Raw genomic sequence first — 57,671 nt, 5'->3', positions numbered from 1 at the left:
GAAGCCGCCTTTGTATCGATAAGTTTCCATCGCTTAGAAACGATAGCGAATACCAGCCATCGCTACATACGGGTCGATATCTACGTTAACACGCTGCGCGGTTGCGTTGTTAATACGAACATCGGCATCGGTGTCGATATCCATTTTACTGACCATGAAGTGTAAGCCCCAATTGTCACTAATTGCAACGTTAACACCCGCTTGCAAGGCATAGCCCCAGCTGTCTTTAAGAGCTAGAGTAACGCTATCTGACGCGGTGACTGCACCTAGACCAGTTAACGCACCTACCAACTCAGATGATGCTTGCTCATCAAAGAAAGTAGTGTAGTTCACGCCAAAACCAACGAACGGGTCAATCGCATCATTTGCAAGATCAAAATGATATTGAGCTAACAATGTAGGTGGCAAGTGCTTTACTTTACCTACTTTTAAACCAGCTAAAGCTCCGGTTGCATACACATCATGGCTAAATGGTGTTGCCGCAACTAATTCTAAGGTCCAGTTAGTGTTTAACTTATAGTCAAAAGTTAAACCTAGCTGAGTATTGGTATTGACGTTTACCCCGGTCGTGCCTGCGGGCAAGCCTGCTAAGCTTTCGACAACATTTAATGAGCTGCTGCTATCGTCAGGCATAACACTGATCGCACCAACATTAACGCTGAAATTGTCAGCGTTGAATTCTGCCATTGCTGGAGTTGCTAAAAGGCCTAAAACGACACTGGCTGCGATTGCTGATTTTTTCATACTGCACTCCTTGGTTGATATACCCTAAATTTTATAAGGTTATTGGTGCGCAGATGTTGATCAGGATCAATTTCTTGCGTCAAGCCACTGTACTAAAAAGGCGCCGCGCAAATCACCTACGGCAAAGCCGGTAGCTTGATCGGCGGGATACTTCGCTTGTACTGCTTGCGCAATTTCTGGCTTAATTGAGCCCCCATGACAAGCAGCACATTGCGGTTGCATTACAATCGCTTTCATATAGTACTGGTTGCCGTCACTTGATGAAAACATCAGTTCTGGTGCTGTTTCGCCTTGGTTCATCCGCGCTTGAAAGTACTCTAGCACAGCGCGCTGTTCGGCGGTGGGGGCATTGTTGGTATTGCGTACCCTCAAAGCGGTACGCGAAACTACCGCCTTTGTATCGCCTTGATTCGCAGCATTAACGGCTGCAGCGATGGCTGGTGCTTGCTCATTGCATACTTGGATACCATGCACCGGGCCTTGTTCTTGCATGGCCTTCATGAGCGTAGCACTTAGTTGGCTTCCGAGTGCCTTACTCATGGCACGCGATTGCTCTAAGCGCTGTTGCTCATCTGCGCTACTGGTTTGCGCAAAACCCGTTAACGACAAGGCTGCTAACACACTAGCAGCGATTATTTTAATGGCTTTCATACTGTTACTCCTTAAGGGGTGAATACTTACCTAATTTGCGTTGTAGCGTACGCCGGTGCATCCCTAAAGCTCGGGCCGTTGCGGAAATATTACCGTCGTATTCTTGCAGGGTGCGTTGAATATGCTCCCACTCTAACTGGGCGGGGCTGAGGTGATGTTCAGCCAGCTCTGGCAGTTCATCCGCATGCGAGCTCTCTGCATGTTCTAAACTTTGCAGTAGCGTCTGGGTTTGAATCGGTTTTGCTAAATAGTCTGTAGCGCCAGCTTTGATAGCAGCAACTGAGGTTGCAATACTGGCATAGCCGGTCAACACTACTAGGTGCTTAGGTTTAAATCGTTGCTGTAATGGTTTTATCAGTTCTAGGCCATTGGCATGGCCAAATTTTAGGTCCAATAGGATGTTGGCAATTGGCGACACTGTGATCTGCTTCAATTCATCTTCGCTGGCCGCCGTCATCACCTCGTAGCCATAGCGCTGCATACGCGCAGCCAGGGTTTGTAATAAAGTAATATCATCATCAATAATCAAGAGTCGTTCAGTCACTGTAGGGCTCCGTCGGTAAACGAATTTCAGCTACCACTTGAATCAAGTTCTCTGCACTACTAATGAGTTCGCGGCGCCAGCTGACTCGGCCTTGAAACCTTTCAATGGTGGAATAACTAAGCAAGGTGCCTGCGCCTGCACCGCGGCTGCTGGGTAACAGCTGCTGGCCTAACTGAGGGGCCGGTGGTAATTCATCAGCGCTGCCGGTGTTGCTGATAGTTAATACCCAATCGTTACCATCTAAGGCTGCTAGCACCTCAATCGCTAGCGGATGCGCTAACGGCTCGGGCTCGAGTTGCTGTTGCGTTGCTTGCGCGGCATCGGCTGCGTTGTGCAATAAACTCAATAAGGCGGGTAATAAAGTTCGATCAGCACGCACAGCAACGGGCTGTTGTACTTGATCGTGCCAATTAGCGTGAATATCAGGTCGTGCGATAAGCAAAGCATCTTGGAGTTGCTGCAGTAACTGATGCACCTCAAACGGCATCAGCCGATGGGTACGAACATCTTCAGCAACTTGGCGCCAATCTAACAGTAAATTATGAATACGTTTGACTTGTTGTTCCGCTAATTGCAAATCTGCATCGTTGGGGTATTGCTGGCGAGCGTCTTCTAATAAGAACTGGATGGTTTGAATAGGGCTGGCTACCTCATGACTAAACTGCGCTGCGGCCGTACCTATCGATACCAACTGTTCATCACGATGTTGGCGTTGTTGCAATGAGCGAATCGCTTGTTGTTGGCGCACAATACGAACTCGCAGCCAATGTAAAGTCACTCCCAGCAGCAGTGCAGCAAAAACTTGGCCATAAACCATTGCCCGATAATGGGTATCCATCTGATGATGAGTGGGTAGCTCGGCTTGCAGCTGCCACAGCTGCCCTGCGATGCCTAATCCCATCACCAGCCAGGCCAGCCGGAACGGCAGTAGTAGCATAGCTGCGGCCATTGGCACCAAGGCTAGCACCGCATAGGGGTTAGCCGCAGCACCATGCTGCCAAATCACTACACTTGCCGTTAATGTAATAAGGAGTAGCAATAAGGCTACGATGCTATCTCGTTTCGTCACTATCACTCACCTCTTTTTAGATACCTCTTAAGTATGCATGCAAATGGCAATAAATCCAGCTGCGACACTTTGCCACATCGGTATAATTTTCAATAGGTTGATAATAGCGCACACTATGACACAGACCATTGTTGGGTGAGGTATTTACCATGTTCGCAAAATCAGCTCTCGCATTATTTATGGCCACTTTAGCAACTGCAGCTATAGCCAATGAGCCAACTCAGGATGAAACCGACAAAGACCTAGAGCGTATTATTATTACTGGGGTAAAGCCGCTCAACAGTATTGAATTAGCAAAAGATACTAAAGCGCCACAGCAACCGATACCGGCACATGATGGTGCTGATTATTTGAAGTCGATTCCGGGCTTTTCAATTATTCGTAAAGGTGGCACCAGTGGTGACCCCGTGTTCCGCGGTGCGGCTGGCTCCAGACTAACCATAGCCGGTGATGACCAAATGATCTTGGGTGGTTGTAGTGGCCGCATGGACCCTCCTACTGCCTACATTAATCCACAAAATTTTGACCGCATTCGAATCATCAAAGGCCCTCAGAGCGTGCTGTATGGACCCGCCTCTGCCACCGTATTGTTCGAACGCGAAAATTATCAATTTGATGCAACCCAAAGCCCCGGCCAAGTAAGCTTGATTGGCGCCGCTTACGGTCGCCGCGAATTTAATGCCGACTACGGTATCGGCAGCGAGCTTGGCTTTATGCGTTTAAGCGCCACCCACAGTGAGGCTGATGCTTATGAGGATGGTAATGGGGTGGCTGTGAATAGTGCCTACGAGCGCTGGGGTACCGATTTACAGTTGGGCTGGACCCCGTCTGCCGATACGCTACTGATGGTAACCTTGGGCAATAGTGGTGCCGAAGCTGCCTATGCTGACCGGGCGATGGATGGCTCAGTTTTTGATCGCGACAGTGCCAGCTTGCGTTGGCGCCAAGCGTATCTCACCGATTGGTTAGCTGAGTTTGATGCACAAGTCTATTACGGCTATGTCGACCACGTGATGGATAACTACAGTTTACGAGACTTTCGGCCAACTGCCATGATGCCGAACCCAGCGGCGCGTAACCCCGATCGTTACACTCGCGGAGGCCGTTTAGTTGCCACCATCGATAGCGAGTTTTGGTCTGCGCTAAAAGTCGGGTTAGACCATCAATATCATGAGCACCGCGAGCGCGTTAGCATGAACCAACCGCTGATGCCCTATGAAGAGAAACCAAGAATTGCCGATGCCATTTTTGAGCAAACTGGGGTTTTTGCGGAAGCTAGCTATGCCCTGACAGACCGCACCTTGCTGTTATCGGGAGTACGCTTTGATCAATGGCAAGCCCTTGACCAACGTCAGCAACTAGGCACTATGATGAGCCCAGTTGTGAACCCTACTGCCAATGCCGAGCGCGATGCTGATTTAGTGAGTGCGTTTATGCGTGCAGAAACTAAAGTTGGCGACCATCAATGGTTTGTTGGGGTTGGCAGAGCCGAACGTTTCCCTGATTTCTGGGAGATCATTGGCAACAAAACCCGTAGTGAAACTTCTTTGTCCTCGTTTTTCTTAGACACTGAAGTTAACCATCAATTGGATGTTGGCTACCATCTGCGTCAGCACAACCTAGAACTCATGGCATCGTTGTTCTATAGCCGTGTTGATAACTACATTCTGATTGAAAATGGCCAACACATGGCAGCTGATTTAGCCCGCTCAATTAAAGCAGAGAGTTTTGGTGGTGAGCTGCTAGCCAACTATCGTTGGTCTGATAACCTATTGCTTGATGCTTCGGTGGCCTACACTCATGGTAGTAACTTAACCGACCATCTTGCCTTAGCCCAACAGCCACCGTTAGAGCTTAAGTTTGGAGCCGAATATCAGTTGCAAGATTGGACCTTTGCCGGCTTGTGGCGGGTGGTTGATAATCAACATCGCGTTGCCATTGGGCAAGGTAATATTGTTGGCAACGACTTCAAAGCGACTGCCGGTTTTGGCACCTTAGCCATCAACGCCCATTGGTCACTAAACGAGCAATTGAAGCTAAGTTTTGGCATTGATAACCTGTTGGATAAAGCTTATGCCGAACATCTAAGCAGTGCTGGAGCCATGGTTGCAGGCTTTGAGCAGATAACTCAAGTTAACGAACCCGGACGAATCTGGTGGTTTAAACTGGATTATCACCTGTAACTCAGTTTAAAATTGCGCCTTTCTAAAAAAACAATAGCGAGAGCAATTATGGGTCGTGCCTATCAAAACCGCAAAGAGTCGATGGCCAAGACTGCTGCGGCAAAAAGCAAAGTTTACAGTAAATATGGCCGCCAAATTTACGTTGTAGCAAAGCAAGGCGGGATAGATCCAAGTGGTAACCTGCAGTTGCGTAGCTTAATTGACAGCGCCAAGAAAGACCAAGTGCCAGCCCACGTTATTGAAAAGGCCATTGATAAAGCAAAAGGCGGTGCGGGTGAAGATTATGCGCCAGCCATTTATGAAGGTTTTGGCCCTGGTAACTGCATGGTGATGGTGGAATGTTTAACGGATAACCCTAACCGTACCATCGGTGAAGTGCGTAACTGCTTTACCAAAACTAAATGTAAGTTAGGGGCTCCGGGCAGTGTAGCGCACATGTTTGACCATTGCGCCATTTTGCGCTTTGCTGGCGAAGATGAAGATGCCGTGCTTGAAGCCTTAATGATGGCTGATGTCGATGTGACTGATGTTGAGGCTGAAGGCGGTTTTATCACCGTATTTGCGCCTCATACAGAGTCGTACAAAGCTAAGCAAGCCTTATTGGATGCGTTTCCTGATCTGGACTTTGAAGTTGACGAAATTCAGTATCTGCCGCAAGTAAGTACTACGCTTAGCAGTGACGACGATATTGCGTTGATGGAGAAGTTTTTAGACATGCTGAATGACTGTGATGATGTGCAGAACATTTATCACAACGCAGAGTTTTAAGATAACTGCTAATCCCTTCGCATAGAAAATAAAAAAGCCAGTAAGTTAGTGCTTACTGGCTTTTTCTTATTGAAGCTATCGCAGGTTTAAATCGAGTCTACTTAGCTTCAAGCAAATTCAAGATAAAAGCATACTCTTCAGCAATTTCTTTCATTCGCGCAAACCGACCTGAACTACCGCCATGTCCAGCAGTCATGTTGGTTTTGAACATCAGCGGGTTAGCATCAGTTTTGTGCTCCCGTAATTTAGCGACCCATTTAGCTGGCTCAAAATATTGCACCTGCGAATCGTGTAAACCGGTTGTAACCAAGATCGCTGGGTAGTCCTGTGCACTCACTTGATCGTACGGAGAATACGACAACATATAATCGTAGTAAGCTTTTTGCTTAGGATTACCCCACTCATCAAACTCGTTGGTGGTTAACGGAATGGTTTCATCCAGCATAGTGGTGACCACGTCCACAAAAGGTACGTGTGCCATCAGCCCGCGGTAATGTTGTGGAGCCATGTTGGCTACAGCACCCATCAACAAGCCACCAGCGCTACCGCCCATCGCAAACACTTTATCTGGATGCGCATAGCCTGCAGCTACGAGGTGCTCGGTAACATCAATAAAGTCAGTAAATGTATTGATTTTATTAAGCAGTTTACCGTCTTCATACCACTGCCGCCCCATTTCTTGCCCACCGCGAATGTGAGCTATTGCATACACAAAACCGCGATCTACTAGGCTAAACACCGTCGAGCGGAAGTACGGATCTGAGCTAGAACCATATGAGCCGTAGGCATACTGATAGAGCGGCGCGGTACCATCTTTGCGAAAGCCTTTTTGGTACAACAAGGTGACTGGCACCATAGTGCCATCATCAGCTTTAGCCCAAGTGCGCTCAGTGCTATATAAACTCGCGTTGTAGTTAGGTACTTCTGTTTGCTTGAGCTGCTGTTGTTCACCACTAGTCATGTCATATGCGTAAATAGTCGCTGGCGTGGTCAACGAGCTGTAGGTGTAACGTAGAGTATCGGTAGCTTGCTCGACATTACGCTCGAACGACATCACGTAGGCTTGCTCATCAGCTGCAACTACTTGCGCGGCGGCTGGGTCTTGCCAAGGCACAATGCGAATTCGGCGCAAACCGTTACTACGCTCGTTAAGCGCCAGATAATCGGTAAACACCTCATAATCTTGGATAAAGACGTCATCACTTGGCGCAATCAATGGTTGCCAGTTAGCTTTATCACCAATGTCAGCATGACTCACTTGCATCATTTGGTAATTCGGAGCATCCATATCGGTGCGAATGATCCAGCGCCCATCAATATGGTCAGCACTGTATTTCAGATGGCGCTCACGCGGTGCAAACAAGGTAAATTCAGCATTAGGTGTGTCCGCATCTAAGATATGCAACTCACTCGATACCGTCTGGGACAGGCTGATGGTAATGTACTCACCATCTTTGGTATTACTAACGTACATATAGAAGGTGTTATCGGTTTCTTCATATACCAATTCTGCTTGTGCCGCAGGTTGACCTAATTTGTGCTTCAATACCCGAGTTGATAGTAACGTCTGCGGATCGTTTTCAATCACAAACAAGGTTTCGTTGTCTTTAGCCCAAGCTATAGCTGAAGATAAGCCTTGTAGCCGGTCAGGGAGGTCTTCACCGGTGGTTAAATCACGAATACGTAGCTCGTATTGACGACGACCGGTTGGATCTACCATGTAGGCTAACAGTTGCTGATTTGGGCTCACCTGCATATTGCTTACTTGCATGAACGCTTGCCCTTGGGCTAACTCGTTCACATCCAGCATCACTTCAGGCTCAGCATCAGCAACACGCAAATCGCGACGCTGGTAAATAGGATACTCTTTACCTGCTTCGTATACCGTTGAATATTCGTAGTCGCCTTTCACATAAGGCAACGAGCTATCGTCTTGTTTGATACGACCGATGATTTCTTGTTCAACCGTGGCGGTTAATTCAGCATAGCTACTGCGATAAGCATCGTAATAAGCATTTTCTGCCTCTAAATGAGCGATCATAGCCGGCGCCTTCCGCTCATCATCACGCAACCAATAATATGGATCATTACGGTCGCCATGAGGTGATTTAACCAGGTACGGGATCTTCTCAGCGACAGGTGGTGTCGCTTTTAATTCTGTCGCCGCATCATTGCTGCAACCAAAAATCATCAGTGTTGATAACGCTAACCCACTGATTATAAATTTATTTCTTAAAGCCATGTGTGATTCCTTCAAGGTAAACACGAAACTGTAAAGATATATTTTCACTGCAGCACTATAACTTGAATTGGCTGACAGGCAAATTTTCATTGTTTCGATATGTAACCATTTGTATCTTTGTGGTATAACAAACGGCTTGATTACAAACAATTAACACTACAGCATATAAGCGGTCATAGCGGTTATTCAACGCATTTGCCTGTCACTGGCCCAACCAGTGCGATAAGGTGCTCTTAATAACCCAAGAAGAACAGCGGGAGAATTCATGGTTCGGTACATTCATGCGGCTATTTTGAGCATGCTTTTATTGGTGGCATTAACCTTTGCCAATATAAGTTATGCAGACATGCTTCCGCCGACAGATGCTGCAATAGAAAAAGAACTCGAAGGCCTCTTAAATGAGTCTGATTATGAGGCCTCGTTGGTTCGTTTACTTGAGCTGCATGAGAGCACCAGCGAACAAACACCGGTTATGACTCGCATTCGACTGCTTGGTTACATCGCCTCTAATCATCATTACAATAAACGGCCCGAGCAAGCGCAAGACTATTTACAACAAATGAAAGCACTTGCGCAGCGCAGCGGCCTACCCGATGCCTTAGCTGAAACTGGTGGCACCGAAATCTATATTTTACTGTTAGATAATAAGGTTTCTGAGGCGTTAGCGATTCTTAATGACGCGTTAGTTCCGGTGGAACAAGCAACCATGCCGCGAGTTAAGTATTTTGTGCATAATCTTGCTGCTTATGTGTATTCAGCTCGTAGCCAATTCGCAGCAGCGCTCGAGCATCTTATTTATGCCCTAGATGCCATTAGCGGCACCAATACTGAGCGCACTATATTGCGCCAAGCTAGTCTCAAGTTGCGCATCGCCAACATTTATAATCAGCAGAAGAGCTATGACCTTGCGCTAGAGCAATTGGATGACCTTGAAGTTCGTACGGCAGAGCTTCCTAATGCAAAAGCCTATTTGGTAGAAGTCACCTTCCAGCGTGGCGTCATCGAAACAGCCCGCGAAAATTATGATGCAGCCTTAGCTCATTACGCCCAAGTAAAAAAGCTTATAGCTGACGACCCGGATTATCAAAGTACCTATTTGACCGTGCTTAATAATATTGGTGATATCGATATGAAGGTGCGTGACTTTGCCGGAGCGCGCCAAGCTTTCGACGAAGCCTACGCTATTGCTAAATTAAATAACGATGAGTTTAATGAAACCATCATTCGTTTTAACTTAGGTTTTATCGAAGTTTACGAAGGCGACTATGCTAACGGTCTGAGTAAGATGCTTGAGATTGTCGAACTAGCACGAGCTGAATGGGCGCCCGTAGAAACTGAAGCCTTACTTGGTGAGTATGCTGAAGCCCTTGGAATTGCCGGCAACTATCAAGAAAAGGCTGCTATCCTGCTCGAGCAACGAGAGCTACGCGACCAAATTTATAAAGCGGAGCAACAGAAAAGCGTTGCCGAGTTACAGAATTTGTACGATAGCAAAGATAAAGCTCAGCAAATTTTGCTACTAGAGCAAAAAAACGAGTTGAACCAGCAGCTCATTCAGAACCAAGAGCAAAAGCGCACAATCTTGCTGCTATTGGTCGTGGTGGCACTGTTTGGCGCAGTCTTAGTCTTTATGTTGTACCGCTCAGCGCGTCGCTCTAACCAAGAACTTAAAGTGGCGAACGTAAAACTTGCTGAACAATCCATTCGTGATCCTCTTACCGGGCTGTTAAACCGCCGTGCCTTGCAAAATAAGTTAAACGACCAGCATGATGCGCAAGGTGATGCGATGATTTTGCTCGATATCGATCACTTTAAACGCATCAACGACAATCTTGGCCATACCGTGGGTGACGATGTGTTACTTGAGGTTTCAAAGCGCTTATTAGAGGTTTCGCGAGATTCCGATCTGGTGGTACGTTGGGGTGGTGAAGAGTTCTTAATTTATCTTAGCAGCACCGAGCAGAAACGCTTACCAGCCCTCACCGCAAGATTACTGGCAGCCATTAGCGAAAAGCCGATCCAGTCTGGTGATAAAGAGCTGCATGTTACCGCGACAGCTGGCTTTATCTGTTATCCATTTGCGGATTTAAACGAGAATCAAATGGACTGGGAAGACACCTTACAACTTGCCGATATGGTGCTCTACGCCGGTAAAGTGCACGGCCGGAATCAAGCTTGGGGTGTGATGGCGTTAAATGTACCTTTTGCTGAGGCACAGCCGCTCTTAGAAACCGACCTGCCAGCGGCAATCGACCAAGGCATGTTGAGTGTTGAAGTGGTACATGGCCCTAAAGTTCCTAGCTATAAAGCCTAGTATTGATTAGCACCCAAACCAGTTATTACACCTACTAAAAAGCCCTTGCTGGATAAACCAACAAGGGCTTTTTTCATGCACTTATGGATTACTCTTTAATCCCCATGTTCCACAGGGTAAAGCCGTAAATATCAGCATATTGCTCAATGGTTTTTGATACCGGAGTACCAGCACCATGACCGGCATTGGTCTCAATCCGAATCAGCTGAGGATTGCTACCACCTGCTTTAGCTTGAAGCTCTGCGGCAAACTTAAAGGAGTGCGCAGGTACCACACGGTCATCATGGTCGCCCGTGGTGACCAAGGTAGCTGGATATTCCACACCAGACTTGACGTTATGCACTGGCGAATAGCCATAAAGATACTCAAACATCTCTTTGCTATCTTCTGCAGTGCCGTAGTCATAAGCCCAACCAGCGCCAGCGGTAAAGGTATGATAGCGCAGCATGTCTAGTACCCCAACGGCTGGTAAAGCAACTTGCATTAGGTCTGGCCGCTGAGTCATCACCGCACCTACTAACAAGCCACCATTAGAGCCACCGCGAATAGCCAAGCGCTCACTTGAGGTAAAGCCTTCAGCAATTAAATACTCGGCCGCAGCAATAAAGTCATCAAACACATTCTGCTTTTGTAACTGAGTACCAGCATCATGCCATGCTTTACCGTACTCACCGCCACCACGCAAGTTAGCTACGGCATACACACCACCAAGCTCTAACCACATGGCATTGGCCATACTAAATGAAGGCGTGAGACTGACGTTGAAGCCACCGTAACCATAGAGAATGGTCGGGTTGCTGCCATCGAGCTCTAAGCCCTTTTTGTGCGTGATGATCATTGGTACCTTGGTACCATCTTTTGAGGTGTAAAAAACCTGTTTTGATTCATAATCATCGCTATTAAACGCGGTTTGTGGCTGTTCATACACCTCAGATTCACCTGCATCCGGCTCGTAAGCATAGATGGTGCTTGGTGTGCTGTAGTTGGTGAATGAATAGTACAACGTTTCTTCGTCACGCTTACCAGAGAAGCCACCGACACTCCCTACCCCTGGTAACGCAACTTCACGTACCTTGTTACCGTCGTAATCGTATTGCTGTACTTGGGCAATCGCGTCCACCATATATTCAGCAAAGATGTAACCAGCACCCGTTGAGGCACTTAACACATAATCAGTTTCGGCAATAAAATCTTTCCAGTTAGCTGGTTGCGGCGCACTGGCGTCAACCGTCACAATTTTTTGATTAGGCGCATTGCGATTAGTAACCAGGTACAGCTTGCTACCTACGTTATCTAATAAACCAGTATCGCTATCAGTGTCACCCACGATGGTCACTAACTCGCTCTCTGGTTTGGTTAAGTCTTTAATAAACAACTTGTTACCAGATGTTGATACCGATGCACTAATCAGCAAATAGTTGTCATCTTCCGTGACATAGCCACCCACATAACGGTGCTTTTCAGCTTCAGTACCGCCAAAAATCACGGCATCATCAGCTTGGGCAGTACCTAGTTTATGATAATACAGTTTGTGCTGGTCGGTTTTCGCTGATAATTCAGACCCTTCCGGCTTATCGTAACTCGAGTAATAGAAGCCTTCGTTGCCATACCAAGAAATACCGCTGAACTTCACGTCTACCAAGACTGGCTCAAGCTGTTCTTTGGTTTCGACATCAATCACAATGATTTTACGCCAGTCACTGCCGCCCTCAGAGATCGCATAAGCAGCAATCGAACCATCTTTTGAGAAGCTCAAGCTAGCCAAGCTGGTGGTGCCATCTTCACTGAAAGTATTGGGGTCAAGAAAGACTTCCGTGTTCCCTTCTGCATCGGTACGGTAAACCACGTATTGGTTTTGTAACCCATCGTTTTTGTAGAAATAGGTGTAGTTACCCTCTTTAAAAGGTGAGCCTACTTTTTCATAGTTCCACAGCTCAGTTAAGCGGGCTTTGATCTTCGCTCGTAATGGGATTTCATTTAGGTAAGCGAACGTTACTTCGTTTTGAGCTTTCACCCAAGCTTCAGTTTCTGCGCTACGATCGTCTTCTAACCAACGGTAAGGGTCAGCTACGCTCGTACCAAAATAAGTATCAGTAACGTTGCCTCGAAACGTGGTTGGATAAGTGATAGACGACGGTACGGATGTCTGCATGGATGTCTCCGTTGAGGTCTCTTCTGGTTGCGGCGAGCAAGCACTTAAGAGTGCCAAGCTAGCCACCGCGGCGATATATTTCATAGGTCAATAACTCCCTTCGATTGTTATTATTAGCTCAGCGCTGGGTGTGTGTTAGCAAACCAAGGCTGACCATTTAGTGCCAATAAAAATTGTTGTAAATTCGGATAATGCAAAATATCTATTTGCTGCCGAAATTGGGCCCAGCTCAAATAGCAAGCCAACCGTAACAGCCCATCTGATAATTGCTCGGGCTGTTCTGGTAGGCTCCACGTACGTTGATTCAACAACGCTAAAATGGCCTCAATGCGCTGCTGCTGACGCTGCAAGTAGGCACTATGCTCAGCTGTTAAGCCATCTCGTTCAAGCAAAAAGAGATTAATGGTAGTGTCTAATGCGGTGTTCACCATGCAAAACAGATCATAGTCCGCTGCATCTTGACAAAAAGCTTGTCCAGCTTGCTCACGTAGGTAACGAACAATAGAGGCAGAGTCATAAAAGGTCTGCTCATTATGTTGTAAAAAAGGCACCCGATACGTAGGTGAATGCTGACCACTTGCTTGTTGATCGGTCATAATAAATTGGTACGGTTGCTGCTGTAATGCCAACACAATGCGGCAATGCCGTACATAGGGTGAGGTATAACTGCCAAATAACTTCATAATCGCCCTCAAAAGACGTTAAGCTATAGAAACATGTCGCTAGAGATTATCACAATGAAAACCGCCATACAGTATTTACTCAAAGGCTTGGCTATTTTGTTGCCGCTGGTGGTAACAATCGCTTTAGCTCATTGGTTATTGGTGACCATCGAAACTTGGTTAAGCCCGATCTGGAAAGCCTTGCTTGGGGATAAGTATTATTTGCCCGGGCTGGCTTTTGTCAGCTTTTTGGTGTTGGCCGCAGCGGTAGGCTTTAGCTCGCAATGGACAGCACTGAATAAGCTCTGGCAGTTGCCAGGAAATATTATGGAGCGGATGCCATTACTTCGCAGTATTTATGGCACCATCAATGATGTTTTTGATCTGATGTCGGGCAAAAGTTTCTCCGACGAGTCGGTGGTGCTGGTGCATTTGCCGGGCGGCGATATTCGTTTGATTGGCATCGTCACCAAAAAGAGTGGAATTAAAGGCGACCGCCTGTCAGAAACTTTAGATGATGACCACATTGCAGTGTTTCTCCCCATGAGCTACAACGTGGGCGGGTACATGATCATGGTACCGCGTAGCGCCGTGACCCCCTTGGACATGTCGGCAGCTGACGCCATGCAATTAACTATCAGCGGCGGTTTAGGTAAAAACCGCAGCAACAACAAATCTGGAGAATAACTCATATGTCGTATTTAGCTTGCGAGCAAATTGAACCTCAGCAGCCCGCAACTCATGCCATCATTTGGTTACATGGCCTTGGTGCCGACGGTCATGATTTTGTACCCTTGGTGCCTCACCTGCAGTTACCTGCGGGGGTGCATGCACGCTTTATCTTCCCCCATGCTCCGCACCTGCCAGTAACCATTAATGGTGGTATGCGCATGCCCGCTTGGTACGATATTCTGAGTATGAGTATTGAGCGTGAGGTCGATGAACAGCAATTGCGTGAATCCGCAGCGCAAGTACAGGCACTGATTGAACGTGAGCTAGAACGCGGAATTAAACCTGATCACATTGTTCTTGCAGGCTTCTCTCAAGGCGGTGCGGTAGTTTACGAAGCAGCTCTCAGTTATCCCAAGCGCCTCGCCGGGTTGCTGGTGCTATCAAGTTACTTAGCGACACATCAAAGCATTCAACCACACAGCGCTAATGCTGATCTGGCCATATTAGTGCAACATGGCAGCCAAGATCCGGTCGTCGCTGAAGCTCTTGGTAGACATGCCCAGCAATGGCTGGCTGAGCATAACTATCAAGTGCAATATCAGACGTTTCAGATGCAACACCAGGTGTGTCCAGAACAGATAGCCGCCATTAGCAAATGGCTGCAGCAGGTATTGGTTTAATCCGCCAAAACCTGCAACTTATGCGCCCATTGGCTCACCCATTGCTGGGCCGTATCACGATTGGCTGTACGAATATTGACATGACCAACCTTACGGCCCGGGCGAGCTTCTTTGTTGTACCAATGACAATCGGTATCGGCATGGTGCCACAATCCAGCTGGAATTTGTTCGGCACCAATCACGTTTAACATCAGCGTGGGCGTTAATCTTAATAACGGTAATGGCATGCCAGTTAGCGCCCGAATATGCAGGTCAAATTGGCTACTATTGGCGCCGGTCATGGTCCAATGACCCGAGTTGTGTACGCGCGGGGCAATCTCATTTACCAACAACTTAGTTTGTTGCTGTTCTTCCACCACAAAAAATTCAATAGCAAGCACACCGACATAATTTAACGCATCTGTAAGACGTTTAAAGCATGCCTCAGCTTGCTGCTGCAATGCATCTGACACAGGGTCTATCGCACCTAAGCTATAACTTAAAATACCGCGCTCATGAACGTTGGTAATCAGTGGATAGCAACAAATACTACCATCCTTACTGCGCGCTCCTACCAGCGATACTTCGCGCTCAAACGCTATCATTTGTTCAGCGATACCGGGCGCTTGGCCGGCAGCAGCAGCCACTTCTGCTACCTCGTCAGCCACCCCAAAACGCCACTGCCCTTTACCGTCATAACCGCCACGAGCTGCTTTAAGAACCAACGGCTGTTCCGCCTGCTGGAGGATCTTGGTTAGCTCATCGGCGTTGTGGTAAGTTTGCCACGGAGAGGTTGGCACTTGGCAATCATCAAATAATTTCTTCTCGGCGCGGCGATCGGTAAGGCTCTTAATGCGCGCGGGGTCCATCAAAAATTTATCATGCGCTGCAGCGATGATATCCGCCGGAATATCCTCGTGTTCCCAGCTAACCACGTCCGCCCAAGCAATAGCTTCGGCTAAGCTCATGCTCAAGTCTAGTTGTGCACTCAAAGGTTTAACGGTGTTACTACGGGTACTAAAAAGTAGACACTCATGGCCATGGCTAATCCCGCTCGCGCCAAGCATCTGACCTAGCTGGCCGTCACCGATAAACAGAATTTTCATGCATCTAACTCCAGCTTAGACCCTTGTAATACTTGCTCACGCTGGTGGGCTCTAAAAGCCTGAACCTTAGCGCGTACCGTGGGATCAAACGAACCGATAACCTGAGCCGCCAACAAACCAGCGTTTGCAGCACCGGCGTCACCAATCGCAAGAGTACCTACGGCTACACCTTTTGGCATTTGCACAATAGATAGCAAGCTGTCTAAACCCTTAAGTTGTTTGCTCGGAACTGGCACACCAAAGACCGGAATAGCAGTGAATGCAGCTAACATTCCTGGCAGATGCGCAGCGCCGCCGGCGCCAGCAATCACCACGGGCACCCCATCTTGTTCAGCTTGCTGCATCGTGGTTTGCAGTAAATCGGGAGTACGGTGGGCAGAGACCACTTGCGCTTGCCAAGCAACGCCTAAGTCTTCCAACATTTTTGCTGCGTTCTTCATTACGGGCCAGTCTGATTTCGACCCCATTAAGATTAATACCGGTGCCATGCTAGCTGCTCCTGTTTTAAAGGAGCGAATTGTAGCCATGCTGTGCGCTCGGTGCAAATTTATTGCGCAATTCTAAGCCGATCTCGACCTTGGCTCTTCGCTGTATCCATAGCATCGTCGGCCTTTTCTAACAGTTGCTCCCAGCTTTCGCCGGGACGCCATTGAGTGACCCCAGCGCTGGCCGTTACCCGTGCCATCATGCTTTTGATAGCAAAAGGTTCATGGCGTAAATTATCCAGTACACAGCCACTGTACTGCGCGGCCTCCCGTAAACTGGCATTAAGAAAAATCACAATAAACTCTGCGCCATTGCCGCGAATAAAAATATCATCTGGACGACAGCAGGCGCGAATACGGCGAGCCGTATCTTGCAATACCGCATCGCCAAACATATAGCCGAATTTATCGTTGACCGCTTTAAAGGCATCTAAGTCTATTAACATCAAACACAAAGAGTGCTGACGCTGCTCAGCTTGTTGTAGGTGGTGTTGCAGTAATTCATCTAAATATTCGCGTTTGTAAAAACCAGTGAGAGGGTCTGAGGTGGTCGCCTTAATCAGATTACGCTGCATGTTCAGCATCATCACTAAAAAGGTTGCGCCAACCGCAATTAGAACCAACATGGAGAGACCGATGCGCCACGCGTAGTCGAACGGTAAAAACTGATACATTGCCGCGGCAAAAAGCGCGTACACCAGCATAATGACCAGAATGAAGATGGTTTTATCGAACATAAAAAAGACCATCGCCAATACCGGGTACATCCAGTACACCGCCATCATGCCGGCACTTTTCATGCTAAAACTAACCAATGCGCCTAGCGCACAAACAAACACGAAGTTAATCCACTGTGGGGCCAAGTGCTGTTGATATCTCCACCAGGTCACCACAAAGGCACCGCCCACCAAAAGTAATACCAATGCTTGCCACCAAGCCTTGTCCATGGCTGCTAGGACCGCTAGCATGAGCAATATTGCTCCTACGCCAAAGTAGATGGTGCGCATCGCAACTAAGCGAAAACGCTGCCAGACGTTCGTTGGCATGATTGCAGCGGTAGGCATAAAGGAGCTAAATTCGGTCATGGGTTGGCATTCCTGTCGGCACTTGACTCACTTGATTACGACCCTGTTTCTTGGCTTCAAGTAAAGCAGTATCTGCTTGATTAATCCATTGGCTCCAAGTCATTTCTGCTGCCAATTCTGCCACCCCCAAACTTACCGTTAGCGATACGGTCGCATCTTTACCTGCAAACGGCTTTTCTGCTACCGCATGACGTAGCTTCTCAGCGGCAGCTAGCGCCTGCGTTAGCGTTGTTTCAGGCATGACCACCATAAACTCTTCACCGCCTACGCGAAACAGTTTATCGGTACTACGAATGCTGCGCTTCAAGCGCTCAGCGAGCTGCTTCAACATCTGATCACCAATAACGGCCCCTACAAGGACCGCTAATACCCCTCTAAACATAAAAAAAGCGGTAATTAACAGCGGGTATGACCAATACACGCCTAAGCTGCCGTTCTTCTCAATCGACATCACCGTGATGCTCACTAAGACAACCATAAGTACCACCCGCCATGGCGTTGGAATGCGTTGCCCACGGTATTGCCATGCCACCGCCGCGGCAATAGCTCCGGCCACTAGAATCATCAAAGTTTGCCACCAGTGCCCCATCCAGCCTTGCACTGCAGCCAACAACAGAGTGGTGCCCGCAATAAACCAGACGATATTGCCGGTTACCTTGTTTCTAAACTCTTGCAGCACCGCATCAGCGGAAATCGGTTGCATCTGGACCGCATCCTTGTGATGTTCTTGTTTAAATTAAACTAACAACTTACTATGGTTTCTATCAAACTATAACTAACCTCTATTAAACGCAATAGCTTTTGGCTGACTTGTATTACCTCTAGAAAAGGAAGATGACATGTTACTTCGTGCTGAAGATACAGTTGTACTTATCATTGATGTACAGCAAAAACTCGCTCCGGTGATTCACCAAAGCGATAAAGTAGTGGCAAGAGTGCGCTGGTTAGGTGAAATTGCTAACGAGCTCAATGTTCCGATTCTAGTCACTGAGCAATATCCTAAAGGGTTAGGCATCAGTGTTGACGAGTTGGCTGGGGTGATTGAAAACGCCCGGGTTATCGAGAAAATGCATTTTAGTGCCATGCAAGAACCTAATTTTACCTCTGCTTTAGCCGACATGGAGCGCAATCAAGTGGTGTTGATGGGGATGGAAACCCATGTTTGTATTCTACAAACCGCCATCGACCTCATTAGTACCGGCAAGCAAGTGTATGTGGTGGAAGATGCCGTGAGTTCTCGCCGTGATAGCGACAAACAAGCCGCTCTGTATCGTTTACGCCAAGCCGGTGCCATCATCATCACGTCGGAGATGGCTGCTTACGAATGGCTACACCGTTCCGGCACAGATACTTTCCGCCATATTACTAAAAACTGGATTAGGGGCTAAGTTGGCGGTTAAGCAATAAACAAGCGTTAATAAATCTTTAATTGACTCTTTAGGTGATCAGCGTATACTGGCGGTCGCTAGAAAAAATTCGGCTGTCTAATTGTGGCCTGTTACGAAGTCTATTGCTGTACCTCGTTTTGTAAGTCCCAAGTAATACACGTATTTTTATTAGCATTACCCTAGATTTTCACATGCAATACGAGGAATCACGGCATGTCTACAGTAACTGGTAAAGTAAAATTCTTTAACGAAGCTAAAGGTTTCGGTTTCATCGAGCAAGAGCAAGGCGCAGACGTATTCGTACATTTCAGCGCTATTCAGTCTGACGGTTTCAAAACCTTAGCTGAAGGTCAAACTGTTCAGTTCACTATCGCTCAAGGTCCTAAAGGCCCACAAGCTGAAAACGTAGTACCTATGTAAGACGTTGCCTTAGCAACGCATTTAGCGAAACGCATTCTAAAAAGCCGCTCAATGAGCGGCTTTTTTTCGTCTAAAAACCCATATTCAAAGGCGCCGATTCAAAGATGCCGACCCAGAGATGTTAGTGCTGTTCACGCTTACGCTGCTCTGCAGCTGCTTTTTCAGCATCAATAAAATCTTCATCGTCCAGTTGCACTTGGGGTATTTCTTCGCAGACATTGCCACCGAGTTTGTTTACTGCGCAGCATAAGTCACTAACTTTCTGATCCAGTACATGCACATGGTCGAGCATACGACCAATAGCTGTCGCTACTGGGTCTGGATTATCAGCTGAGATGGCGTAGGCATCAAAGCCGTATTGCTTAGCCATTTGTTCGCGCCGCTTGGTGACTTCAACATTGACTGGTGAGCCTGCTACTCGCGCCGGAATGCCGACGACGGTATTTTCAGCTGGTACATCTTTTACGACCACCGCATTTGAGCCAATCCGCGCATTTTTACCAATAGTTATAGGGCCTAAGACCTTGGCCCCTGCCCCAATCACCACCCCATCGGCTAGCGTTGGATGGCGTTTGCCTTGGTTCCAACTGGTGCCGCCCAAGGTAACCCCATGATAAATGGTTACATCGTCACCAATTTCAGCAGTTTCACCAATCACCACACCCATACCATGATCAATAAAGAAACGGCGCCCAATGCGTGCACCTGGGTGGATTTCAACGCCGGTAAGCCAGCGCGCTAAGGTAGAAATAAAACGCGCTAACCAATAGAACCGCCAACCCCACAATTTGTGCGCCATACGGTGCCACCAAATAGCGTGTAAGCCTGGATAGGTCGTCAGAACTTCAAAACTGTTGCGTGCCGCAGGGTCGCGAGCGAAAACACTGCGAATATCTTCTCGAATACGCTTAAACATAGGGTTGTGGCCAGTAAGAATTAAACGACGGCTAGTATAACAAAAGTTGCTCTTTAGCGTTACCTTAAGCAAGTGCTTTTGTGGGACTGTTGTCTAACATTTGACCTAACCCCCAAGACAGCGCTATGGTGAAAGTCAGCCGCCGCTCAGGCAGCACTGGCGCACCTGTTGCACCAGCAGTACAACAATAACAGCGAGACTACAGCATGCGTACATTACTATCAGCTTCAATCCTTTTAGCTCTATCAGGCAGCGCCTACGCGGACACCTTGGTCTATGCGGGGACCTTAATAGACGGCACCCAAAGTAAACCACAGCAACAAATGACTATTGTTATTGATGAGGGCCGTATTATCGGCATAGAACAAGGCTACAAAACCGCTACCGCTGATGATCTCGTCATCGACCGTAAAGACAGTACTGTTATGCCAGGGTTTATTGATATGCACACCCACCTTACCTCGCAGTTGGGTCCTGGCAGTTACATGAATAAGTTCACCAAAAGCGCGGCGGATGTCACACTAGATGCAGTGAGCTATGCCGAGAAGACGCTGTTAGCAGGTTTCACCACAGTGCGCGAGCTAGGTGACTCCTACAATGCCAGTATCGCCTTAAGAGATGCTATTCAGGCTGGTAAGGTGCGAGGTCCTCGTATCTATTCAGCGGGTAAATCCATTGCGACCACAGGCGGCCATGCAGACCCCACCAATGGTGCCAAAGAAGGCTTATATGAACAACCAACCCCAGCGGATGGTGTCGTTGATGGCCCCTATGACGCACGGAAAGCGGTCAGAGCTCGCTATCAAGATGGTGCGGATCTGATCAAACTAACCGTAACCGGTGGTGTCTTGAGTGTTGCTAAAAGCGGCCACAATCCCCAATTCATGATGGATGAACTGCGCGAAATTGTAACAACTGCCAAAGACTACGGTATGAAAGTAACGGTCCATGCCCATGGTAAAGAAGGCATGTTACGCGCCATTGAGGCCGGGGTAGATTCAATTGAGCATGGCACCTACATGGATAAAGAAGTGATGCGTGCGATGAAGAAGAATAACGTCTATTATGTGCCAACCATCACGGCCGGACGTTCAGTAGCAGACCGCGCCAAGATAGACGGTTATTTTCCCGAGTTAGTGCGACCTAAAGCTGCCGAGATTGGCCCTAAGATTCAAAATACCTTTGCTGAGGCCTATAAATACGGTGTCAAAATAGCTTTTGGTACCGATGCAGGGGTTTATGACCACGGCGAGAACTATCGTGAGTTTCAGTACATGGTTGAGGCTGGCATGCCACCTCTTGAGGCCATTCGCGCTGCTACGGCTGAAGCTGCTACCCTACTGGGCGTAAGTGACATTGGCACCCTTAAAGTGGGCAATAAGGCCGATGTGGTTGCTGTCCCAGGCAATCCACTTGAAGATATCAGCTTAATGAGTGAGATCAATTTGGTTATCAAAGACGGGCAGGTCTATAAGCAATAAAGACGTTGACGAACAGAAGGACTTTGCTAGTTAAGCAAAGTCCTTCAGTAACTGGCGTACATCATTCAAAATCTGCTGCTCTAGCTCCACTTCATAGCCTTCACGCTCGCGATCCATTTTACGGATCTCTTGCTTTGGATACTGTTTACGGGCGTCATGAGTAGGCATGTGCTTAATACGTTCATACATATCATGCAACGCTGGGTAGCGCTCAGCATACTTGGCTGTATTGGATTCGACCCGCAAATCAAGCAGCACCACTAATCGCAGTGCGCCCTCAGAATGCGGACATTGCCCCTGCTCCATGGCCTTGGCAATGGTCACAATGCTTTCTAGCAAGCGCTCATTACGTCCCGCTAGGGCTTCATCGCGACGCTGATCCAACTGACGCCGCTGAAACTTGACTTGCGCAATCAAACGTCCAGCATAAAAAGCTAAGCCGGCAATGATCAAAACCCCAGCAACAAGTATTAGCCAACCCCACCAGGGCATGTGTGCATCAATCATCATCATCCTCATCGTCGTTTAGATCTAAGCCCAATAGCTCTGCTAGTTGCTCAAAGCGCGTGGTACGTTCATCTACATAACGAGATTCAGCTACAGATAGTTCATCGCCTTCATCTAAACGGTCCAATAGATCTTGCAACCGCTCATCATTTTCTATGGCTGCGAGTTCCGCCATAGCTGCTTTACGGTCAAAACTTGGTACTACGGGTGCCACTGCATCTGCAGCCATAAGGGTGATGGGTTTTTTACTACCTAACCGTGGATCATGGACATTAGCCTGAGCCGTTGCCTGAGCTTTACTGGCTGGTGCAACGTTGAATCTACTCCCAGGTTTACGACCTTTACCAGCGTGCGCGCCTGAGGCATCGGGTTTGCTCTTTTCCCACTCGGGAATAACGCGTTTTGAAGGGGCTAATGGCCCTGTTTTGCGGGTTTTCTTACGGCGTGTCATATAGTGCCATTCCAACTGTGGAAGTGAATAAACTGGCTACTAGTTTACCTTATCTTGGCGGCAATAAAAAAGGCGATGTTGCCATCGCCTGATTTATTCTCATCTTTCCACACAGCGCACGTGCGATTTTCGAGAACGGTTGTCACTATCTTCCTTGTTTTTAATTATAACGTCCCTGAGCTTTTTATTATTATTGTTATTATGTTAAGCGCATTAACCGAGCTCTGTTATTTTTATTGTGCTTGGTTAAAAGGTGGCCTCCTGGCCGTGTTGTTATTCCCTGGATTATTATTCTTTTCTACGTGAACCTTTTTGGGTCATTCTTGACTTAATTAATAACCCGTTTGATTCTCGCTACGCCACTAATCACGTGGGCTTGCTTGATTTCAATGGCATTCAGACTACTGATTCACAAAATTTAATCAATGACTTTTATGTTATAAGAAAGGCATTTCATATAACCATAATTGACAAATCGTTATTTTACGAGGGTTTAACAGTCATTCGGATGCAACAAAAAAATAAAAAGGGCAGCTATCAAGCTGCCCTTTTTGCTCATATTTTGTGCGTTATCCGCTAGGCTTAGTACAAGCCTTGGATGTATTGAGACAAAATTTCAATATCTTTATCGGTCAGTTTACTGGCAACGTCACGCATCATATTGTTCATATCGTTGGCACGTTCACCGCTGCGGAACAATTCTAACTGTTGTTTCGTATAAGCCGCATGCTGACCAGAAATATCTGGGAATCTAGCTAAACCCATGCCATCGCCACGCGGACCATGACAAGCTGCACAAGCTGCAATACCACGAGTTTCATCACCAGCGATAAATAGCTTTTTACCGGCAGCAATGACATCTTCAGGTGCTTCGCCACCGCTCATGTCTTTACCAGCATAGAAAGCCGCCAAGTCAGCCATGTCTTGCTCACTTAACATCATTACTTGGCCCTGCATGATTGCGTTAGCACGGCCTTGCGAGCCGCCGGTTTCAGCAGCTAGCTTATAATCTTTTAATTGTTTAAACAGGTACCCTTCATGCTGACCCGCAATTTTCGGGTACATATCCGATGGAGCATTACCATCAGGTCCGTGACATGCGGCACATACGGCGGCTTTTTGTTGACCTGCTTCGGCATTACCAGTAGCCGCCATGGCAAACCCGGTCAAACCAACGTAGAGGCCTACGAACAATGCAATTTTTTTCATGATCGATATCTCTGCTCTGGATGTTGTAACAGACGCTATTTTACACAAAAGTTGTAAGGATTAAACGCCTAATCATGCTAGTATACGCTTTCTATTGAGGTCTGGCACGTCTATGAGCACCATATTAAACTTTCAACCAACAAAATTTATCACCAGCGCAGCCGATATTCGACAATTACCTGATGACTCAGGGGTCGAGATTGCTTTTGCTGGGCGTTCTAATGCCGGTAAATCTAGCGCATTAAACACTATCACACGGCAGAAGGCGCTGGCTCGCACCAGTAAGACTCCTGGCCGCACCCAACTAATCAACGTATTTGAGGTACTTCCGGGTAAGCGTCTTATTGACCTACCTGGTTATGGATACGCAAAAGTACCGATTGCGATCAAAGAAAAATGGCAACAAGCGCTAAGCGAGTATTTACAAAGGCGTCGCTCGCTCAAAGGCCTCGTATTATTGATGGATATCCGTCACCCCTACCGTGATGTCGATCAAGAATTATTGCATTGGGCCACCGAGAGCGAAATCCCGGTGCTGGTGCTGCTTACCAAAGCGGACAAGCTTAAACCAGGAGCCCGTAAGTCAACCTTATTACAGGCACGCGAGGCCGCTATGGTGTTTGGTGGTGACATCACCATTGAAATGTTCTCATCGCTGAATCGCTTAGGCCTGCCAGCAGTTGAGGCAAAACTGAGTGACTGGTTAAATCAGCCCGTCGTTGACGAAGCTGTAGAGCTTGATGACAGCTTGGACACGGAGTCAGTATCACCGGATCATGAATAGCACACAGTCTCCTGAGGTACCGCCATTAAAGGCGTGGTTGCTGCTGTTACTTTTGGCCCTGATTTGGGGCAGCTCGTTTTTGTTGATCAAAAAAGGGTTGCTCACTTTTAGTCCAGATCAGTTGGCTGCGTTGCGAATTGCCTCAGCTGGCTTGGTACTGCTTCCGCTCATTGTGAAGCGAGTGCATAATGTGCAGCGTCATCACTGGCCCAAGCTCATTAGTGTTGGCTTGGTTGGTAGTTTTATTCCAGCCTTTCTATTCGCCTTCGCTCAAACTCAGTTACCCAGCGGCGTTACCGGCGTCCTCAATACCTTTACTCCGCTTGCGACCCTTGTGATAGGGGTCTTTATTTTCAAGCAAGTAGCAAAGCCGCAACAATGGTTAGGTATTGCTATAGGTTTAGTAGGTACGACGCTACTCGTAACTGCAGGAGAAGCCGGAGCGTTTGCGTTTAATCATTATGGATTACTGATTCTTGCTGCCACCGTGTGTTACGGCCTCAATTTAAACCTAATCAAACACCATATTCCTGATCTTAGTGCGCTAACCATTACTGGCGTGTCGTTATTTCTAGTAGCGCCACCAGCCTTGTTGTATCTGCTGTTTGCCACGCCATTCATCGCCCAAGTGAGCGATTTTGAGAGCGTTCAGCTATCCTTGGCGGCGGTATTAGTGCTGGGTATTGTAGGTACGGCAGCAGCTCTGGTTATCTTTAACACAGTCGTGAAATTAACCGACACCACCTTTACTAGTTCAGTGACCTACCTGATTCCGATTGTTGCCCTCATTTTAGGCGTACTTGATGGTGAGCCGTTCTTAATGGCCCATGGGTTTGGTATGGCTGCTATTTTATTCGGTGTTTGGATTGCCAATCGTCGGTCGCGTAAAAAGCCGCTTTAACCTCGCTTAGAAAAGAAAAAGCCCGGCACAAGGCCGGGCAAAAGTCATACTACAATCCAGGGAGAGAACATCTCTGAAAGGTTAATCAAACGACATTTAAAAACTCGCTTAATGCGCCTTTCACTAATTCAGACTGGCTAAATTTTGATAAGTTCCAAAAACCTGAATTTTTTTTGCATAATTTGCCAATAAGTTCATAACTATTTGTTTTTAAATAGTTTAAAAATTAATGAGCTTCATCCCAGTTGTCGCCTACCCCAGCTTCGGCAATCAATGGCACTTGTAGTTCCGCGGCTTGCTCCATCACTGCTACCAGCTTAGCTTGATAGTCTGCGACCTTGTCGGTTTTTACTTCAAAGACCAATTCATCATGTACTTGCATGATCATTCGAACATCGTCAGTCGTCGCTTCTGTCTCGATAAAATCAGCCACCGCTATCATCGCACGCTTAATAATATCCGCAGCAGAGCCCTGCATTGGGGCGTTGATCGCGGCTCGCTCAGCGGCCTTTCTGCGCATCGCATTTTGAGCTTTGATTTCTGGCAAGTGCAGTCTACGTCCGTAGATAGTTTTCACGTAACCATCTCGTTTGGCTTGTTCGCGGGTTTCTTCCATGTACCGCAGCACTCCAGGAAAACGGTCAAAATACTTATCCATGTACAGCTGAGCTTCATGACGCGGAATATCCAGTTGACGGGCTAAACCAAACGCTGACATGCCGTAGATCAAGCCAAAGTTAACCGCTTTGGCGCGACGCCGCTGTTCGCTAGTGACAGCATCTAAGGCGACACCGAAAACTTCTGCGGCTGTAGCTTTATGAATATCCCGACCTTTAGAAAACGCCTCAACCAAAGCTGGGTCTTGCGATAAATGAGCCATAATACGCAGCTCAATTTGACTGTAGTCGATAGCCATAATGGAGTAACCCGCAGGCGCGGTAAAAGCTTTACGAACTCTCCGCCCGGCTTCATTTCGAATAGGAATATTCTGCAAGTTAGGATCACTTGAACTCAAACGACCGGTGGCAGTTACCGCCTGATGGTAAGAAGTATGAATACGTCCGGTACGGGGATTCACCATCTTAGGTAGCTTGTCCGTGTAGGTTGATTTCAGCTTACTTAGGCCACGGTGGCGTAGAATGATATCTGGTAGCGGATAATCTAAGGCTAATTCTTGCAGCACGTCTTCAGCTGTCGAGGGTGCACCCTTGGGCGTCTTTTTCTGCACTGGTATTTGCAGTTTCTCAAATAAAATCGTCTGGAGTTGCTTGGTAGAGCTTAAATTAAAAGGCTCGCCCGCAATCTCATAAGCTTGCGTTTCTAACTGCTGTAATTCTTTAGCTATCTCATGACTTTGTAGCGCTAACTGCTGAGCATCGATTTGCACGCCTTGTTGCTCCATAGCCACAAGGATTGGCACGAGTGGCAGTTCGATGGTTTCTAACACTGACTTAAGCTCGGTCACATCAGCAACTTGGGGCCACAACTGTTGATGCAAGCGCAAGGTGACATCGGCATCTTCAGCGGCATAAGGTGCGGCTTGTTCTAAAGCAATTTGATTAAAAGTGAGCTGTTTAGCACCTTTACCAGCAATCTCTTCAAACGAGATAGACTTATGACCAAGAAACTGCAAGCTTAGGCTGTCCATATCATGGCGCGATGCCACACTGTTCAAGACGTAACTATTGAGCATGGTATCGTTCTTGATACCCGCTAATTTAATCCCATAGCGGCGTAGAATATGGCTGTCATATTTCAGGTTTTGACCAATCTTTTGGGGCTTTGCGTCTTCTAACAAAGGTTTAAACAAAGCTAAGACTTCGGCCCGGTCAAGCTGCTCTGGAGCACCGGGATAATCATGAGCTAATGGAATATAGCAAACCTCGGTTGCCGAAGTCGCAAAAGACATGCCCACCAGTTCGGCTTCCATATAATTCAAGCTAGTAGTTTCGGTATCAACCGCGAAATACTCGGACTGCTGTAATTTCTCCAACCACTGCTGCAACTGGGACATGCTTGTTATAAGCTGATATTGGTCCGGTTGGAATGGCGCTCCTGCTGTTGGTGCAGCAGTGGCCGCTGCCGGAGTTGCAGCCAATTCGAGCGCTTGGTCCGTGCTAGCACCTTCAGCTAAGACCTCGGCTAACCAGCGTTTAAATTCATACCTTTGATACAAACTTACCAACTGCTCCTGATCGGCCGGCTTGATCGTTAGTTGATCTGGAGTAAAATCTAGGGCTACATCAAGCTTAATGGTAGCTAATTCACGCGAGAGCTTAAGAATATCGCAATGCTCACGCAGCTTGTCGGGCATGGTCTTTGCCCCACGGAAACTTAGTTGTGCTAGCGCATCAGGGTCGGCCAGCATCGCATCGATCGAACCCATACCTGTTAACATGGCTAATGCGGTTTTTTCACCTACTTTAGGTAGCCCTGGAATATTATCTGAGCTATCGCCCATCAAGGCCAAATAATCGATGATTTGTTCAGGTTCAACCCCGTATTTAGCAACGACACCCGCTTGGTCTAATAAGGTATCCGTCATGGTATTAATCAACATGACATGGTCATTCACCAATTGCGCCATGTCTTTGTCACCGGTACTAATCAAGGTAAAACGACCCTCCTCACCGGCTTGACGAGCAAGGGTACCAATCACGTCATCAGCTTCTACATTATCAATACACAGCAAGGGTAATCCCAATGCCCGTACTATGTCGTGTAACGGCTGAATCTGCTGACGTAGGTCATCAGGCATAGGTGGCCGGTTCGCCTTGTACTCAGCATACATGTCATTTCGGAACGTGGGGCCTTTGGCGTCAAAAACAACGGCCATATGCGATGGCTGATATTTCTTCAATAAACTGCGTAGCATATTAACGACACCATAAATGGCTCCAGTTGGCTCACCTGCTGCGGTGGTAATATGCGGCGGCGCATAATATGCGCGAAATAAATAAGATGAGCCATCAACTAATATGAATGGATTCTTTGGAACTTCAGCCATGATGTGTCTCTACTTGAGCTTAGTTGCTTTAGGGTGCATAGGTGTTATGCCAGTCGTGTTGCTAGGATGCCACAGGCGCCGTTAAGACGCCAGAATGATACCTTAGCTCAACTTGAATACAAATGTGGACAACCTGTGCATAAGTCTGTGTGCAACGACCTATTGCACCAGCTAAAGGTAATCAACCTCTGGTGTGTATTTTTGAATCAAGGGCTTTTAAAACAAGGGGTTACGAACTAGAAATCCCCATAACTGCGTTTTATTTTTATTTTTCTTTCAGTTGTGGAAACTGATTTAAAGCTACAGCCAAATGGGCGCTAAGCTTATGCGGTTTTTTGCTAACCGGTCTGAAAGACTACCATAAAGAAAATGGAATACCAGCCTAATTTTTGATCTTTTTAGATCATTTTTTAACCTTGCTGATTTCCTTATAAATTTAAAAGGAATCAACATTTGCTTAGTTTTCGTATATACTCACTGTCATAGTTCGGCGATATCTGATCTATACTATTGTTTTAAGATGACAGTGGCCAAAGCTGATCAACCTATCATCCATAGGTTATACTTGCGCCAAACTTGGGTAACTAGCTACGCACGTGGTGTTATGGAAACTGAATCAATGAAACTCAGCACAGAAGAACTTCGGCAACTTGAAGATTTTGAGCGCCGACGTATTGCATTGAATCAGTCAGAGTGGTGGGAACGCCTCTCGATGGACCAGAAATTTGGTGTCTACCAGTTACAGAAGTTTGGCTATGACCTCGCCTTTATTCGCAACACCGAGGCAGGTCCGCTTGCTGTGGTTAGGCGCGGCAGTGAGTTTGCGACCGTAAACCATGAAGGTGATGTCGATTTAAGCCCCAATATTGTGTTGCGTGACTAATCCTATCATTGTTGCAGTTGTTGCTGTAAGCGCTGATGTACCAGCCTAGTATCAAGTTCTATCCCCTGATGCCATAACTGAAACGCCAGGCCCGCCTGCTCAATCAACATCCCTAGCCCATCAAAGGTGCGTGGTGCTCCTGCTTTCTGTGCTTGCTGGCGAAAAGGCGTGAGCAGACTAGGATTTGGGCTATAACTCATATCATAACAAGCCGTTGCCTGGGCAAATATCGCGGGCGCTAAGGCCAGTTGATCACCATGAAGACCAGCACTCGTCGCATTGATTAACAGATAGGGTTGTTGTAAGGGTTCTAGCTGGTTCTCCAGTTCGGCTAAGCTAGCAACACTAAGGCGCGCATGCTCAAGGCCTTCCACGCATTGCTGAGCCTTACTAAGCGTTCGATTAGCTAACACTAAGTTAGCCGCGCCAGCATCTAGCAAAGGCTGTAAGCAGCCACGGCTTGCTCCCCCCGCACCGAGCAGCACGATAGTTAGCTGGGTCAGATCAAACCCTAAGCGCTGTAAGTCACGCACCAATCCGTAGCCATCCGTGTTATCTCCCAATAATTGGCCGTGTCCCAGTGCAACTATGGTATTCACCGAGCCAGCACTGGCCGCTCGAGCTGTAACATGGGTCACCAACTGATAGGCTTGTTGTTTGAACGGTGACGTTACATTGGCTCCTGCGCCGCCACTGCGAAAAAATGCCGCAACGGCTCGTGAGAACTGTGCCGGAGATGTTAAACTGCGCGAATAGTTGAGGCTTACTTGCGCTTGTTCAGCAAATAATTGATGGATTTGTGGCGATAGGCTTTGTGCAATTGGATTTCCAAATACGGTAAAAAGCGCCATGTTTAATTTTCTCCGTTCGCAAAAGAAAGCAGCCCCAGATAATAGTTTCTATCATCAGCTTGGCGGTGAACACGCCGTACGAGCTATGGCTGAGCGTTTTTACGATATCATGGAAACCGACCCACGCGCAGCTGAACTGTTGGCCATGCATCCACAACCCCTCACCCACATTCGGCAGAAATTTTTCGAGTTTCTTAGTGGTTGGCTGGGTGGCCCGGCACTCTTCGAAGAAAAATATGGGCATCCTCGGCTACGGGCACGGCACCTGCCTTTTCGCATAGACGAAGCCATGCGCGATCAATGGTTGATGTGTATGTATCAAGTTTTAGATGAGCAAGTGCAAGATGATTTACTGAAGATGCAGCTAAAAAGTCGTTACACGGCACTGGCTCATCACATGATAAATACCGATTAAAGTTCGGCGAGCCAATCGCGCGGCCTAAGGTAATCCTCATAGAGTCGAGCTTCAGGTGAGCCTGGTTCTGGTTGATAGCCATACTCCCAGCGCACTAACGGTGGCATCGACATTAAGATAGATTCGGTTCTACCGCCGGTTTGCAAGCCAAACAAAGTCCCTCTATCCCAGACTAAATTGAACTCAACATAACGGCCACGACGGTAGAGCTGAAATTGCCGCTCACGCTCGCCATAAGGCATGTTTTTACGGCGGGAGATAATCGGCAAATAGGCCGCTAAATAGGCATCGCCAACGGCTCGCATGATGGCAAAGCTCTCATCAAATCCTCGTTCGTTCAAATCATCAAAAAACAAACCACCAACGCCGCGTGTTTCGCCACGGTGCTTCAAATAAAAATACTCATCACACCATTGTTTATAGGCTGGGTATAAATCATCACCAAAGGGCTGCAAGGCCTCATAAGCAACTTGATGCCAATGCTTAATATCTTCATCGTTGGCGTAAAACGGAGTTAGATCAAACCCGCCTCCAAACCACCATACGGGTTCTGCATCGGCTTTTTCGGCAATAAAAAAGCGCACGTTAGCATGGCTGGTAGGTACGTAGGGATTACGCGGGTGCATCACTAAACTCACCCCACAAGCATTAAAGTTACGGCCGGCTAACTCAGGTCGATGCGCCGTAGCAGATGCTGGCATTTGTTCGCCATACACATGCGAAAAACCCACCCCGCCTTGTTCTAATACGGCACCATCACGTAACACCCGCGAGCGCCCACCACCGCCACCAGGGCGTTGCCAAGCATCCTCGGTGAATTGCCCGCTTCCATCTGCCTGTTCCAATGCTTCAGTGATCTGGTCTTGAAGATTGGTTAAATAGGCTTTTACTTGCTCTAACATCGAATCTGGCATGATTAATCTCGTATTACCTGCTGGGTTAAAGGGTCGATGATACGTGACGGCTTACTTGCTCCGCCCACATCCGCAGGCATCACCCACGCCACCCCCTCACCAAACTCTGCTGTTACTTGCGCAGCTGTGGTTAAGGCTGGCTGCCCGGAGCGATTGGCGCTGGTCGAAACGATTGCTGAGCCCAGAGCCTTACATAACTGCCGCGCCGGTTCATGTGCGGTTACTCGTACCGCAATTTGATTATGGTCGCCACGCAGCCATTCTGGGACATTAGCGGCTGCCGGCAATAATAGAGTGACGGCACCGGGCCAGTTTGAGAACACCGCAAACCGCTTATCCTGTGGAATCGCAAGATCATCAACATAGGGCACCAACTGACTGTAATCGGCAGCCAAAAGAATCAAGCCTTTACTTTCAGGGCGCTGTTTTAAGGCAAGTACAGCGCGCACTGCACTTTCATTACGAGGATCACAACCTAACCCAAATACGGCTTCAGTAGGATAAGCCAACACCTGCCCAGCTTGAAACGCTTGCTTGGCTGCTAGCCATTGTTCACTGTCTAACATGTTCTTTCTCGCTAACGCTAAAACTGCGGATTATTTTACTGGAGATTTGTAGTCGCAGGTATCTTTTGCGCAAATTAGGCGCTCACCCGCACTGGTTTTTTTGCGTAATAACAACCCGTAACCACAACTCGGGCAAATTTCTGCCACCGGCGGTAACTTCACGGAATAACGACATGAGGGGTATTGATCGCAAGCATAAAAGGAATGACCGAAACGGCTAGTTTTTTGTACCATCTTACCTTGCTGGCATTCAGGACAGCGGGCATCGGTACCGGGATCGAAATCTGCGGCAGTCATGTAATCACAAGCGGGATAACCACTACAACCAACAAAAAGGCCGTAGCGGCCTTTTTTGAGTTGTAAATCTCGCTGACACTTGGGGCAAGGAACTCCGAGTGCTTGGGGCTCTAGAAAGTTGTCACTCATTTAATGCAATAAACCATCTGGCTCTTCAAACAACAAACCTTCCATTTGATTATAGGCATCTTCATGGCCGGGCACGTTGAACAACACCATCAACACCACCCACTTTAAATCATCTAGAGTGAACTCTTTTGCATCGAGCTCCATCACTCTATCGATGACCATTTCTCGGGTAGCAAAATCCAACACCCCAAGATTTTCTAGGTACATGATAAAGCCGCGGCTGGCGCAATCAATTCGAGCTACTTCTTCTGCTGTGTAAGCCCGCGTCGATTTGCTTTGACTACGATTCAGACCCGCCTTCAGATCGCTTTCTTGCAGATCAGCTAAGCGCTCTAACCATGCTAAAGCTTTCTGAATTTCTTGCCGATGAAATCCCGCCCGAGTTAACTCATCGGTTAACTCATCATGATTCACGACTACTTCCATATCAGAATGAATGTAGTTTTCGAATAAATACATGAGGATATCAAACATGGTTAGCGCCTCCCCACTTTTATGTAGCCGCCGGCAACAGAAGTCACTCTCCCTTCTAATTCAAGCAATACCAGTTGCTCTGATACAATCGCAACTGGAAGTTTGCTGCGCGCTACTATGGTATCTATTGAAGTGACCTCATTGCCCACATTAGCCAACAATTGCGTGTTTGCCAAGCTCGGTTGCGAATTAATTTCGTCCTCTGCTGAAGTAGATGGGGGCAAACTTGGTAAATTCAATTCTTGCCGCACATCATTAATCGACATCGCTAACCCTGCACCTTGTTGCAATAACATCAGACAGCCCCCCATTCCTTGGTCCCAAATGCTTCCGGGCACGGCAAAGAGGCTACGATTTTGCTCAAGGGCTTGTTTTGCTGTATTCAGCGAACCGCTCCGTGGTTTGGCTTCTACCACCAACACCAACTGAGCTAAGGCGACGATAATACGGTTGCGACGGATAAAATGATCGCGCTTACTTGGTACTCCGGGCGCGAACTCTGAAACGAGTAAGCCCGCTTGCGCGATCTGTTGTTGTAGTTGCCGATTTCGGGCTGGGTAGTAAACGTCGGGCCCACCCGCTAGTACCGCAATGGTGCGGCCAGTCGCCAACGCACCACGATGGGCGGCGGCATCTATCCCCATGGCGAGCCCACTAATAATCACTACCTGACTACTCGCTAAACCACGGGCAAAATAATCCGCTGTATGTTGCCCGGTAGGGCTAGCATTGCGGCTGCCGACAATAGCAACAGCGCAGCACTGCAACAGCGCCACATCGCCATGACAAAACAACACTAATGGGGGCTGACTTACATAGCGTAGAGCTTCAGGATAGGAGGCGTCAAAATAACTCACAACCTGGGTTTGCGGTAATTCAAGCCAACGCTCTAACCTGGCCACGTGCGCCGCTTCAATGACCACGTCAGCTGCGTGCGGTGACCTCTGCGCCAGCTCGATGGCGTTAGTAAATGAGCTGGCTTTGCGACATTCTCGTCGGAGCTTACCGTTGCCAAAAGCGAGTAATAAAATACCGCGATGATCCTGTGCCATCATTGCTTTGCATCCTTGCAATTGAAATTGTAAAAAAGCGAGCTAAGCCCGGCTTAGCGCTGCATTGCAGCCACCTGCATGGGTAAAAAGGTAGCCCCAACCCGCAACCATTCTGGTGCCCTCAACACAATTGCAAAGCTGCTATGCTCCTGCACTTGCAAGACCATCAGCTCAGCGGTTTGTTGCAGCGGCAGTTCAGCAGTGGTTCGCCACAGCGATGAAATAGCGTGGCTGGGTTTATAAGGGTTCACTAAACTGATGGATTCGCCATCGACAAACACCCGGGTACCCGCGCGTACGGCACGATACATTTGTCCGGTAGCAACGCCTTCTGCTCGGCCTTGGTCTAACACCACCAAATCAAACTTACCTTGCTCACGGCGCTCATTTAAAGATCCGATAATATGCCCCATAGGGACGGCTCCATTACTGGGAACTATCAGCTCGGGTAGCTCGGTAGGCGTTAGCGGCAGGAGCACATCGCCGCGGCGAATTTCGCGTTGTAACTTACTAACCTCCCCTTGCCAGTAGCCATCTTGCGCATGGGTAATTTGGACGTTGGCTACTAAGCGTAACAGTTGCCCCTGGGCTAACTCTGCGACCGGGGTGAAGATAGCATATTCTTGCTGCTCAAGTTGTCCAGCAGCAGCATCGATAAAGACTGGCGCTAAGCCGTTCACTCGGGGGGCACCGCGATTGTCACCGACAATCACCGGTAGCTGAGCCAAGTGTTCAGCACTTACCAAGCGATGTTCCGTAAGTAATGGTTCTAACATATCGCGCGCAAAGGTTGGAATCGGCTGTCGTTTTGCTTGTACTGTACCCTCAGGTAAGAGGGTCCGCTGCGGTTTGCGAGTAAGCTGAGGTCGCCCATCTACCCATACCAAATACAATTTGTCGCCTGGGTAAATGAGATGTGGATTGGCAATGTCGGTATTTATCCGCCATAACTCGGGCCATAACCATGGATCATCAAGAAAGAGTGCTGAGATATCCCATAAGGTATCGCCTTTTTTCACCACGTATTCGGTTGGTGCGCCTTGCTTAATTTGCACCAGCGTTCCCCGACTTTCAGCCGCCACCGCGGGCTGTGGTAGCGGTTGTGAATCAACCAGCGGTGCAGAAGCTAACGCAGAATGGCAACTAAGGCTGAAAAAGCCGATAGCCGCAATCGTACAAAAATGCTTCTTAATCATGGGGAGCTCCATTGTAAAACCGTGTGTTTGACCTCAAATTACGTTAAAATTAGCCAATATGAAACAAGCGAATGACAGGTTATGACTAAATTAACAATTTTAAAATATCCCGACGAGCGTTTACGCACTGTCGCACAGCCTATTGCGCAGGTAGACGATGCCCTACGTGCTGACATCGACAACATGTTTGAAACCATGTACGAATCTGAAGGCGTTGGCCTAGCTGCTACTCAGGTGAATATTCACCGCCGTTTGTTTGTGGCCGACTGCAGCCCAGATCAGAACGAACCCCTCGTTTTCATTAACCCTGAGATTACAGCACAAGAAGGCCATTTTACCAATCAAGAAGGCTGTTTATCCTTTCCTGGAGTCTACGCCAATGTTGAGCGTGCCGGCAAAGTAACAGTGCAAGCGTTGGATAAAAACGGTGAATCTTTCAGTCTTACCGCTGAAGGCTTGCTAGCTATTTGCATTCAGCACGAGATTGACCATCTTGATGGTAAATTGTTTGTCGATTATCTATCGCCGTTAAAACGTGATCGCATTCGCAAAAAATTAGAGAAAGAAGCTCGTTTATATGGCCAATAAGCTGCGCGTAGTTTTTGCTGGTACGCCAGATTTTGCAGCGCAACATCTGGCAGCATTACTTAAGGATGACACCGTCGAGGTGGTGGCTGTCTACACTCAGCCAGATCGCCCGGCTGGGCGTGGTAAGAAATTACAGGCCAGCGCCGTCAAAGAGTTAGCGCTAGCGCATCAACTGACGATTGAGCAGCCGCAATCTTTTAAATCAGAATCAGCAAAACAAACCTTAGCAGATTATCAGGCCGATGTGATGGTGGTGGTTGCCTATGGCATCATCTTGCCCCAAGCTGTGCTTGATTTACCACGCTATGGCTGCATCAATGTGCACGGTTCCTTGTTGCCTCGTTGGCGTGGTGCAGCACCTATTCAGCGAGCCCTATGGGCTGGCGATAGCGAAACTGGCGTTGCTATCATGTTGATGGAGGCGGGTCTTGATACCGGCCCGGTATTACTCGAACGACGGTTACCGATCCGTCCAAGCGATACTTCCGCGTCCTTGTATGCCAAGCTGGCCGAGTTAGGGCCGCCGGCGTTGTTAGATACCCTACACCAACTCACTGACCTGCTGCCACAAGCCCAGGTTCAAGATACGCAATTAGCCACTTACGCCACCAAGTTAAGTAAAGAAGAAGCTCAGTTGGACTGGCAACAACCCGCCGCAGTACTAGAGCGTTGGGTGCGCGCCTTTAATCCGTGGCCCATCTGTTGGCTGCTTGCCAGTAACAACGAAGTGGTAAAAGTTTACCATGCCACCGTGGTACCCTTTGAGCAATCAGAATCTATTGCACCTGGCACCGTGATCAGCGCAGATAAACAGGGTATCGTGATTAGCACGAGTCAACAGGCCTTGTGCCTCCAAACGTTGCAGCCATCCGGCAAAAAACCTATGCCTGCAGCAGATTTCCTTAACGGTCGCGGTGATTGGTTTCAACTAGGGAGTCGATTAGCAGCTCCGCATAAGGTATCCCATGACTGAGCTTCGTCCTGGTGCAGCAAGCCGCGCCGCGGCGGCCCAAGCTGTGTTTCAAGTGCTTGAGCACCAACGCTCGTTAAGCACTGCGTTGCCGGTGGCAGCGAGTAAACTTTCTGCGCGCGATCGTGGCATGGCTCAAGCTCTCGCATACGGTGTTTTGCGGCATCTACCGCAGCTTAACTTTATGCTAAGTAAGCTGCTTACCAAGCCTCTCAAAGGTGAATTACTAATCTTAAACTCACTATTGTTAGTGGGCGCTTACCAACTTGCCTACATGGGCGCTGCCTCGCATGCCGCGGTATCCGCCACCGTTGATGCTGCTATTACTTTAGGTCGTAATCGGCAAAAAGGCTTAGTCAACGGTGTCTTGCGTAACCTGCAACGGCAACAGTCTGAGTTACTAGAACAAATTGCCGCCCGCGCCGAGTTAGCCCATGGCCATCCTCGCTGGCTGGCTGAACTTATTCAACATGCTTACCCACAACACGCAGAAGCTATTTTAGCGGCCAATAATCAGCAAGCGCCCATGTGGCTTCGTGTCAACCAACAGAATCACACGCGCGAGCAGTATCTGGCATTATTAGCTGACGCTGGCTTAGCGGCAGCCTCTGATAGCCCACTAGCTTCGGCAATTCGCCTAGAGCAGCCGGTAGATGTGCAGCAGCTACCAGGCTTTGCACAAGGCTGGGTTTCGGTACAAGATGTTGCTGCGCAGCATGCAGCTAGCCTGTTACAACCTCAACCCCATGAACGCATTCTAGATTGCTGTGCAGCTCCTGGTGGTAAAACTGCTCACCTATTAGAGACAGCTCCTACGGCCGCGGTCTTGGCATTAGATGCCGATGCCCAACGCTTGCAACGGGTGCATGACAATTTGGCGCGTTTACAATTAACAGCCGTTGTGAAACAAGGTGATGCTACTAGTGCCGACTGGTGGGATGGTCAACTGTTTGACCGGATTTTACTTGATGCCCCCTGCTCTGCCACGGGCGTGATTCGTCGTCATCCTGATATCAAATGGCTACGCCGCGCGAATGACATTAGCGCCCTAGCTGAATTACAGGCAAGGATTCTTGATAACCTCTGGCCAATGTTAAAGCCAGGCGGTACCCTAGTTTATGCAACCTGCTCAGTGTTACCTGCAGAAAACAAACAACAAATAGCAGCATTTTTGACGCGCCATGCGGATGCCAAACAAATAGCTATAGGGCCTGGTACCGAGCTTGATTGGCAGTGGCTTCCGGGTGAGCAACATGGCGATGGTTTTTATTATGCAAAACTGGAAAAACGCACATGAAAATAATCATCCTCGGTGGCGGTCAAGTAGGCGGTACACTAGCAGAAAACCTAGTGGGCGAAGACAATGATATTACCGTGGTTGACTCAGATATTGGGCGTTTAAATTATTTATCAGAATTGCATGATATTCGCACCATAGAGGGCTATGCTTCGCATCCTCGGACGCTACGCCAAGCCGGCTGCGAAGATGCTGACATGCTGATTGCGGTAACGCCAAGCGATGAAACCAACATGCTGGCATGTCAGATTGCCTACACCCTTTACAAGACTCCCAAACGCATCGCGCGCATTCGCTCAGAAGAATACAGCGATTACAAAGATAAGCTTTTTCATAAAGATGACATCCCTGTTGATCACCTCATTTCACCAGAACAAGAAGTGACCGACTACATCAAGCTGCTGGTGGATTACCCTGGCGCTTTGCAGGTGATGGAGTTTGCTGGCGGGCGCGCCAGCCTCGTGGCAGTACGAGCCTATTACGGTGGCAAGTTAGTTGGCCATGCTATTTCTACTTTGAAAGACCATATGCCTAATGTCGAAACCCGAGTCGCGGCAATTTTCCGGCAAGGGCAAGCCATCAAGCCGATGGGAACAACCATCATTGAAGCCGGCGACGAAGTTTTCTTTATTGCCGATACCAGGTATGTCCGCATGGTTATGGAAGAAATGCAGAAGCTTGAGCATCAGTATCGCCGCGTCATGATTGCCGGAGGCGGTAACATAGGTGCTGGATTGGCGCGCCGTCTGGAAGAGAATCACCATGTAAAACTCATAGAGCGCAACCGAGGTCGTGCCCTCATGCTCAATGAAAGCCTGCAAAACACCACCATTCTTGAAGGTGATGCATCAGACCAACGGCTACTGATTGAAGAGCATATTGAAGATATGGACGTATTTATTGCCGTTACCAATGATGACGAAGCTAATATCATGTCCGCCATGCTTGCAAAGAAAATGGGCGCGAAAAAAACCATGGTGTTAATTCAGCGCCAGGCCTACGTCGATCTGGTGCAAGATAACGTCATAGACATTGCGATATCTCCGCAACGAGCGACTATTTCGGCACTACTATCACTGATTCGTAAAGGTGATATTGTTAATGCCTATTCACTGCGTAAAGGTGCAGCTGAGGCTATTGAGGCGATCGCTCATGGCGACGAAAACACCTCTAAAGTTATCGGTAAAACCATCAGCGAAATTAAGCTGCCTCCGGGTACCACCATAGGTGCTGTCGTGCGCGGCAATGAAGTGCTTATTGCTCACGACGACACAGTCTTACAAGCCGATGACCACGTTATTTTGTTCTTGGTAGATAAAAAGTACATTCGCGAAGTGGAACGCTTATTCCAACCTAGTGCATTATTCTTTTAGGGCCTAGTTCAGGCCCTATTGCTAGCTGCGCCAGAATGTTGGGGTGAGTAACACTAAGATGGTAAAAACCTCTAAGCGCCCAAATAACATGGCAATCACCAATAGCCACTTGGCCGCGTCCGGGATGTCAGCGTAATTAGCAGCCACCTCACCTAAACCTGGCCCTAAGTTATTCAAACAGGCTGCGGTAGCCGAAAAGGCTGTCACATCATCTAAACCCGTTGCCAGCAAGCCGAGCATGATAACCACAAAAACTAAGGCGTAGGCGGCAAAGAAACCCCACACTGCCTCAACCACTCGTTGCGGCATAATGCGCTTACCTAGCTTAACGGAGTAGACCCCAGCTGGATGTACTAAGCGGTTGAGTTCACGCACCCCTTGCCGAAACAGCAACATCACCCGCACCACTTTTAAACCACCCGCTGTTGAGCTGGCGCAGCCACCGATAAAGCTGGCAAAGATAAGCAAAATAGGTAAAAACAACGGCCAAGACGAAAAGTCTGTGGTCGCAAAGCCGGCGGTGGTGCTAATTGAAACTGCCTGGAACATCGCTTGATTAAAAGCTTCTTCGGTCGACGAAAACAGGTCGTGTACCAGCACCGTGAGAAAGACTAGAATAATTAACGCGACCTGAATCAACACGAACGCCCGTGCTTCAGGGTCACGGAAATACCCAGTAATTGAACGCCCTGTTATGGCCGCATAATGCACCGCAAAATTTATCGATGAAATGATCAAAAACACCACACAAATGGTGTTAATGGTGGCACTGTCAAAGTATCCCATGCTGGCATCGTAGGTACTGAAGCCACCTACCGCAATGGTTGAAAATGCATGGCCAATCGCATCAAACCAGCCCATACCCGCAAGCTTATAGGCAATAGCACAAGCGGCGGTTAAAGCCACATAGATGTACCAAAGATGTTTCGCAGTATCGGCAATTCTAGGGGTCATTTTGGCATCTTTGAGGGGCCCTGGTATTTCCGCTCGATACAGCTGCATCCCCCCGATACCAAGCATCGGTAAAATTGCCACCGCCAAAACGATAATCCCCATCCCGCCTAACCACTGCAACTGCTGACGGTAAAACAAAATACTGTGGGGCAAGTGTTCAATGCCGGTCAAAATGGTAGCGCCCGTGGTCGTTAAACCTGAAAAAGACTCGAAGGCAGCATCGGTAATACTCAAAGGAACTTCGGCAGTGAACCACAAGGGCAAAATACCCACGGCGCCTAGCACCGTCCAAAACAGGACGGTTAGCAGAAACCCGTCTCGAACTTTAAGATCAGAACGCTCGTGACGGTTCGGATACCAGACGCAAAAGCCAACCACCAAGCTCACCATAAAAGCCAGTAAAAAGGCCACTCCACCGCCATCTTGATAGATCAAAGCAACGACGCCTGGGGGCACCAAGGTAACGCTGAACAAGCAAATAAGTAGTCCTAAAATTCTGAGAATGCCGCGAAAGCGCACTAGCCTGCCTCTTTTAGTATAATTAACTCAAGTTGACCTTGAGTGGAGTTTTTTAATTGGGTTGCAAGCTCTGCTGCTGATGCGGCAACCACTGCTAGCCTTAATCGTACCGTATCCGTAAATTCTTGTTCGACAATATCTGCCTGATAACGCTGCAATAAATGCTGTACAACACTTTGATGCTGGTAATCGTAGTTTAAACAGGCTGATTTGCGTAGTATTTTTTCTGCTGTTGGTAAGACTTTCATGAGCTCAGCGACAGCTTGGCTGTAAGCGCGTTGCAAGCCTCCGGTTCCGAGTTTCAACCCACCGAAATATCTCACCACCACCACAGAAATTTCTCCTACCCCACTAGTTTGCAATACTTGAAACATAGGTTTACCAGCGGTACCACTGGGTTCACCGTCATCACTCATCGCATAGGCTTGACTGTTATTGGGCGCACCCCATAAAGCCGCCGTACAGTAATGACTTGCTTGCGGCCACTGTTGTTTACACCAAGCCAGATGCGCAGCCACCTCAGCGGCACTACTAGCGAGCTGTGCATGAGCAATAAACCGACTGTTTTTAATGACCAGCTCATGGGTCATGGGCTGCGCCGGAATTAAATAGTTTGCACTCATGATTTATTTGAACACACCTTGTAGTTCAGATTAATCGCCACTGTTAGCGGAGGTTGCCGGCAACTTACCAATGCGCATAGGTACGACCTGCTGAAATAGTTCTGGTTGCTGTTCACCTTGACGCAAAGCTCGATAAATTTGCTGGTAAGCCAGTACATTCTTCACGTAGTTTCGTGTTTCTGCATATGGAATCGTCTCAATCCAGCGATCCGCTGCTAGCGGTTGCGTCGGAATCCAATCATAAACTCGGTAGATGCCTGCGTTATAAGCTGCCGTTGCCAATAACCAATTACCTTCTAGCCGTTGTTGTAAATGAGATAAATAACGAGTACCTAATCGAATATTGGTTTCAACATGAAATAAATCGCGATGGTTTAATGGCTTATCCTCCATTAAACGAGCGGTACTGGGTAATAGTTGCATCAATCCATAAGCACCTGCGTGCGAACGCGCATCATGACGAAACGCGCTTTCACGCCGTGACACCGCCAACGCCCAGTTCACATCAATCTGCGCAGCGTCAGCAAACTTTTGATGTTGCTCTAAATAGGCCTCGGGAAAACGCTGTGCCACGGCATCAAATTCTCCCGCTTGGCCGAGCGTATATATCGCTTGATCATGCCATCCCCACTCACTTGCCAAAGCTGCTAGTTGCAACTGTTGCGCGGGGGTCACCATATTCACCATATAAAACCATTCGCGCCGTGCATCTAGATGCCGATCTAAAGCTCGTAATTCGTAGGCCCGCTGCACCCCATCAAGCTGCCATAGTGCTTGGCGCTGCTGTTCTGATAATTGCAACGGCTGACGCTGCAGGTTAAGTGGCAAATCTAACTTGGCGGCAGCGAGAAACCCGTAATAACTGCGCGATTGCGCCAACTCACGCCACAATGGTGCTGCGACCCCCGGCTGCCCTAAACTTTCCAGCGAACGCGCAAACCAATATTGCCACTGATCGGACTCTCGTTCGGTATCGGGCAAGCGCGGCATGAATTCAATGATTTGCTGCCAAGCACCTCGCCGTACCCAATCAGCCAACTGCCATTGCTGCGTGGTGTCATTGTGCTCGTTAGGTGCTAGTCGCGCTAGCCAAGTCTCCGCTTGCGGATGGTTTTTCACACTCAGTGCGGTGGCAAACGTCTGATTTAGGCTAAGCTGCTGCTCGGCGGTCCAGACAATGTGAGATGGTAGCTTGGCTAAAGTAGCCAAGGCTAAATCGGGATCGCGCCAGATAAGGCGACGTAATCCATAACTTAAGATTTTCGCTTCGTGTTCAGGATAGGCTTGAGTCAGTGCGCTGAAACGCGTGACATATGATGGATTAACCCGTACCCGCCGATAATGCTCAGCCAAGTACTGCATAGGTTCAGGCAATAATCGGCCGAGATAAGGTAACAACGTGTGTTGTCCTCCCTCAGCAGCTAGTACCACCCGCTCCCAGATTAATTCTGGGGTGCGTAACCCGGCCTCGGCCCAAGCCGCTAAAATGGTGTCGCAAGCTTTGGGTAACGATGAGCCATTGCGCCACACGGTATCTACTTGACGTAGCACCTGCAACCGATTCACATCCGCTTGGTCAGCTGTGTGCTGCTCTGTAGGCAATAGTGCCAGCTGAGCTTCAATCAAGAAACATTGATGAGTTTGCGAGCCTGGCGCTTTAAAATCACGAACAAAGCGCTGATAGTCACCCTGTCGCATCAAGTAATCTAACCAAGGCTGTCGTGCTTGCCAATCCAACGGACTCTGTTGATACCGGTCAAAGAAACTCAGTACGTAGTCCTCATTGGCGATATAGCCAATTTGCCCAATTCGATCAAGCTCGAGATAGGGTAACAAAGGATACCCTTCTAGTTGCTGTACCAACTGTTGATATTCTTTGATGCGCCGACGCTTGACTGCAACTTCAGCTTGCTTGAACAGTTCGCGCTGCTGCTCACGCACGCTTTCATCAACCACACTGGCACTGGGCGGCGCCGCCAAGGCTATTGGAGCTATCAGCAAGGCGCCAGCCAGCACACCAGCTTTGATAGCGTTCTTTGATGTTATCTGAGCTTTCCACATACTTTCAAACGCTCGTTTAAAAAATGATTGAAAATTTAACCTATTCGGGCCAAACTCTAGAGCGACTATAAGAACCACTTTAACCCAAAGCTATCTGAGAATCAGTAACCGCTGAAGGAGAATTTTATGATTTATCAGGGTGACAATATTCGGGTTGAGTTTGTTGAAGACGGAATTGCAGAGTTACAATTTGCTGCAGCCGGCTCAGTTAACAAGTTCGACCAGAAGACCTTGGAAGAATTCAGTCAAGCACTTACGCAACTAGCCAGTACTGATGGATTGCGTGGCGTGATTGTAACTAGCAGTAAATCTACTTTTATCGTTGGCGCCGATATTACTGAGTTTTTAACGCTCTTCGCTGATGTAGAACAAACCAAAGTGTGGGTAGCGAAAGCTTCACGTGTGTTTGATCAGCTTGAAGACCTGCCGGTACCAACCGTTGCCGCAGTAACAGGCTTCGCCTTAGGCGGCGGCTGCGAAGCAGCCCTAGCCTGTGATTATCGTGTGGTAGATACCACAGCTACTATCGGTTTACCTGAAGTAAAACTGGGCCTCATCCCAGGGTTTGGTGGCACCATGCGTTTGCCACGGATTATTGGTCCGGACAATGCCCTCGAGCTGATCACCACCGGTAAGAACAATCGTCCTGAAGATGCCTTGAAAATTGGCTTGGTAGATTCAGTTGTTGCCCCAGAGAAATTACGTGAAGCGGCCCTAACCATGGCGAAAGCTGCTGCGGCGGGTGAATTGAACTGGCAACAAAAACGTCAGCCAAAACTCGAAGCCCTCAAGGCTAACGATGTTGAATTAACCATGACTTTGGTGACTGCCAAAGGTATGGTCGCAGCCCAAGCCGGTAAACACTATCCAGCGCCTCATGCTGCGATTCGCGCGATTGAAGAAGGCGCTCGTCATACCCGTGAAGAAGCCTTAAACGCTGAAAACCGAGCCTTTGTTAGCTTAACTCAAACCGACGCTTGTAAAGCACAAGTAGGTATTTTCTTAGCCGACCAATTGGTCAAGGGTAAAGCTAAGAAAGCTGCGAAGCAGGCAACCAAAGAAATCAAACGAGCAGCGGTATTAGGTGCTGGAATTATGGGCGGTGGTATTGCCTATCAATCTGCCTATAAAGGCGTTCCGGTAGTGATGAAAGACATCCGCCAAGATGCGCTTGATTTAGGTATGCGCGAAGCCAGTAAAATCCTCGGCAAGTTAGTTGAGCGCGGCCGTTTAGACCATAAAAAAATGGCAGCGGTGCTCTCCTCTATCACCCCAAGCTTGCTTGATGAAAGTGTGAAGGGCGTCGACATCGTCGTTGAAGCCGTGGTTGAGAACCCAGATGTGAAAGGTAAGGTTCTTGCCCAAATGGAGTCTATGGTAGATGCCGATACCATTTTAGTATCGAACACCTCGACCATTTCTATCGACCGTTTGGCTAAAAATCTGAAAGACCCATCGCGCTTCTGCGGCATGCACTTCTTTAACCCAGTGCACAAAATGCCGTTAGTTGAAGTGATTCGTGGCGAGCACACCTCTGATGAAACCGTAGCTGCAGTTGTTGCCTATGCCGCGCGCATGGGTAAAACCGCCATCGTGGTCAATGATTGCCCTGGCTTCTTAGTGAATCGAGTACTGTTCCCATACTTAGCAGGCTTTGCCGGCATGGTCGATGAAGGCGTTGATTTCGCTGGTATCGACAAAGTTATGGAGCGCCAATTCGGCTGGCCGATGGGCCCTGCTTACTTAAGTGATGTCGTAGGTATTGATACCGCTGATCATTGTACGCTCGTGATGGCGGATGGCTTCCCTAGCCGCATGCCACGCGATGCCAGCAGCGCCATTGCAAAACTAGCTGCGGCTGAGCGATTTGGTCAGAAGAATGGTAAAGGCTTCTATAACTATGGCGTCGACAAAAAAGGTCGCCCGAGTAAAGAACAAGCCCCTGAGGTTTACGAACTGCTGAATATTGGTGATAAGCAACTGAGCGCTGACGACATCATTGCTCGTTGTATGGTACCTATGGTGAACGAATGCGTACGCTGCCTTGAAGAAGGCATTGTAGCTTCGGCCGCAGAGTGCGACATGGCATTGCTCTATGGCTTAGGCTTCCCTCCTTTCCGTGGCGGCCCGTTCCGTTATTTAGAAACGGTAGGTTTAGAGAACTTCATTGCCTTAGCTGATAAATATGCTCACTTAGGTGAAATGTATCAAGTAACCGATGGCCTGCGCGAAATGGCCAAGTCAGGTAAATCTTATCTGGCCGGTTAATCATTAGCGCAGAGCTAACGGAGGAATTGTATGAAAGACGTAGTGATTGTCGATTGTATTCGCACCCCAATGGGTCGATCCAAAGGCGGAGTGTTTCGCAACGTACGCGCAGAAGATTTGTCTGCGCATCTGATGAAAGGTTTGTTAGAACGTAACCCACAAGTGGATGTTAATGAATTAGAAGACATCTATTGGGGCTGCGTACAGCAAACCTTAGAGCAAGGGTTTAACATCGCCCGAAATGCCGCCCTGATTGCCGGTATTCCGCACCATGTGTCTGCGGTTACGGTAAACCGGCTCTGTGGTTCTTCAATGCAGGCCATCCATGACGCGGCACGAGCTATTATGCATGGTGATGGTGAGATCTTTATCGCCGGTGGTGTTGAACATATGGGCCACGTTCCTATGACCCACGGCATTGATTTTCATCCAGGCATGAATAAATCTGTGGCTCGGGCTTCTGGTAGCATGGGAATGACTGCAGAGTTGTTAGCGCGTAAGTTTGAAATCGACCGCGCCGCACAAGACGCTTTTAGCGCTCGCTCTCATGCCCGCGCTCATGCTGCGACGATTGAAGGCCGCTTCGCTAACGAAATCCTGCCGATTGAAGGGCATGATGCCGAAGGCATTCTGCGTTTGATTAAAGATGACGAAGTGATTCGTCCAGAAACCACTGTAGAAGGCCTTGCTGCGTTACGTCCAGTGTTTGACCCAGCTAACGGCACAGTAACAGCAGGTACGTCATCAGCACTATCTGATGGTGCTGCTGCCTGTTTAATCATGTCAGCCGATAAAGCGAAAGCCCTCGGCCTGACCCCGCGCGTGCGCATTCGTGCGATGGCGGTTGCAGGTTGCGATCCTTCGATTATGGGTTATGGTCCAGTTCCAGCCACGCAAAAAGCTCTGAAACGAGCTGGTTTAAGCGTTCAGGATATTGACTTGTGGGAGCTGAATGAAGCTTTCGCAGCGCAATCACTGCCCGTACTGAAAGGTCTAGGTTTGTTAGACGTGATGGATGAAAAAGTGAACCTGAATGGCGGCGCTATTGCGCTAGGTCATCCATTAGGCTGCTCTGGGGCACGTATTTCTACTACCCTAATCAACCTGATGGAAAGTAAAGATGCGACTCTTGGCGTGGCAACCATGTGTATTGGTTTAGGCCAAGGCATTGCCACTGTATACGAGCGTCTTAACTAACCTAGGTTAAGATCGAAAAGCCGCTGCAAGGCCATCTTGCAGCGGCTTTTTTATGCTTTCTTAATCAGGTAACGGTACGGTAAGGTATCGGTTTGGGCAGCTAACAATTCATGGTCCATAAAGCGACAAAAATTGGGTATATCGCGGGTGGTTGCTGGATCGTCGGCGATAATCTCGAGGACATCGCCAACGTTGAGTTTACGGATTTGCAACCGCACCATCATCACCGGTTCAGGACAACGTAAACCTAGAGCATCTAGCGTCGCGGTCGGCGTTATTGCATCACTCATGATGGTTACAAATACTTTTGCCAGAATTCAGCTTTACCCATGGCGTCATCAAGCTGATAGGGCTTAAAGCCAAACTTCTCATAGGCGATTTTAGCTGGTTCATTGCCCTGCAGCACTTCTAAGGTGAGCTTGCAACAACCACGGAACTGCGCCAGAGTTTCGACTTCTTGTAATAAGCGTTTGGCAATGCCCTGACCACGACAAGCTTTAATCACAGCAATGTCATGAATGTTCATCACCGGCTTGGCGGCAAAGGTTGAAAACCCTTCAACACAGTTAGCTAATCCAACTGGCTCATCATCCTGAAATGCCAACAGCGAGAACACATGGTCGCGCTTAGCCATCTCGTCGATTAAGGTTGCTTTCGTTTCTTCTGGTAGCGCCTCGCCACCCCCCATAGGATCTTGCGCATAATCATCTAGCATATCTAACACCGCCTGGCGGTGTTTCGGGTTGCTGTAATCAGCGAGCACGATTTCTAACATGGTTCACTCATTTGGTTAAGGTAAATTCTCGCATTAGCTGACACGTGGGCTGATAACAATGACAATCAACGAGATGATCATTCACCATACCAACGGCTTGCATAAAAGCGTAACAAATTGTGGTGCCAACAAAGCTAAAACCTGCTTTTTTAAGCGCCTTGGCCATAGTATCAGAAATTTCATCGCGGGTAGGAATATCTCCCCCGGTTCTAGCGAAGATCCGTGGCTGTCCGTCGCTAAATTGCCACAAAAATTCATTGAATGCTTGGCCACTATCACGTAATTGAATATACGCTCGAGCATTTTTGAAGATAGCCTCTATCTTTAAACGATTGCGGATAATTCCTGCATTGTGCATGAGCTCCTGTTGATAACTTGCTGGCATACTAACAATTTCATCTGGGTCAAAGTTGGCGAAGGCTTGCTGGTAATGAGCTTGCTTGCGCAGCACCGTAAGCCAACTTAAGCCTGCTTGCTGACCATCTAGACAGAGCTTTTCAAACAGCTCTTGGCTATCGCTAACTGGGCGGCCCCAGACATTATCATGGTAGGCAACGTAATCAGCTGCAGTACCGCACCAACTACAACGTTGAATTGTTTCAGTCATTTCGCATGGTATCCTGTATGCAGTCCTGTAACCAAAGCACAACACAGGGTATAATTTACGCTAATTCGTCACAAAAAACAGTACGAGAATCGCATGGCTAGCTACGATGTAAAAACCTTTCAAGGGCTTATTCTTGCCCTTCAAGATTACTGGGCCCAACAGGGCTGCGCGGTGGTTCAACCGTTAGATATGGAAGTAGGTGCGGGTACCTTTCATCCGATGACCTTTTTACGCTCGGTCGGCCCCGAGCCGGCTAGCTTTGCCTACGTGCAACCTTGTCGGCGCCCTACCGATGGACGTTACGGTGAAAACCCTAACCGTTTGCAACACTATTATCAATTTCAAGTGTTGATGAAGCCCTCACCAAGTAATCTACAAGAACTGTACTTGGGTTCGCTACAGATGCTTGGCTTTGATCCGCTAGTGCACGATATCCGCTTTGTTGAAGACAACTGGGAATCACCCACACTCGGTGCTTGGGGGCTTGGTTGGGAAGTTTGGCTTAATGGTATGGAAGTGACTCAATTTACCTACTTCCAGCAAGTTGGTGGACTAGAGTGTAAGCCAGTTGCTGGTGAAATCACCTACGGGCTTGAGCGCTTAGCTATGTACATCCAAGGGGTGGATAGCATCTACGATTTGGTTTGGACCGATGGCCCACGCGGTAAAATTTTCTATCGTGATGTGTTTCATCAAAACGAAGTTGAGCAGTCAACTTATAACTTCGAGCATGCCGATGTTAACGTGCTATTCGCACGGTTTGAGGCCTGTGAAAAAGAATGCCAGCACTTGTTAGAACACAATTTGCCCTTGCCAGCCTATGAACAAGTGATGCGAGCCTCGCATGCATTTAACCTACTCGACGCCCGCCACGCGATTTCGGTAACCGAACGCCAACGTTATATTCTGCGGGTAAGGACAATGGCCAAAGGCTGTGCTGAAGCCTATTATGCAGCGCGCGAAGCGCTTGGGTTTCCACTAGCAAACCAACCAGGAGCATAAGCTGTGCAACGGGATATTTTATTAGTAGAAATTGGTACTGAAGAGTTGCCGCCAAAGGCGCTTAAAGGTTTAAGCGAGGCCTTTACCGATGCTCTTGCTGGGTTACTTAGCGAACATGACTTTAGCTTTGGTGCAGTCACCGGCTTCGCTTCAGCTCGTCGGTTAGCTGTACAGGTTCATGAATTAACCGCCACTCAAGCAGATAAAGTAGTCGAAAAGCGTGGCCCCGCGATAAATGTCGCCTTTGATGAACAAGGCCAGCCTACTAAGGCCGCCGAAGGCTGGGCGCGAGGCAATGGTATAAGCGTCGCAGAAGCTGAACGTTTAGTGACTGATAAAGGTGAATGGTTACTCTATAAGGCAGCGGTAAAAGGCCAACCACTGGCTGATGTATTGCCAGAATTGGTACGCCAAGCCTTGAAGAAGCTTCCTATCCCTAAACCGATGCGCTGGGGTGCCGGCAGCGCCCAGTTTATTCGCCCGGTACATACAGTTACCATGCTCTATGGGAATGAATTGATAGCTGGTGACGTATTAGGTGTAGCAAGCAGTAATCACTTATTGGGCCATCGTTTTCATTGCCCACAAGGTACGAGCCTAAGCTACGCTGGTGACTACGAACAAGCCCTTGAACAAGCCTGGGTTATTGCTGATTTTGCTAAACGTCGGCAACGTATCGTAGAAGCTATTGCTACGCTAGCTGCAGAGCTTGGTGGCGAAGTTATCCAAGATGACGACCTAATCGACGAAGTGACAGCTTTGGTTGAGTGGCCAGTTGCGCTCTCTGCACAGTTCGATGAAAAATTCCTAGCGGTACCGAAAGAGCCATTGATTGTGACCATGAAGGACGATCAGCGCTACTTCCCATTACACGATAAAGAGGGGCATTTATTGCCTGCCTTTATCTTTATCACCAATATCGAAAGCAAAGATCCGCAGCAGATTATTTTAGGTAACGAAAAGGTGGTGCGTCCACGCTTAGCCGATGCTCAGTTCTTTTTTGAGACTGACAAAAAAGTGAGTCTGCACAGCCGCGTCGACGGGCTTGCCAATATTCTGTTCCAAAAAGAACTTGGTTCAGTGAAAGATAAATCTGAGCGGATTGCAACAGTTGCTGAGCAGATTGCAAAGCTGTTAGGAGCCAACGCAGCTGTAGCCGCACGTGCCGGCTTGCTGTGTAAGGCCGACCTTGGCACTCAGATGGTGCTAGAATTCCCTGAAACCCAAGGGGTGATGGGAATGCATTATGCCCGCCACGACAACGAGGCTGAGGGTGTTCCAGAAGCGATTTTTGAGCATTACCTGCCCCGCTTTGCCGGCGATATGCTGCCTGCTTCAACTGCAGGCGCAGCTGTTGCACTTGCCGATAAGCTGGATACGTTAGTAGGTATTTTTGGCATTGGCCAGATCCCGAAAGGCGACCGCGACCCCTTCGCCTTACGTCGTAGTGCCATCGGCCTGCTGCGTATTTTGGTTGAGAAAAAACTCACTCTAGATTTGGTCACCCTGATCGATATCGCAGCTGATAGCTTTGCTGGTTTACTGTCTAACACCGACGTGAAGAGCGATGTGCTTGAGTTTTTGATGGGTCGCTTCCGCGCCTTCTATCAAGATCAAGGGATAGCGGTGGACGTCATTCAGGCCGTGTTAGCTCGCCGCCCTACCTTGCCGCTAGACTTTGATCAGCGTGTTCATGCAGTCAGTGCCTTCCGCTCGCTTCCAGCAGCTGATGCGCTAGCCGCAGCGAATAAACGCGTCAGCAACATTCTAGCTAAAGTAGAAGGTGATATCCCTGATCAGGTTGATGAGCAGCTCCTAACAGAAGCAGCTGAGCAGCAATTGGCGCAAGCCATGAAAGCGGCAGCACAAGCGGCCACAGTGGCATTGGGCAACAACGACTACAGCTTAGCATTGAATGAACTCGCTGCTTTGCAGCAACCGGTAGATAGCTTCTTTGAAGAAGTTATGGTAAACGCCGAAGATGCAAACATTCGGGCTAATCGACAAGCCTTGTTGAATCAGCTACGCGAACTGTTTCTTCAAATTGCGGATATCTCCGTTTTAAACTAAACTAGGCGCATAAAGAATTAAGTTACTTGATAACTGGCTTGATTCTTTTGTTTCCAAAATAAAAAGGGAGCGTTGTATAACGCTCCCTTTTTTCATGCCTATTTGACTCAGTTAAAGACTACACGTCTAAGTTTGCTACCTGCAGTGCATTGGTTTCAATAAATGCACGACGTGGCTCAACATCATCACCCATGAGTGTGGTAAATAACTGATCCGCCGCAATAGCATCTTCGATAGTTACCCGCAACATGCGTCGCGTTTCTGGGTCCATGGTAGTTTCCCACAATTGCTCCGGGTTCATTTCCCCAAGACCTTTGTAACGCTGGATGTAGATACCGCGCTTAGACTCCGCAATTAACCACTCAACCGCATCAACAAAGTTATCTACTGGTTTTTCTTTTTCACCGCGACGAACAAAACCACCCGGCTCTACTAATCCATTGATCTTCTCACCAATGGAAACAAGTTGGTCGTAATCGCGTGACATCAAGAACTCGTAAGTTAATGGGTATTCTGTATCAATACCATGCATGCGTACGATGACAACTGGCAAGAAAACGCCCCGCTCTTCATCTTGCTTAACGCTAACTTTATAGGTAGCAGAGTTGATTTCGCGTGTTGTTAAGTCAGCTTCTAGGGTTGCTGCCCAGTTTTGCATATCATCTTGATTTTTCAGCAATTGCTCCGTTAATCGCGGCGCATACAGTAAACGCTGCAAGAAGGTTTCCGGCAACCGACGAGATAACCGTAACTTAATGCTGTTTTGTACCAACTGATAGTCATTCACCAACGTCTCTAGATGTGCCCCACTAATACCAGGTGCGTCTTTAGTGACATGCAGCGAGGCACCATCAAGTGCAAGACTGGTAAGATACTGAATCAGACCTGGGTCATCTTTTATGTACGTCTCTTGCTTACCCTTCTTCACTTTATAAAGTGGTGGTTGGGCGATGTACATGTAACCACGTTCGATAAGCTCGGGCATTTGACGGTAGAAGAAAGTTAGCAATAACGTCCGAATGTGAGAACCGTCAACGTCAGCATCCGTCATGATGATGATACGGTGATAACGGGTCTTATCTGGATTGTATTCGTCACGTCCAATACCACAACCAAGTGCGGTAATTAAGGTAGCTACTTCTTGTGAGGATAGCATCTTATCAAAACGTGCTTTTTCTACGTTTAGGATTTTACCCTTCAAAGGAAGAATGGCTTGGTTCTTACGGTTACGGCCCTGTTTTGCTGAGCCACCCGCAGAGTCACCCTCCACAATATAAAGTTCAGAAAGTGCTGGGTCTTTCTCTTGGCAGTCTGCTAGCTTACCTGGTAAACCTGCCAGATCTAATGCACCCTTACGGCGAGTCATTTCACGTGCTTTACGCGCTGCTTCACGAGCTCGTGCCGCATCAATGATTTTACCGACGATGATTTTGGCGTCGTTTGGCTGCTCCAACAGATAATCTGCAAGGCGCTCATTCATCGCCTGTTCAACTGCCGTTTTCACCTCAGATGAAACTAGTTTGTCTTTGGTCTGTGACGAAAACTTAGGATCTGGAACCTTAACGGACACCACAGCTGTTAAGCCTTCACGAGCGTCGTCACCGGTAGCGTTGGTTTTGAACTTCTTGTGTAGCCCTTCTTTTTCCATGTAGCTATTTAGGGTTCGCGTTAATGCAGCACGGAAACCAGCTAAGTGGGTACCACCATCACGTTGTGGAATGTTGTTGGTATAGCAGTAGATGTTCTCCTGGAAGGAATCATTCCATTGCATCGATACTTCTACAGTAATACCGTCTTCACGCTCTTGGGTGAAGTTAAATACGTTCTGATGAATTGGAGTTTTGCTTTTATTCAAATAAGCAACAAATGCAGCAATACCGCCTTCGTATTTAAAATGGTCACGGCGTTCATTCCGCTCATCTTGCAGAATAATAGATACGCCCGAGTTTAAGAAAGATAGCTCACGTAAGCGCTTAGCTAATATATCGTAATGGAATTCGATATCCGTAAAGATTGTCGAGCTTGGCCAAAAGCGAATTTCTGTGCCCGTTTTATCAGTATCACCTACTTCTTTCATAGGCTCTACTGGCTCACCTAGTTTATAGGTTTGCTCATAAACATGGCCTTGGCGCTTGATGGTCAAACGTAACGTATCTGACAGTGCGTTTACTACAGATACACCAACACCATGCAAGCCACCCGACACTTTATATGAGTTATCATCGAATTTACCACCGGCGTGTAAGACGGTCATGATAACTTGTGCGGCAGAGACACCCTCTTCCGGGTGAATATCGACTGGAATACCCCGACCATCATCTCGTACAGAGACCGAACCATCAGAGTGAATCGTCACAAGAATATCTTTGCAGTATCCCGCTAAGGCTTCATCAATGGAGTTGTCGACGACTTCAAATACCATATGATGTAAGCCGGTGCCGTCATCAGTGTCACCAATGTACATGCCCGGGCGTTTGCGAACTGCATCTAGTCCTTTTAGGACTTTAATACTGGACGAATCGTAATTGTTTTCTGCCATAACTAGCTTCTCTATTGTTCCTTAACGGTTCCATGTTCCACGTGGAACATTTTAGTATCAGGACTTTTTAACAGGTCGTGAATATCACTTCCATCAATCGCAGATACAAAAACCTGTGAGTTGGATGCAACCAGTGCACCGCAAAATTTTGCTTGGCTCTCCGTATCTAACTCAGCGGTGATATCATCCACCAAATAGATACATTGAATACCGGTTCGTTGATGAAGATAGTCTCCTTGTACTAACTTCAAGGCTGCTACTAACAGCTTCAACTGGCCACGCGATAGAATGTTTTTTACATCCTCGCCGTTAGCCGTCATACGCATCTCGGCTTTATGTGGTCCCACTGTTGAGTGACCATATCGAATATCTTGCTCTTGATGCTTTACCAATGCGTCAGCGAGACTTAGTTCTTTATCCCAACCAGACCTCAAAGAAAAATTGAAATCATAACTGGGCAAAAACTCTTTTAGTCTTTCAGACAACACTGGGATAAACGCTTCTAAATAAGCATGGCGAAAACTATGCACCTGCTCGCCATAGTGAGCAAACTGCTTATCCCAGTATTCTCTTTCCCTTTCAAACCGCTTCATTTTCAGCAAACTATTACGTTGCTTAAGGACCTTGCTGAAGTTCATCCAGTCTGGGTAAAACGAATGTTCCACGTGGAACACTCCCCAATCGATAAACTGACGTCGTAACTTAGGCCCACCTAAAATCAGTTCAACACTCTCTGGTGTCATTAACTGCACAGGCACCATTCGCGCTAGTGCAGAGAATTTCTTTTCGCGCTGCTGGTCGATTTTCAGTTGAACATCGCCTTGCATGGTGCGCTGAAAACCCACTTGATGCAATGTGCCTGTCTGTTCGACCACCTTAGCAAACACCACGAACTGGTCTTGCTCATTTCGAATTAACTGCTTGTAGGTACCGTGTCGAAAGGAGCGCCCGAAACCTAAGCAATAAATCGATTCTAACAAGCTTGTCTTACCGCTACCGTTCTGCCCAGAAATGATATTAATGGTCTTTCCTGGCTTTATCTTCGCGCTTTCAAAATTTCTAAACTGCGATATAGCTAACGTATCTAAATACATAACAAGCTTGCTATGCGCCTTAGAGGCGCATAGGCATAACTACATACAACGACGAATCATCCTCGTTGTCTTCAACCAAACCACTGGCATCAGGACCTGAAAGCGTTAACTTAACCTGGTTACCCTGGATGGTGTTCAATACGTCGATTAAATAACTGACATTGAAGCCGATCTCCAGACTAGCGCCTTGGTACTCGACCTCGATCACTTCCTCAGCCGTTTCTTGTTCAGGGTTGTTCGCAGTTAAGCACATCTCGCCGGTACTCAAATTAACCCGAACACCTCGATACTTTTCATTAGACAAGATCGACGCTCGTGAACAGGCTTGCTTAAGTGTATCGCGGTCGGCGACCACAACTTTATCACCGCCATTTGGTAGCACTCGACGATAATCTGGGAAACGTCCATCAACGAGCTTACTGGTAAAACCAATACCATTCGTTTCAACCCGAATATGATTGTTGCCAATCAAGACTTTCACTTCAGTATCAACGTCATCTAGTAGACGCAATAACTCTGTGACACCTTTTCGCGGCACTATAACTTGGCGTGCGGCCAAATTAGGTTGACCAATAGCACAACTGCTCATCGCTAGGCGGTGACCGTCTGTTGCAACAGTACGCAACGTATTTGCATCAGTCTCAAACAGCATACCGTTCAAATAATACCGAACATCTTGGTTAGCCATAGAGAAGCTCGTGCGTTCCATCAAGTCTTTCAAGGTAGACTGACTCGTCACTAACTGAATATCGCTATCCCAGTCATCGATGTTAGGGAAGTCTTCAGCCGGCAATGTTGCTAAGGTAAACTTACTACGACCCGAGCGAATCATCGCTTTATCAGCTGATGCGCTAAACTGAACGAGCGCACCTTCTGGTAGACTTCGGACAATATCGACCAGCTTCTTGGCTGGCACTGTCACTTGCCCCGCTTCACCATCATCAATGGCACAAGACGACACCAGCTCTACTTCAAGATCCGTACCGGTCAAACGAATGCCATCAGGCTGAACTTGAATCAGCACATTAGACAAAATTGGAATTGTATGACGGCGTTCTACCGCGCCACTTACAACCTGAAGTGGCTTGAGAAAAGCATCGCGATTGATGGAAAATTTCATCCCCACATTCCCCTGTTGTGTTTATCCCAAACGCTGCGGTACCAATTATGCCGACAACGTACGGATTAAGTTTCTGTAGTCTTCTTTTATATCATTCTGCGTGTCTTTTAGTGATTTAATTTTTCGACACGCGTGTAAAACTGTTGTGTGATCTCGCCCACCAAAGGCATCGCCAATTTCAGGCAAACTATGGTTGGTTAATTCTTTCGCCAGCGCCATGGCCATCTGCCGTGGCCGCGTTACTGAACGGCTACGTCGCTTCGAGAGCAAATCAGCAATTTTGACGTGATAATACTCTGCCACAGTTTTCTGGATATTATCTATGGTTACCAACTTTTCTTGCGCCGCAATCAAGTCGCGTAAGGCCTCACGAACAAAATCTATGGTTATCTGACGGCCCGTTAAATTCACGTTAGCCGCTAACCGGTTGAGTGCACCTTCTAATTCCCGCACGTTTGAACGTAAACGCTTAGCGATAAAAAATGCAACTTCATGAGGTAAGGTAATGCCTCGTTCTTGTGCTTTACGGATAAGAATCGCTACCCGCGTTTCTAATTCCGGCGGCTCAATCGCAATCGTTAGGCCCCACCCAAAACGTGAGCGCAATCGGTCTTCTACCCCTTCAATTTCTTTCGGGTAAAGGTCGCTGGTCATAATAATTTGCTGATTACCTTCAAGTAACGCATTGAAAGTATGAAAGAATTCTTCTTGAGACCCTTTCTTGTTGGCAAAGAAGTGAATGTCATCAATCATCAATGCATCAACGGAGCGATAATAACGTTTAAATTCATCGATGGTGCTGTTTCGAATCGCATTAACCATATCCTGCACAAATCGCTCAGCCCGCATATAAAACACCTTAGCGTCTTTCTTATGCGCCATGATGCCGTTACCCACCGCATGCAATAAGTGAGTTTTACCTAAACCCGTACCGCCATAAATAAATAGCGGGTTATAAACACCACCGGGATTTTCGGCAACTTGTTGTGCTGCTGCTAGGGCTAATTGGTTTGATTTACCTTCAACGAAGTTATCAAAGGTATACTCCGGCACAATATTGCACTCAAATGCAGGCGCTGGCGTACTTTCGGTGGTCCATGGCGTATGTCGCATCGCTGGCTTACGAACTGGAGCTGCTTGCGGAGTCGGCGCTACCGGAGCTGCTGACGGAGCCGCCGCTTGCTGAATGCTGCCTACGGTAAACGCAACGTGTGGTGCCTTGCCCTCTTGCTCTGCTGCTAACTCGCCTAGGTAATCATTGATGAGGTTTAGATACTTATCTTTAACCCAATCCACCACATACATATTAGGTGCATACAAGGTTAAGGTATCATCTGCTATTTCTGCCTGAAGGGGACGGATCCAGGTATTAAAGTGCTGCGCTGTTAATTCGCTTTGTAATCGTTCCGCACATTGTTGCCAAAGCGATTTATTCAC

General features: G+C 47.9%; 53 protein-coding genes. 20 read left to right on the top strand and 33 right to left on the bottom strand.

Going from position 1 to position 57,671, the window contains the following annotated elements:
- Positions 1-33: 33 nt before the first annotated feature.
- The 4 genes from AB8S08_RS00265 to AB8S08_RS00250 all read right to left on the bottom strand — a co-directional run bounded on the left by AB8S08_RS00265 (position 34) and on the right by AB8S08_RS00250 (position 3,008).
- Positions 34-744 (bottom strand): OmpW family protein, encoded by a 711-nt coding sequence (locus AB8S08_RS00265; protein WP_110075666.1) that lies wholly within the window; start codon positions 742-744, stop codon positions 34-36.
- Between the two features lie 66 nt (positions 745-810).
- Positions 811-1,395: a DUF3365 domain-containing protein gene (locus tag AB8S08_RS00260; protein WP_369742998.1), complete on the bottom strand. Its 585-nt coding sequence runs from the start codon at positions 1,393-1,395 to the stop codon at positions 811-813.
- Positions 1,396-1,399: 4 nt separating this feature from the next.
- Entirely contained in the window at positions 1,400-1,939 is a 540-nt protein-coding gene (locus tag AB8S08_RS00255) for a response regulator transcription factor (protein WP_219968237.1), read from the bottom strand.
- Positions 1,932-3,008 carry a HAMP domain-containing histidine kinase gene (locus tag AB8S08_RS00250; RefSeq protein ID WP_110075668.1) on the bottom strand — a complete coding sequence of 359 codons (1,077 nt, stop codon included), beginning with the start codon at positions 3,006-3,008 and terminating at the stop codon, positions 1,932-1,934. The genes AB8S08_RS00255 and AB8S08_RS00250 overlap by 8 nt, the downstream gene beginning before the upstream one ends.
- Positions 3,009-3,157: 149 nt before the next feature.
- Between AB8S08_RS00250 and AB8S08_RS00245 the strand changes: the two genes are divergently transcribed.
- Together AB8S08_RS00245 and AB8S08_RS00240 are read left to right on the top strand one after the other, a co-directional pair.
- Positions 3,158-5,191 (top strand): TonB-dependent copper receptor, encoded by a 2,034-nt coding sequence (locus AB8S08_RS00245; RefSeq protein ID WP_369742997.1) that lies wholly within the window; start codon positions 3,158-3,160, stop codon positions 5,189-5,191.
- Positions 5,192-5,239: 48 nt separating this feature from the next.
- On the top strand, positions 5,240-5,959 hold the full coding sequence (locus AB8S08_RS00240) for a YebC/PmpR family DNA-binding transcriptional regulator (protein ID WP_153826572.1): 720 nt from the start codon (positions 5,240-5,242) through the stop codon (positions 5,957-5,959).
- Between the two features lie 97 nt (positions 5,960-6,056).
- Here AB8S08_RS00240 and AB8S08_RS00235 read toward each other — a convergent pair whose 3' ends face one another.
- Positions 6,057-8,201, bottom strand: coding sequence for a S9 family peptidase (locus AB8S08_RS00235; protein ID WP_369742996.1), 2,145 nt, complete (start codon positions 8,199-8,201; stop codon positions 6,057-6,059).
- 265 nt (positions 8,202-8,466) lie between these two features.
- Here AB8S08_RS00235 and AB8S08_RS00230 point away from each other — a divergent pair, with 265 nt between their 5' ends.
- Positions 8,467-10,515, top strand: a complete 2,049-nt coding sequence (locus AB8S08_RS00230; protein ID WP_369742995.1) for a diguanylate cyclase domain-containing protein — start codon at positions 8,467-8,469, stop codon at positions 10,513-10,515.
- A gap of 88 nt (positions 10,516-10,603) precedes the next feature.
- Here AB8S08_RS00230 and AB8S08_RS00225 read toward each other — a convergent pair whose 3' ends face one another.
- Together AB8S08_RS00225 and AB8S08_RS00220 are read right to left on the bottom strand one after the other, a co-directional pair.
- The gene (locus AB8S08_RS00225) at positions 10,604-12,751 is read right to left on the bottom strand and encodes a prolyl oligopeptidase family protein (RefSeq protein WP_369742994.1); all 2,148 of its coding nucleotides are present in this window, start codon (positions 12,749-12,751) and stop codon (positions 10,604-10,606) included.
- A 29-nt stretch (positions 12,752-12,780) separates the two neighbouring features.
- Entirely contained in the window at positions 12,781-13,350 is a 570-nt protein-coding gene (locus AB8S08_RS00220; RefSeq protein WP_110075673.1) for a glutathione S-transferase family protein, read from the bottom strand.
- 54 nt (positions 13,351-13,404) lie between these two features.
- On the opposite strand from AB8S08_RS00220, the gene AB8S08_RS00215 reads away from it, so the two are divergent.
- Positions 13,405-14,016 carry a DUF502 domain-containing protein gene (locus tag AB8S08_RS00215; RefSeq protein ID WP_110075790.1) on the top strand — a complete coding sequence of 204 codons (612 nt, stop codon included), beginning with the start codon at positions 13,405-13,407 and terminating at the stop codon, positions 14,014-14,016.
- A 5-nt stretch (positions 14,017-14,021) separates the two neighbouring features.
- Positions 14,022-14,681 (top strand): alpha/beta hydrolase, encoded by a 660-nt coding sequence (locus AB8S08_RS00210; protein ID WP_369742993.1) that lies wholly within the window; start codon positions 14,022-14,024, stop codon positions 14,679-14,681.
- On the opposite strand, the gene AB8S08_RS00205 is transcribed toward AB8S08_RS00210, so the two are convergent.
- From AB8S08_RS00205 to AB8S08_RS00190, 4 genes are read right to left on the bottom strand one after another with little or no spacing between them, the layout of a single operon-like run.
- On the bottom strand, positions 14,678-15,766 hold the full coding sequence (locus AB8S08_RS00205) for a 5-(carboxyamino)imidazole ribonucleotide synthase (protein ID WP_110075675.1): 1,089 nt from the start codon (positions 15,764-15,766) through the stop codon (positions 14,678-14,680). The genes AB8S08_RS00210 and AB8S08_RS00205 overlap by 4 nt on opposite strands.
- Positions 15,763-16,254 carry a 5-(carboxyamino)imidazole ribonucleotide mutase gene (gene purE / locus AB8S08_RS00200; RefSeq protein ID WP_110075676.1) on the bottom strand — a complete coding sequence of 164 codons (492 nt, stop codon included), beginning with the start codon at positions 16,252-16,254 and terminating at the stop codon, positions 15,763-15,765. Before purE ends, AB8S08_RS00205 begins: the two co-directional genes overlap by 4 nt.
- 59 nt (positions 16,255-16,313) lie before the next feature.
- Positions 16,314-17,336 carry a diguanylate cyclase gene (locus AB8S08_RS00195; protein ID WP_369742992.1) on the bottom strand — a complete coding sequence of 341 codons (1,023 nt, stop codon included), beginning with the start codon at positions 17,334-17,336 and terminating at the stop codon, positions 16,314-16,316.
- Positions 17,323-18,039 (bottom strand): GGDEF domain-containing protein, encoded by a 717-nt coding sequence (locus AB8S08_RS00190; RefSeq protein ID WP_369742991.1) that lies wholly within the window; start codon positions 18,037-18,039, stop codon positions 17,323-17,325. Before AB8S08_RS00190 ends, AB8S08_RS00195 begins: the two co-directional genes overlap by 14 nt.
- Before the next feature lie 136 nt (positions 18,040-18,175).
- Between AB8S08_RS00190 and AB8S08_RS00185 the strand changes: the two genes are divergently transcribed.
- Together AB8S08_RS00185 and AB8S08_RS00180 are read left to right on the top strand one after the other, a co-directional pair.
- Complete coding sequence (locus AB8S08_RS00185; RefSeq protein ID WP_369742990.1) at positions 18,176-18,724, top strand: hydrolase; 549 nt, start codon at positions 18,176-18,178, stop codon at positions 18,722-18,724.
- A gap of 213 nt (positions 18,725-18,937) precedes the next feature.
- A complete protein-coding gene (locus AB8S08_RS00180; protein WP_034733468.1) occupies positions 18,938-19,144 on the top strand; it encodes a cold-shock protein in 207 nt (68 codons plus the stop codon).
- A 121-nt stretch (positions 19,145-19,265) separates the two neighbouring features.
- Here the strand turns inward: AB8S08_RS00180 and cysE are convergent, their stop codons facing one another.
- Positions 19,266-20,060, bottom strand: coding sequence for a serine O-acetyltransferase (gene cysE / locus AB8S08_RS00175; RefSeq protein WP_110075680.1), 795 nt, complete (start codon positions 20,058-20,060; stop codon positions 19,266-19,268).
- Between the two features lie 206 nt (positions 20,061-20,266).
- Between cysE and AB8S08_RS00170 the strand changes: the two genes are divergently transcribed.
- The gene (locus AB8S08_RS00170) at positions 20,267-21,541 is read left to right on the top strand and encodes an amidohydrolase family protein (RefSeq protein ID WP_369742989.1); all 1,275 of its coding nucleotides are present in this window, start codon (positions 20,267-20,269) and stop codon (positions 21,539-21,541) included.
- A 30-nt stretch (positions 21,542-21,571) separates the two neighbouring features.
- Here the strand turns inward: AB8S08_RS00170 and AB8S08_RS00165 are convergent, their stop codons facing one another.
- The 3 genes from AB8S08_RS00165 to AB8S08_RS00155 all read right to left on the bottom strand — a co-directional run bounded on the left by AB8S08_RS00165 (position 21,572) and on the right by AB8S08_RS00155 (position 23,708).
- Positions 21,572-22,054 carry a DUF2489 domain-containing protein gene (locus AB8S08_RS00165; protein ID WP_313932757.1) on the bottom strand — a complete coding sequence of 161 codons (483 nt, stop codon included), beginning with the start codon at positions 22,052-22,054 and terminating at the stop codon, positions 21,572-21,574.
- Positions 22,041-22,499: a Der GTPase-activating protein YihI gene (gene yihI / locus AB8S08_RS00160; protein ID WP_153826563.1), complete on the bottom strand. Its 459-nt coding sequence runs from the start codon at positions 22,497-22,499 to the stop codon at positions 22,041-22,043. The genes AB8S08_RS00165 and yihI overlap by 14 nt, the downstream gene beginning before the upstream one ends.
- Positions 22,500-23,081: 582 nt before the next feature.
- Positions 23,082-23,708, bottom strand: coding sequence for a cytochrome c (locus tag AB8S08_RS00155; protein ID WP_369742988.1), 627 nt, complete (start codon positions 23,706-23,708; stop codon positions 23,082-23,084).
- A gap of 112 nt (positions 23,709-23,820) precedes the next feature.
- Here AB8S08_RS00155 and yihA point away from each other — a divergent pair, with 112 nt between their 5' ends.
- Together yihA and AB8S08_RS00145 are read left to right on the top strand one after the other, a co-directional pair.
- The gene (gene yihA, locus AB8S08_RS00150; RefSeq protein ID WP_369742987.1) at positions 23,821-24,492 is read left to right on the top strand and encodes a ribosome biogenesis GTP-binding protein YihA/YsxC; all 672 of its coding nucleotides are present in this window, start codon (positions 23,821-23,823) and stop codon (positions 24,490-24,492) included.
- Positions 24,485-25,393: a DMT family transporter gene (locus AB8S08_RS00145; protein WP_369742986.1), complete on the top strand. Its 909-nt coding sequence runs from the start codon at positions 24,485-24,487 to the stop codon at positions 25,391-25,393. The genes yihA and AB8S08_RS00145 overlap by 8 nt, the downstream gene beginning before the upstream one ends.
- A gap of 226 nt (positions 25,394-25,619) precedes the next feature.
- Here the strand turns inward: AB8S08_RS00145 and polA are convergent, their stop codons facing one another.
- Positions 25,620-28,400, bottom strand: a complete 2,781-nt coding sequence (gene polA, locus AB8S08_RS00140; protein WP_369742985.1) for a DNA polymerase I — start codon at positions 28,398-28,400, stop codon at positions 25,620-25,622.
- A 604-nt stretch (positions 28,401-29,004) separates the two neighbouring features.
- On the opposite strand from polA, the gene AB8S08_RS00135 reads away from it, so the two are divergent.
- Positions 29,005-29,283 (top strand): hypothetical protein, encoded by a 279-nt coding sequence (locus AB8S08_RS00135; protein ID WP_153826559.1) that lies wholly within the window; start codon positions 29,005-29,007, stop codon positions 29,281-29,283.
- A gap of 5 nt (positions 29,284-29,288) precedes the next feature.
- Here AB8S08_RS00135 and aroE read toward each other — a convergent pair whose 3' ends face one another.
- The gene (aroE, locus tag AB8S08_RS00130) at positions 29,289-30,134 is read right to left on the bottom strand and encodes a shikimate dehydrogenase (protein ID WP_110075688.1); all 846 of its coding nucleotides are present in this window, start codon (positions 30,132-30,134) and stop codon (positions 29,289-29,291) included.
- Between aroE and AB8S08_RS00125 the strand changes: the two genes are divergently transcribed.
- Positions 30,133-30,549, top strand: coding sequence for a group II truncated hemoglobin (locus AB8S08_RS00125; RefSeq protein ID WP_369742984.1), 417 nt, complete (start codon positions 30,133-30,135; stop codon positions 30,547-30,549). The two genes, aroE and AB8S08_RS00125, sit on opposite strands and share 2 nt — an antisense overlap.
- Here the strand turns inward: AB8S08_RS00125 and hemF are convergent.
- The 6 genes from hemF to AB8S08_RS00095 are packed head-to-tail and all read right to left on the bottom strand — an operon-like array spanning position 30,546 to position 35,177.
- Entirely contained in the window at positions 30,546-31,463 is a 918-nt protein-coding gene (gene hemF, locus AB8S08_RS00120; protein ID WP_110075690.1) for an oxygen-dependent coproporphyrinogen oxidase, read from the bottom strand. The genes AB8S08_RS00125 and hemF overlap by 4 nt on opposite strands.
- A 2-nt stretch (positions 31,464-31,465) precedes the next feature.
- Entirely contained in the window at positions 31,466-32,029 is a 564-nt protein-coding gene (locus tag AB8S08_RS00115; RefSeq protein ID WP_110075691.1) for an L-threonylcarbamoyladenylate synthase, read from the bottom strand.
- Between the two features lie 30 nt (positions 32,030-32,059).
- Positions 32,060-32,455, bottom strand: a complete 396-nt coding sequence (locus AB8S08_RS00110) for a type I DNA topoisomerase (protein ID WP_110075692.1) — start codon at positions 32,453-32,455, stop codon at positions 32,060-32,062.
- Positions 32,456-32,929, bottom strand: a complete 474-nt coding sequence (locus tag AB8S08_RS00105; protein ID WP_110075693.1) for a DUF494 family protein — start codon at positions 32,927-32,929, stop codon at positions 32,456-32,458. It abuts the gene before it with no gap.
- A 2-nt stretch (positions 32,930-32,931) separates the two neighbouring features.
- Positions 32,932-33,984 (bottom strand): DNA-processing protein DprA, encoded by a 1,053-nt coding sequence (dprA, locus tag AB8S08_RS00100; protein ID WP_153826555.1) that lies wholly within the window; start codon positions 33,982-33,984, stop codon positions 32,932-32,934.
- A gap of 50 nt (positions 33,985-34,034) precedes the next feature.
- Complete coding sequence (locus AB8S08_RS00095) at positions 34,035-35,177, bottom strand: LysM peptidoglycan-binding domain-containing protein (RefSeq protein ID WP_369742983.1); 1,143 nt, start codon at positions 35,175-35,177, stop codon at positions 34,035-34,037.
- A gap of 81 nt (positions 35,178-35,258) precedes the next feature.
- On the opposite strand from AB8S08_RS00095, the gene def reads away from it, so the two are divergent.
- From def to trkA, 4 genes are read left to right on the top strand one after another with little or no spacing between them, the layout of a single operon-like run.
- Positions 35,259-35,765: a peptide deformylase gene (gene def, locus AB8S08_RS00090; protein WP_110075696.1), complete on the top strand. Its 507-nt coding sequence runs from the start codon at positions 35,259-35,261 to the stop codon at positions 35,763-35,765.
- The gene (fmt, locus tag AB8S08_RS00085; RefSeq protein WP_369742982.1) at positions 35,755-36,738 is read left to right on the top strand and encodes a methionyl-tRNA formyltransferase; all 984 of its coding nucleotides are present in this window, start codon (positions 35,755-35,757) and stop codon (positions 36,736-36,738) included. Before def ends, fmt begins: the two co-directional genes overlap by 11 nt.
- Complete coding sequence (gene rsmB, locus AB8S08_RS00080) at positions 36,731-38,032, top strand: 16S rRNA (cytosine(967)-C(5))-methyltransferase RsmB (RefSeq protein ID WP_369742981.1); 1,302 nt, start codon at positions 36,731-36,733, stop codon at positions 38,030-38,032. Before fmt ends, rsmB begins: the two co-directional genes overlap by 8 nt.
- A complete protein-coding gene (gene trkA / locus AB8S08_RS00075) occupies positions 38,029-39,405 on the top strand; it encodes a Trk system potassium transporter TrkA (protein ID WP_369742980.1) in 1,377 nt (458 codons plus the stop codon). Before rsmB ends, trkA begins: the two co-directional genes overlap by 4 nt.
- A gap of 21 nt (positions 39,406-39,426) precedes the next feature.
- Here trkA and AB8S08_RS00070 read toward each other — a convergent pair whose 3' ends face one another.
- From AB8S08_RS00070 to AB8S08_RS00060, 3 genes are read right to left on the bottom strand one after another with little or no spacing between them, the layout of a single operon-like run.
- Positions 39,427-40,878 carry a TrkH family potassium uptake protein gene (locus AB8S08_RS00070; RefSeq protein WP_369742978.1) on the bottom strand — a complete coding sequence of 484 codons (1,452 nt, stop codon included), beginning with the start codon at positions 40,876-40,878 and terminating at the stop codon, positions 39,427-39,429.
- Positions 40,878-41,501: a YigZ family protein gene (locus tag AB8S08_RS00065; protein ID WP_369742977.1), complete on the bottom strand. Its 624-nt coding sequence runs from the start codon at positions 41,499-41,501 to the stop codon at positions 40,878-40,880. The genes AB8S08_RS00070 and AB8S08_RS00065 overlap by 1 nt, the downstream gene beginning before the upstream one ends.
- Before the next feature lie 30 nt (positions 41,502-41,531).
- Positions 41,532-43,562, bottom strand: coding sequence for a transglycosylase SLT domain-containing protein (locus tag AB8S08_RS00060; RefSeq protein WP_369742976.1), 2,031 nt, complete (start codon positions 43,560-43,562; stop codon positions 41,532-41,534).
- Positions 43,563-43,688: 126 nt separating this feature from the next.
- On the opposite strand from AB8S08_RS00060, the gene fadB reads away from it, so the two are divergent.
- Together fadB and fadA are read left to right on the top strand one after the other, a co-directional pair.
- Positions 43,689-45,830: a fatty acid oxidation complex subunit alpha FadB gene (gene fadB / locus AB8S08_RS00055; RefSeq protein ID WP_369742975.1), complete on the top strand. Its 2,142-nt coding sequence runs from the start codon at positions 43,689-43,691 to the stop codon at positions 45,828-45,830.
- 30 nt (positions 45,831-45,860) lie between these two features.
- On the top strand, positions 45,861-47,027 hold the full coding sequence (gene fadA, locus AB8S08_RS00050; protein ID WP_369742974.1) for an acetyl-CoA C-acyltransferase FadA: 1,167 nt from the start codon (positions 45,861-45,863) through the stop codon (positions 47,025-47,027).
- Between the two features lie 50 nt (positions 47,028-47,077).
- On the opposite strand, the gene tusA is transcribed toward fadA, so the two are convergent.
- From tusA to AB8S08_RS00035, 3 genes are read right to left on the bottom strand one after another with little or no spacing between them, the layout of a single operon-like run.
- Entirely contained in the window at positions 47,078-47,317 is a 240-nt protein-coding gene (gene tusA, locus AB8S08_RS00045) for a sulfurtransferase TusA (protein WP_110075705.1), read from the bottom strand.
- A gap of 5 nt (positions 47,318-47,322) precedes the next feature.
- Positions 47,323-47,802 (bottom strand): GNAT family N-acetyltransferase, encoded by a 480-nt coding sequence (locus AB8S08_RS00040; RefSeq protein ID WP_110075706.1) that lies wholly within the window; start codon positions 47,800-47,802, stop codon positions 47,323-47,325.
- 7 nt (positions 47,803-47,809) lie between these two features.
- Positions 47,810-48,409, bottom strand: coding sequence for a DNA-3-methyladenine glycosylase I (locus AB8S08_RS00035; RefSeq protein ID WP_369742973.1), 600 nt, complete (start codon positions 48,407-48,409; stop codon positions 47,810-47,812).
- 93 nt (positions 48,410-48,502) lie between these two features.
- On the opposite strand from AB8S08_RS00035, the gene glyQ reads away from it, so the two are divergent.
- Together glyQ and glyS are read left to right on the top strand one after the other, a co-directional pair.
- A complete protein-coding gene (gene glyQ / locus AB8S08_RS00030; protein ID WP_110075708.1) occupies positions 48,503-49,411 on the top strand; it encodes a glycine--tRNA ligase subunit alpha in 909 nt (302 codons plus the stop codon).
- A gap of 3 nt (positions 49,412-49,414) precedes the next feature.
- Positions 49,415-51,481, top strand: a complete 2,067-nt coding sequence (gene glyS, locus AB8S08_RS00025) for a glycine--tRNA ligase subunit beta (RefSeq protein WP_369742972.1) — start codon at positions 49,415-49,417, stop codon at positions 51,479-51,481.
- Between the two features lie 118 nt (positions 51,482-51,599).
- Here glyS and gyrB read toward each other — a convergent pair whose 3' ends face one another.
- From gyrB to dnaA, 4 genes are read right to left on the bottom strand one after another with little or no spacing between them, the layout of a single operon-like run.
- Positions 51,600-54,020 carry a DNA topoisomerase (ATP-hydrolyzing) subunit B gene (gene gyrB / locus AB8S08_RS00020; RefSeq protein WP_110075710.1) on the bottom strand — a complete coding sequence of 807 codons (2,421 nt, stop codon included), beginning with the start codon at positions 54,018-54,020 and terminating at the stop codon, positions 51,600-51,602.
- An 11-nt stretch (positions 54,021-54,031) separates the two neighbouring features.
- Positions 54,032-55,114 (bottom strand): DNA replication/repair protein RecF, encoded by a 1,083-nt coding sequence (gene recF, locus AB8S08_RS00015; RefSeq protein WP_110075711.1) that lies wholly within the window; start codon positions 55,112-55,114, stop codon positions 54,032-54,034.
- Positions 55,115-55,133: 19 nt separating this feature from the next.
- Entirely contained in the window at positions 55,134-56,234 is a 1,101-nt protein-coding gene (gene dnaN / locus AB8S08_RS00010) for a DNA polymerase III subunit beta (protein ID WP_369742971.1), read from the bottom strand.
- A gap of 45 nt (positions 56,235-56,279) precedes the next feature.
- Positions 56,280-57,671 carry a chromosomal replication initiator protein DnaA gene (dnaA, locus tag AB8S08_RS00005; protein WP_313932769.1) on the bottom strand — a complete coding sequence of 464 codons (1,392 nt, stop codon included), beginning with the start codon at positions 57,669-57,671 and terminating at the stop codon, positions 56,280-56,282.

This window comes from Pseudidiomarina sp. PP-1MA, from assembly GCF_041200125.1.
In the GTDB taxonomy this organism is placed as follows: Bacteria; Pseudomonadota; Gammaproteobacteria; order Enterobacterales; family Alteromonadaceae; genus Pseudidiomarina; species Pseudidiomarina fusca.
Note: the sequence above shows the minus strand (reverse complement) of the source record. Positions and strands in the feature narration are given on the sequence as shown.

Excerpts from the sequence above, each read along its gene's own strand:
- AB8S08_RS00265 (WP_110075666.1), bottom strand. The coding sequence starts at position 744 with ATGAAAAAATCAGCAATCGCAGCCAGTGTCGTTTTAGGCCTTTTAGCA.
- AB8S08_RS00260 (WP_369742998.1), bottom strand. The coding sequence starts at position 1,395 with ATGAAAGCCATTAAAATAATCGCTGCTAGTGTGTTAGCAGCCTTGTCG.
- AB8S08_RS00245 (WP_369742997.1), top strand. The coding sequence starts at position 3,158 with ATGTTCGCAAAATCAGCTCTCGCATTATTTATGGCCACTTTAGCAACT.
- AB8S08_RS00240 (WP_153826572.1), top strand. The coding sequence starts at position 5,240 with ATGGGTCGTGCCTATCAAAACCGCAAAGAGTCGATGGCCAAGACTGCT.
- AB8S08_RS00235 (WP_369742996.1), bottom strand. The coding sequence starts at position 8,201 with ATGGCTTTAAGAAATAAATTTATAATCAGTGGGTTAGCGTTATCAACA.
- AB8S08_RS00230 (WP_369742995.1), top strand. The coding sequence starts at position 8,467 with ATGGTTCGGTACATTCATGCGGCTATTTTGAGCATGCTTTTATTGGTG.
- AB8S08_RS00225 (WP_369742994.1), bottom strand. The coding sequence starts at position 12,751 with ATGAAATATATCGCCGCGGTGGCTAGCTTGGCACTCTTAAGTGCTTGC.
- AB8S08_RS00220 (WP_110075673.1), bottom strand. The coding sequence starts at position 13,350 with ATGAAGTTATTTGGCAGTTATACCTCACCCTATGTACGGCATTGCCGC.
- AB8S08_RS00215 (WP_110075790.1), top strand. The coding sequence starts at position 13,405 with ATGAAAACCGCCATACAGTATTTACTCAAAGGCTTGGCTATTTTGTTG.
- AB8S08_RS00210 (WP_369742993.1), top strand. The coding sequence starts at position 14,022 with ATGTCGTATTTAGCTTGCGAGCAAATTGAACCTCAGCAGCCCGCAACT.
- AB8S08_RS00205 (WP_110075675.1), bottom strand. The coding sequence starts at position 15,766 with ATGAAAATTCTGTTTATCGGTGACGGCCAGCTAGGTCAGATGCTTGGC.
- purE (WP_110075676.1), bottom strand. The coding sequence starts at position 16,254 with ATGGCACCGGTATTAATCTTAATGGGGTCGAAATCAGACTGGCCCGTA.
- AB8S08_RS00195 (WP_369742992.1), bottom strand. The coding sequence starts at position 17,336 with ATGACCGAATTTAGCTCCTTTATGCCTACCGCTGCAATCATGCCAACG.
- AB8S08_RS00190 (WP_369742991.1), bottom strand. The coding sequence starts at position 18,039 with ATGCAACCGATTTCCGCTGATGCGGTGCTGCAAGAGTTTAGAAACAAG.
- AB8S08_RS00185 (WP_369742990.1), top strand. The coding sequence starts at position 18,176 with ATGTTACTTCGTGCTGAAGATACAGTTGTACTTATCATTGATGTACAG.
- AB8S08_RS00180 (WP_034733468.1), top strand. The coding sequence starts at position 18,938 with ATGTCTACAGTAACTGGTAAAGTAAAATTCTTTAACGAAGCTAAAGGT.
- cysE (WP_110075680.1), bottom strand. The coding sequence starts at position 20,060 with ATGTTTAAGCGTATTCGAGAAGATATTCGCAGTGTTTTCGCTCGCGAC.
- AB8S08_RS00170 (WP_369742989.1), top strand. The coding sequence starts at position 20,267 with ATGCGTACATTACTATCAGCTTCAATCCTTTTAGCTCTATCAGGCAGC.
- AB8S08_RS00165 (WP_313932757.1), bottom strand. The coding sequence starts at position 22,054 with ATGATGATGATTGATGCACACATGCCCTGGTGGGGTTGGCTAATACTT.
- yihI (WP_153826563.1), bottom strand. The coding sequence starts at position 22,499 with ATGACACGCCGTAAGAAAACCCGCAAAACAGGGCCATTAGCCCCTTCA.
- AB8S08_RS00155 (WP_369742988.1), bottom strand. The coding sequence starts at position 23,708 with ATGAAAAAAATTGCATTGTTCGTAGGCCTCTACGTTGGTTTGACCGGG.
- yihA (WP_369742987.1), top strand. The coding sequence starts at position 23,821 with ATGAGCACCATATTAAACTTTCAACCAACAAAATTTATCACCAGCGCA.
- AB8S08_RS00145 (WP_369742986.1), top strand. The coding sequence starts at position 24,485 with ATGAATAGCACACAGTCTCCTGAGGTACCGCCATTAAAGGCGTGGTTG.
- polA (WP_369742985.1), bottom strand. The coding sequence starts at position 28,400 with ATGGCTGAAGTTCCAAAGAATCCATTCATATTAGTTGATGGCTCATCT.
- AB8S08_RS00135 (WP_153826559.1), top strand. The coding sequence starts at position 29,005 with ATGGAAACTGAATCAATGAAACTCAGCACAGAAGAACTTCGGCAACTT.
- AB8S08_RS00125 (WP_369742984.1), top strand. The coding sequence starts at position 30,133 with ATGTTTAATTTTCTCCGTTCGCAAAAGAAAGCAGCCCCAGATAATAGT.
- aroE (WP_110075688.1), bottom strand. The coding sequence starts at position 30,134 with ATGGCGCTTTTTACCGTATTTGGAAATCCAATTGCACAAAGCCTATCG.
- hemF (WP_110075690.1), bottom strand. The coding sequence starts at position 31,463 with ATGCCAGATTCGATGTTAGAGCAAGTAAAAGCCTATTTAACCAATCTT.
- AB8S08_RS00115 (WP_110075691.1), bottom strand. The coding sequence starts at position 32,029 with ATGTTAGACAGTGAACAATGGCTAGCAGCCAAGCAAGCGTTTCAAGCT.
- AB8S08_RS00110 (WP_110075692.1), bottom strand. The coding sequence starts at position 32,455 with ATGAGTGACAACTTTCTAGAGCCCCAAGCACTCGGAGTTCCTTGCCCC.
- AB8S08_RS00105 (WP_110075693.1), bottom strand. The coding sequence starts at position 32,929 with ATGTTTGATATCCTCATGTATTTATTCGAAAACTACATTCATTCTGAT.
- dprA (WP_153826555.1), bottom strand. The coding sequence starts at position 33,984 with ATGATGGCACAGGATCATCGCGGTATTTTATTACTCGCTTTTGGCAAC.
- AB8S08_RS00095 (WP_369742983.1), bottom strand. The coding sequence starts at position 35,177 with ATGATTAAGAAGCATTTTTGTACGATTGCGGCTATCGGCTTTTTCAGC.
- def (WP_110075696.1), top strand. The coding sequence starts at position 35,259 with ATGACTAAATTAACAATTTTAAAATATCCCGACGAGCGTTTACGCACT.
- fmt (WP_369742982.1), top strand. The coding sequence starts at position 35,755 with ATGGCCAATAAGCTGCGCGTAGTTTTTGCTGGTACGCCAGATTTTGCA.
- rsmB (WP_369742981.1), top strand. The coding sequence starts at position 36,731 with ATGACTGAGCTTCGTCCTGGTGCAGCAAGCCGCGCCGCGGCGGCCCAA.
- trkA (WP_369742980.1), top strand. The coding sequence starts at position 38,029 with ATGAAAATAATCATCCTCGGTGGCGGTCAAGTAGGCGGTACACTAGCA.
- AB8S08_RS00065 (WP_369742977.1), bottom strand. The coding sequence starts at position 41,501 with ATGAGTGCAAACTATTTAATTCCGGCGCAGCCCATGACCCATGAGCTG.
- AB8S08_RS00060 (WP_369742976.1), bottom strand. The coding sequence starts at position 43,562 with ATGTGGAAAGCTCAGATAACATCAAAGAACGCTATCAAAGCTGGTGTG.
- fadB (WP_369742975.1), top strand. The coding sequence starts at position 43,689 with ATGATTTATCAGGGTGACAATATTCGGGTTGAGTTTGTTGAAGACGGA.
- fadA (WP_369742974.1), top strand. The coding sequence starts at position 45,861 with ATGAAAGACGTAGTGATTGTCGATTGTATTCGCACCCCAATGGGTCGA.
- tusA (WP_110075705.1), bottom strand. The coding sequence starts at position 47,317 with ATGAGTGATGCAATAACGCCGACCGCGACGCTAGATGCTCTAGGTTTA.
- AB8S08_RS00040 (WP_110075706.1), bottom strand. The coding sequence starts at position 47,802 with ATGTTAGAAATCGTGCTCGCTGATTACAGCAACCCGAAACACCGCCAG.
- AB8S08_RS00035 (WP_369742973.1), bottom strand. The coding sequence starts at position 48,409 with ATGACTGAAACAATTCAACGTTGTAGTTGGTGCGGTACTGCAGCTGAT.
- glyQ (WP_110075708.1), top strand. The coding sequence starts at position 48,503 with ATGGCTAGCTACGATGTAAAAACCTTTCAAGGGCTTATTCTTGCCCTT.
- gyrB (WP_110075710.1), bottom strand. The coding sequence starts at position 54,020 with ATGGCAGAAAACAATTACGATTCGTCCAGTATTAAAGTCCTAAAAGGA.
- recF (WP_110075711.1), bottom strand. The coding sequence starts at position 55,114 with ATGTATTTAGATACGTTAGCTATATCGCAGTTTAGAAATTTTGAAAGC.
- dnaN (WP_369742971.1), bottom strand. The coding sequence starts at position 56,234 with ATGAAATTTTCCATCAATCGCGATGCTTTTCTCAAGCCACTTCAGGTT.